Here is a 57,671-nt window from a genome sequence, read left to right as displayed (position 1 = left end):
TTCTTCATAAAGTATCCACTCCTATCCCTAATTTAAGTCTTCTTAAGCCGTGCCAGGCCGTCAGTTGTAAAATTGGCCCGACGTATTATTCCATCCCCATTGTAATAAAGCGGGCAGAATTAATAATTTCCCCGCTTCCAATACCAAAGCTTGTACCACCCCCATAAAAAGTAATATTATTTGCCATTATTCTTATACAATGCCGAACCTTTAAAGCATATGGGGAGCGTTCTAAAACGTCCCCACTTATAAAAGCCGTTAATATATTTTATTGCTTCAGGACAGTCCTGCCCCAGAATACAGATATTATGGCGAATCATTGAAAAGCATGTATGCTTCTTAAGCTTAGTAAGAACAGAATTTATTGTGGAGAGTATTGTTGGAAATCTAATTTTTTATAGGCAGCAATTTAGAGAAATCAATTAATTCTTTTATAACACGATATAATACAAATGTCCTATTTTCATAGAATATCCATAATTGTATTCCATATTTTCTATAATGTACATGGATTTTTTTATTAATTATGTATAAATTTTTTTGATCTTTTGGGTGGGGACGCTCCTGTTTTTTTGTGTTTTTTTGTGCATATAGCAGTCACTTTTTCATTTCAAGTCTATATAAGTGTGATTTCAGACATGGCATATGGACATAACAAAAAGACCTTTCTCGTAAGGCAAGCAAGGCTCGGCAAAAGCTTATATAATTCCTTGAAGCTCACAAATAACATGATCACAAGTTAATTAGATCCGTTATATTTTTTATACCCTTCTTTATTCTTTAATTTGTATTAATTAATGAATTGAATGCGTTGCAGTACCGCGTATCCCTTCCCAGCAGCCTAAATCCCTCATTCGACAACCTCGATATCCCCGACACCGACATATTTCCCACATACCTGCATATACTTCCATATGTATACCCGCATAACGCACGCATTATGTATGTTATAAACGCTCTTACATCTACCGTGTCTCTGCTGAATTTTGTCCTAAGTCTCTGAGGAAGGGCTTCTCCCAAAAGCTCGCCCACATTTTCTATCAGCTTCTCCGGTGATTTATGCCTTATAATACGTTTTTTCCCGCTCTCGTAGCAATTTTCGGTATACTCCTTCATTATACCTTCGTCTACTTCTCTCATAATTCCCGTTTCCCTCATTGACTCGGTGAAATACCAATATTTCCTCCTCGCCTCTTTTTTGTCCCTGCTAAAAAGCTGCAGCAGAAATTCGGTATCTACAATTCCCTCGATATCCTTCATTTTTCCTGTATAGATTCCGTACGAGGAATACGGATAAAACTCCTCTCTTCCTGAGTATTCCGGCAAGTCCTTTGCATTATTGTGAATATATGCAGACAGCGTCAGGCTATAAGTGTCATTATCAACTATCTTGCTGGCAAAGCGCCCCTGAAATAAATGCCCATGTCTGTTATAGCGCCTGTTGTAATATGTGACGTACGCCGTATTAAGGCCCAGCATAAATGATGAAATGTCAAACCCACAGGGGTTCATATATAAGTGGACATGGTTGCCCATAAGGCAATAGGCATAGATTTTACAGCAGTATCTATCTATATAACGCTTTAGCAGCGCAAGATAATACCCTTTATCCTCATCACATCGGAAAAGCTCTACCTCACTTATGCTTCTGGACATAACGTGGTACATGGACGCATCTGACTTTTTTCTGGCTGCTCTTGGCATAATCATCACCTCAGAATATATTGCTTTATGAGATATATTATACCTCCTTTGTATAATAATTGTCAAGAACAAATGTTCTAAAAACAGGAGCGTCCCCTACTCTATCTCTACTATGGGTTGGTAAATGTCAAGCTCACAGTAATTGTCCTTTGAAAGAGATGTGTCTATATACTCAAATCTGAAGGTATCGGCAAATTTAAAGCCTGACTGAAAAATCCATCGGGAATACATATGCACCAGCAAACGCCCTACCTGCCTTCCGTTAATAGCGTCCGGCCTGAAAAATCCCACAAATCGGAATACAACATATTTGTGCGCAGGTATCGAAATCCCTGCCATTCCATCAGGTATCACCGACAGATCGTTAACCTCCAGAGAGGGCATGTAGTATATATATCCATCGTCATTTTTGCTCCAATCGGTATATCCGAAATACACATGGGGATTTACCGGGTTCTCTATTGTCTGCCGGCAGTTGTAAAAGAAATTTTTACCGTATTCGTTTGCCGTTCTGTCTCCCGACTTGCTGAATATTATATGCTTATTCCCAACTAAATTGAACTTCTGCCTGAAAACAAAGAACGGCTTATACGTTACAGTATTATTTACCGCCAAAAAGTGATTTATGTTTATTTTTTCTTTTATTATAACCGATATCCTGTCATTCCTCACCTTTAAAGGGGTATGCCCGAACCTTTTACGGAATGCCCTTATGTATGACTGCTCATACTCAAAGCCATAGTCTAACGCTATGTCAATAATTCTTTTGTTTGTGTTGGCAAGCTCATTAATGCTTGAGGTCAGTTTTCTTGATTGTATATAATCCATTAAATTTTCACCTGTTAATGCTTTGAACGCCCTATGCAGATAAAATTTAGACGTGCCCGTATACTGAGACAGGTCATCCAGAGAAATTTTATTGTATATATTATTCTCAATATAGAAAATACAAGCTTCAATAACCTCTTTTATATTCATTTGTTCAATTATTTCCTCACAAGACAGATTTTATTAATATCTCCATGCTTTAAAAACCAGTGATGCATTATGTCCCCCAAATCCAAAGGAGTTTGACAGCGCATATAAAACTTCAGCCTTCCTGCCGGTATTAGGTATGTAGTCAAGATCACATTCAGGGTCGGGATTACTGTAATTTACAGTGGGAGGCAAAAAGCCTTCCTTTAACGCAGACACAGTGATAATAGCTTCAATCGCCCCCGCTGCACCCAGCAGATGTCCTGTCATTGATTTTGTGGAGCTAACAGGAACTTTATATGCATGTTCTCCGAATACCGATTTTATGGCGGAGGTCTCGTTTTTGTCGTTGAGCTCTGTGGATGTGCCATGGGCATTAATGTATCCAATATCACAGGGCTCTATTCCCGCGTCCGCAATAGCACTCTCCATACATCTCGCCCCGCCTTCACCCTGCTCCGCCGGCGCTGTAATGTGGTATGCATCGTTGGTGCAGCCATACCCCGCAACCTCCGCAATAATATTTGCCCCTCTCCTTAGCGCATGTTCAAGCTCCTCAAGTATAACAACCCCCGAGCCTTCTCCCAATATAAATCCGTCCCTTTTGATGTCAAACGGTCTGCAAGCCTCAGCAGGATTGATCTCCGTAGTCATGGTCTTGCTGGCACAAAAGCCCGCCATTGCCAGCCTTGTTATTGCCGCCTCTGTCCCTCCTGCAATTATAACATCGGCATCGGCCCTCTGAATAGCCTTAAAGGCATCACCAATTGAATTTGCCGAAGAAGCACAAGCTGTAACAACGCATTCTACAAAGCCTTTGGCACCATACTTTATTGATACAAGCCCCGAAGCCATATTAGGTATCATCATGGGAACAAAAAACGGGCTAATCCGTCCGGGTCCCTTCTCCAAAAGCACATTATGCTGGTTTTCAAGAGTCTCAATGCCTCCTATGCCCGTGCCTATAATAACACCGAGCCGCTTTCCGTCAATCTCTTCAAAACCTGCGCCGGCTTCATTTACCGCCATTTGCGCGGCGGCCATGGCATACTGGGAAAATCTGTCCATCCTCTTAAGCTCTTTCCTGTCTATGAACTCCCCCGGCTCAAACTCCTTTATTTCAGCCCCTACCTTTGTCGGGAGGTCTGAAACATCTATCCTTTCAATGCTGCTGATTCCCGATTTCCCCGCTTTAACCGACTGCCATAGTAAGCCTGCGCCCACTCCAAAAGCCGTGACAGCTCCCATACCCGTTATAACTACACGCTTTTTCATTCTTTATGGACCTCCTGCTATTTTATAAGTTTGCTCCCAATAATACAACAATATTTTTTAACCGCTTTTGTGTAATTTTAAGAAACTATCTCATGCTGAATACCAGCTATAACATATTAACATACATATTCTAAAAAAATGAACCGATATTGCTTTTTAAATATTTTTGCTTTATTTTTATATTTCAGGGTATATATTATAATAACAGCTAAGAGCAATGGAGGTTAATTTTATGGATACAAGCAATTTGCTTATGGCATTCGGGCTGACGCTGATAGCGGGGCTATGTACGGGTATAGGAAGTCTTTTGGCCTTTTTTGCAAAAAAGACTAATACAAGATTTCTCTCTGTGGCACTGGGTTTTTCGGCAGGAGTCATGATTTATGTTTCAATGATCGAGATATTTGTTAAGGCAAAGGATTCTCTGGTAGAGGCTCTGGGGAAAACCGGGGGCTCATGGGCCACCGTAGCAGCATTTTTCGGAGGTATATTTCTTATAGCCTTGATAGACAGGCTTGTCCCCTCAGGTGAAAATCCACATGAAATGCGCAAGGTGGAGGACATGGGCAAATCCCAGCCCGAAGCAGGCAATGGAAGGCTTATGAGAATGGGACTGTTCACTGCAATGGCCATAGCTATTCATAATTTCCCCGAAGGCCTCGCCACATTTACCTCCGCAATGAAGGACCCTTCTCTTGGAATAGCCATAGCCGCCGCCATAGCAATACATAATATCCCTGAGGGGATAGCGGTATCTATACCCATTTACTATGCCACAGGCGACAAAAAGAAGGCATTCAAGCTATCCTTCCTGTCCGGCCTGTCGGAGCCTGTAGGAGCAATTATAGGGTATCTCATACTTGCCACCTTTTTCAATGATGTTGTTTTTGGAGTTTTATTTGCTTCGGTTGCAGGAATAATGGTGTTTATTTCTCTTGATGAGCTTCTTCCCACAGCAAGGGAATACGGTGAAGCACACCTTTCAATTTACGGACTTATAGCAGGGATGATGGTTATGGCTGTGAGCCTTCTGCTATTTTAATGAGCTGCGGCACAGACTATTTAAAGCTGAAGAGATGCCTTTGCCTCTTTCTCATCCTGAAATTTACAAAATGGTCTTTTTGAGAGAATTGAAAGTAAATGTTTTTCTCCAGCAATTGCCCAAAGGTGCATCCGGGCTCCATTCCGTAGGAATGCCCCGGATATACGCAAATATCATGTGAAAGCATGACTTTAAGCCTCTGAATGCTTTCAAACATATCTTCGGGAGACCCCCCATAAAACGAGCACGCACCACAGCCCTCAATGAATACCGTATCTCCTGTAAATATGTGGCGGGGAAGCAAATAGCACATACCCCCTGCAGTATGCCCGGGAGTATGTATGCAGGAAACGTGAATATTTCCTATGTCTATAACCTGGTAGTTTTCCAGAGCATTCAGATTTTTGCATCTGAATCCGTAAAAATCTATTTCCTTCCGTGACATGTAAACTCTTGGATTAAACCTGCGAAGCAGCGGCTCAACCATATTTACGTGGTCATAATGCGAGTGCGTAAGTAAAACAGACTTGAGCTCCACATCCATGTTCTCAAGTCTTTCTGTAATGCCGTTTAAATCCCACGCCGGATCCACCACGGCAGCATTGCCCCCGCACCTGTCTGCAATTATATATACATAATTTATAATGTTTAAAAATGAAGCCTTTACCTGATATATTTCATACGTCTCATGCATTTTATATGTATTATGTATTTGATATCTACCTTCCATATCTCTCTCCACCACATGGATATCTTAATCTCCATATATACAGACAAGCTCTTTTCTCGTTATAAAGGTCTCGTTAGGATATCCGAAAGCATTATTTATATACAGGGTTTTATCCATATATACTCTTGTATTTACATGGCTGTGTCCATACACATGCACCGCCGACCCCAGCCTTCTTATCTGTCTCTCCAGCACAGCGCTTCCGAGAACGGGAAACAGCTTCCTTTTATCTGCCGGTATATACGAAGGCATCAAGTCAATTCTGGGCAAAAAATGCGAAAATGAAATTACATCCCCTTTTCTACTGCCTGAGCATTGCTGTATAAAGCCCTCGTTTATTGCCGTAAAGTACATGCAAACATCCCTTGCGCCCCATCCCCCGGGCCATATGCAAGCAGTATAATCAACCCATACATCCTCCAGCTCTTTTGACGGCTGCCCGAATGAATAATCATACCAGCCCAGTAAGGGCACAATGCACAGGCCGCCTGCCTCAAACGGTGTACTGCGTATGCCAAGCCCCGAAGCAATATCCTTTACAGCCTGATACTTCTGCTGTGAATCCATATTTACGTATCTTCTGACCCACAGGTCATGGTTTCCCGGAACAAAGGCAACTTCTCTAAAGCGCAGCTTAAGCCCCTCCATCACCCTTGAAAACATCGTCATATCGTCCGTGACATCGCCTGCCAGTATAAGAATATCATTTTTATACTCATATCCGGACAGACCCTCCAGCCACCTCCGATTTTCCATATAGTCGGCATGTATGTCCGAAATCGCAAATACTCGCAAAATAGCCCCATCCCTTAAAGCTTATCCATATATTACATTGGTAATTATAGTTTTTTTATCCTTTCATGTCAATTGCTAAAGTAAATAAACACCGCAATCAAGTCCGGAATGCCGATATATCTCCCCCTTATCTCTCCTTCGTGCTTATCAATACAACCGTCCCCTTGACACAAATTTCTGAAAATGATAAAATCTGGTTGGACAGTAAAAGCTTATTTTAATGTGCAAGGAGGGCTTAAAGTATGCGCAGGTTTATTTTTGACATAGGCGGCGTGCTGGTTAATTTTAATTATCGCAAGCTGGCAAAGGATTTCGCAGTCATGACAGAGTGCAGGCACGAGCTTATCCAAAAGCTTTTTGACAAGGAAATGCTGTATATGATTGAGACAGGAAGGCTTCCTTGCGATGAATTTTACAGCATTCATATAAAGGGCGCAATGCCTACCCTCTCCTACGAACAATGGATAGAAATGTTTCGGGAGCATTTTGTCCTTAATCCGCCGGGCTTTGATCTTCTTCAGCGTTTAAAAAATAAGGGTAAAAAGACTTATCTCCTTAGCAATCTGGCCGAATTCCATAAAATAGCCATTGAAAGAAGATACCCTTACCTTTTTAAAATATGTGAAAGAAATTTCTTTTCCTATGAAATGGGCTTCCATAAGCCCGAACCTCAAATATTTCAAACGGTATGCCTCTCTCTGGGTGAAAATCCTGAAAACTGCATTTTTATAGATGATCTGAAGGAAAATGTGGAGGGAGCAAAAAGCGCAGGGCTCATGGCGGTACACTATTCAAACGACCGGATTTTGGAGATAGCCGACAAGCTAATGTCCTTGTAGGCTTATACAGATATTGAGCCTGCTCTTTTTTAAAGAAGCAGGCCCAATATACCTTATTAATTCTTCAATATCCTTTTTTATTCCTTAACCGGCAAAGCAACCTCAGGGAGCTTTTTGTCCACAAGCTCGGCTACCGATACCGCCAGCCCGGCAATGCTCTGTATTTCGGAAGGAATAATTATCTTGGTTGCTTTTCCGTCTGCAACCCTCTGCAAAGCCTCTAAGCTCTTTATGGCAATTACCGGCTTGCTTGGATTAGCGTCGTTAAGCATTTTAAGCCCTTCGGCAGTAGCCTTCTGAAGCTTGAGTATGGCCTCAGACTCGCCCTCGGCCTCCCTTATCGCAGCCTCCTTCTGAGCCTCCGCCCTAAGTATGGCGGACTGCTTTTGGGCTTCTGCAGCCAGTATTGTAGACTGCTTCTGACCTTCGGCAACCAGCACCGCGGACTTCTTCTCTCCCTCGGCCCTGAGTATAGCCTCTCTGCGCTCCCTCTCAGCCTTCATCTGCCTTTCCATTGCATCCTGTATTTCCCTTGGAGGAAGGATGTTTTTCAATTCCACCCTGTTGATTTTTATTCCCCACGGGTCGGTTGCCTCATCCAGTATAGCCCTCATCTTTGTGTTTATAGTATCCCTTGAGGTAAGGGTTTCGTCCAGCTCCAGATCGCCTATAATGTTTCTTAGGGTGGTAGCCGTAAGGTTCTCAATAGCCGACATGGGGTTGTTAACACCATAAGCGTACATTTTAGGATCAGTAATTTGGAAATATACCACCGTGTCAATCTGCATGGTTACATTATCCTCTGTTATAACAGGCTGAGGCGCAAAATCCACCACCTGCTCCTTAAGAGATACCATTTTTGCAACCCTTTCCACAAACGGGATTTTGACATGCAGTCCTACATTCCATGTCGTTATATATGCTCCAAGCCGCTCTATTACATAAGCGTTTGACTGGGATACCACCCTGATATTAACAACAACCAGAAGCAATACTATTATTGCCAGAACAATTAAAATCCACATTTAAATATCCTCCTTATCATCAACAGCTTTTACAATAAGCTTTACACCTGAGATTTCAAGTACTTGAACCCTTTTCCCATCACCTACGGGAGTGCCGTCAACGGATCTGGCAGACCATATCTGTCCGCCCACCTTCACCTGCCCCGTACCTGCCGACGGATCAATGCCTTCAATTACAACACCATGCTCTCCGACCAGTCTGTCGGCATTGGTTTTTTGCACCTTATTGTCAAGAAATTTACGTACTATGGGCTTTGTGAAATACAAAAGGACACCTGAAGAAATCGTAAAAACTATAAGCTGAACCAGAAAAGGTGCTCCAAAGGCGGCTGCAATCAGCGCAACAACAGCTCCCGCAGCAAACCATACCGTCACCAGCCCCAATGTTGCCACTTCGATAATCCCCAGTATTATTGCTATAATCAGCCATAATACTGTGTATGGTATTTCATTAAACATAATATTATCCTCCCCCCTCTGTATTTATATATGCATTTGCAGTACCACATAGTAATACAGACAACCGCCGGATGTAAAAATCAAATATTTCTTTAAATTATAAAAATTCATAGTGCCTCATAGCTGGCAAGAGCTTCTTACAAAAGCCTTCATTCCCTGTAAAAAGCATATTTGAGCTTTAGAATTCTCTAAGTACAGTATACCTATTATAAGTTACATGCGCAAGCATATTGTATAATAATTGTAATGATAAGTAAAATCAATGTGATATGCCAGTATATTTATGGAAAAGCAGGCTGACATTATTCAAGCGCTAAGCCTTTTCCCTGCTTCCCGATACGGCCCCTACCGATCTGGTCAGGCTTATTAGGGCACCTAGCATACACATAACAGCGGCAAATATAATAACCACCCTAAAGCCGTTTAAAAAACGGACGGCATCAAACGCCCCATTTTGCCCTGAAAAATTGTTAATATCCATATTAGAGGTAAAGGTAAAAATCAATACCGAAAGGGCAGTCCCCGAAACCATTCCAAGATTTCTGAACAAGGCATTAATTCCTCCGGCAATCCCAAGCTGTTCTCTTGGAACCGCGCCCATTACACTTGAATTGTTCGGAGACTGGAAAATCGCTCCTCCCGCGCCCAAAAGGGCCATCAGCACGGCAATTCTTAAGAAGGAGGAGCTTTCATTTAAAGCTGCGACCGCAAAAAGTACTGCGGTATTTATGCTCAGCCCAAGCACCGTAAGAGGTCTGTAGGAATATTTATCCGACAGCCTCCCGCTTATGGGAGCCACAATTGCGGAGGCGGCGGGGTAAAAGGATATTAGCAGCCCGGCAGCACGCGTATCCACTCCCAATACATACTGAAGGTAAAAGGGAATGAAAATCAGAGACGCACTCATAGCCACAAACGAAAGAAACGCAGAGCTCAGGCCAAGAGAAAACACCTTTATTTTAAACAGTTCAAGCCTTATCAAGGGGTTTTCCAGATTTTTTTCATAGCTTATAAATATAAACAGCAACGCAACTCCCAAAAGCAACAGAGGTATAAATATTTTAAGGGGCAAAATCCGCTCCTGAAGAAAGAGCAGGCTTATAAATAATAAAAGTATTGCGGTTACAAGCATAACCGAGCCTTTAAAATCAAATTTTTTTGTTTCTGCCGTCCTATGCATTTCCGGAATGGTTGTAAATGTTAATACTGCCCCCAATATCCCTATGGGTATATTAATCAGGAATATCGACTGCCAGTTGAAGGCATGAGTCAGAACTCCTCCAAGACTCGGTCCCACAAGGCTTCCTATAGCGACGGTAGCGCCGGTAATGCCAAGGGCCTTGCCTCTTTCATTCGCGGGAAATACCTCCGCTACTATCCCCTGGCTTAAGGCCATCATGGCCGATGCCCCTATGGCTTGCACAACTCTTGACAGCACAAGCATTTTAAGGTCTGCCGACAGTCCGCACATTAGTGAGCCTGCCGTAAAAATTATAAACCCGAATGCAAATATTTTTTTCCTTCCGTAAATGTCGGATATCTTTCCCCATACAAGCAGCAATACGGAAATTGTGAGGAGGTAGGAGGTTACAACCCATTGTACCGAGCCTATATCGGCTGCCAGCTCCCTTGATACAACGGGAAGCGCAACATTTACAATGCTTCCGTCCAAGGTAGCCATAAATATGGATACTGAAACGTTCAATAGTATAAGCCATTTATGAAAACTAGTTAATTCTCTGTTCATATGTATCTCTCTCCCATGCTAATATTTACAATATAATAAACCTATATTCCGCATTTGTACAGGCAAAATTTTGGCAAAAAGCTTTTTTATTTTACAAAAGCCAAATTTATGTAAATACTTTAAGCTTGCTTCTTTACTTTTTTTATGTTTACACGTATAATTTTGTATATAATGGTTCTTAATTACTCAAGGAGACAGGCGGAGCTTGCCGCAGCAAGGCACTTTTTTCAAAGCCTCATTAAAACCGTCAATAATGCACTATCTTTTTTACCGTTACAGACTATAGGTGCCGCCTTAAAATTACCGAAAGGATGATTAATTAATGTTTAAACGGCTTATATGTATTTTGACAGCATCAGCCATACTGTCCGGGCTCTGCGGATGCAGCGGGAGTGTCGGCGGGGGAGGCGAAAAAGACGCATTTTCGGATTGGTCGGCACAGTACTATGAGGAGAAGGAAATAGGCAAGGGGCTTGGAATCGAGAATGCCGGAACATCTCTTAACATCAACTCCTTAAACCAGGTCATCACATACGCATATAGGCCGGGTGACAGCTTTTATATTTTTGCCGATAAAACCGGAAAAAAAATAGATCAGCATAAATACATACTTAAGGGAAGCGGCTCACTGTTCACCATTAATTCAAAGGATAACCTGTACGTATTGGATCAGGTATATTCTCCCGATACTAAAGAAAGCAGCAGCAGAAAAATTTCATATACCCTAAATGTATACAATTCAAAGGGAAAGCAGCAAGGCTCCTTTATTCTGGGAAGCAAAACCTTCCGGCAGAGCCAGCCCTCTGTTACCGATATTGCAGTTGATTCAAACGGGATGGTATACCTGCTTTACCCAAGAGAAAAAATAGAGGTTATAAACGCCGACGGCAGAAGGGTTAATGAGCTTTCCGCCACAGGCGCGGACTTTATAGAGGTTGATTATGACAATAATCTTATTTGGGGAAGCTTTGACAGAAAGACCAGCAGATCCTCTTTAGAAAAGCTGGATCCAAAGACAGGTGAAAGCATATGGAAAAAGGAGATGGAGCCGGGGGATGTGATCAGGCAGCTCAAATGCGGCCTTAAAGATAAAAATATTTATGTTCTTGGCGATAAGGGAATAATGGCCTTCGACAGCGAGGGGGGCATTAAGAGCAATATTTTTGATTTCAGGCAGTCATCCCTTCTTGAACCGGGCGTTTCCATAAAGGATATGGCAATATCCCCCTCAGGCCACATATTTATGCTCGCCTTTCAAAGTGCCTCCGGCTCGGGCACAGCAGCCTCACCTTTGCTCTATTCATATACTCCCTCCGAGGGAGGTAAAAAATCCTCAGAGCAAAAGGTTCTGACTCTTGCCGTAAAGTTTTCCGATAGGGTTCTCGAATCCGCGGTAAGCAGGTTTCAGCGCGAGCATCCTGATATAAGGCTTGACGTAAAGGATTACAAGGCCTCATGGACAGGCTCCGGCAAGGACGAAGACCAGAGGGTGCAGAAGGCTCTGGAGGACTACCGCAGCATAAACACTGCCGGGCTTATGTCTGGAGCAGGTGCGGATATTATTGATATAAGTGGCCTTCCCTATAGAAAATATATCGACGTAAATTCGCTTGCCGATATAAACGGCATGATTGCACAGGATAAGTCCTTCAATATTTCCGACTACAGCCCGAACATATTTAACGCCTGCAAGTATAACGGCGGGCTGTACATAGTTCCCGTTACTTTTACGTTTAACATGCTTTCTGCAAGCAAAAGCATCCTTAAAAATGAAGCGGTAAGTGTAGATGATTCAAGCTGGACATGGCAGGACTTTATTTCCATCGCTCAGAAAATAACGGTGGACAAAGACGGAGACGGTACTCCCGATCAGTACGCACTTCCCAAAATGAATGGAAGAGAGCTGTTCTCATATATTTATAACATGGAATATTACAAGTTTGTGGATTATGACAAAAAAACCGCTGCCTTTGATTCGGGTGAGTTTGCCGAGCTGCTGGATTTTGCGCACGGGTTCTCAAAAAGAGGACTTAGCAGCCCCGAAATAGATTCCTCAAAGCTATGGGAAATGGGGGATTCCGGCACAATCGCCTTTACAGCTCAATATATCGCCGACTACTATAACCTCATTTATGCAAGAGCCATTTCCAACGGAGAAGTGGAGCTTTTAAGGTATCCTTCTTTCACTGGTACTTCAGGCTCCCTGATATTCACTCCCGGCAAGGCCTTTGCAATAAATAACAACTCACAGCTTAAGGCGGAGGCGTGGGAATTTATAAAGCTACTTCTTTCGGAGGATATTCAAAGCAGCTCAGAGCTTTATGAAAACCCTGTAAATATTCGTGCGCAAAAAGCAAAGGCAAAAACAGCAATAGAGGAATCGGAGTCGATCCGCGAAATGCTTAAAAGCCAATACGGAAGGGATATCGCCCCGCTTTCCCAGCAGGATATAGATACTATGGACAAAATTATATCAGAGCTGTCGGTATTCCCATATTCCGATCCCGAGGTGGACAAAATTATATCAGATGAAATAGATGAATTTTTCTCAGGCGGCAAGACAGCCGGGGAAACGGCAAAATTGATTCAGAGCAGGGTTACCGAATATCTGGCAAAGTAACTGCTATGCTCTTTCTAAGCGCCGCCGGCAGTATATTTATTTTTTAGCCCTAAAATTTTTTACACTGTTTACCGATGTTATAATTAACAAACTTTCTTTATAACAAAAGATGTTGTTGAAATACATGGGATAAAGGTTGGAAAAATTTATGGATGTAAAGTACGTTAACCCATTTTTAGAGTCCTTTACAAATACGCTGGGGCAGTTCGGCGTTTCGGATATAAAAAGAGCCGGCATAAAAAAGAAAGCAAACATGTATGTTGATTTGGAGATTTCTGCCGTAGTGGGTTTAAATGGCGGTATACAGGGTTATGTTGCTCTGTCCATGTCTCAGGATACCGCAAAAAAGCTGGTTTCCTCAATGATGATGGGAATGGCCGTAGCGGCTATTGATGATGTGGCTAAAAGTGCTCTGGGCGAGCTGTCCAGCATGATTGCAGGAGCGGCAAGTACGATGTCGGTGGCTCTGGGTGCTAGCTTTAGAACTATTCCCCCCACTGTTTTAACGGGCGCCTTCAATATATGTCCTCTGGAAGCGCTGGTAATTGATTTTGAAACGGGCCTGGGCAAGATAGAATTTAATATAGGGTTCACTATGTAAGAGCAATCGGCTCTTAAAAGCTGTATCGCTTCGGCATTTTCAAGCGCGAATAGAAAAACCTTGTGATATCGCAGATGAAATATCACAAGGTTTTTTTCCTTCGCCTTAAAATCCACTATTAAATGATATGAATATGTTAATGTTCTGTAATATCCGTTACTTATCGCTATTTTAAAAGCCCCTCATGGGCCTCCATTAGTTTTTCCGGGATGTCAAGGCCCTGAGGACAGTGCTCCATACAGACTCCGCACCTGATGCACTGATCCGCTCCAAGGCTTAATGGAATTATGTTATTTCTATACATGTCCCTGTCTACCCAGTGCTCCTTCATAATGTTGATGCTGTTATAAAGCTTGAATATCTCAGGTATGTCCACGTTTTGAGGGCACGGCATACAATACCTGCAGCCTGTGCAGCCTATGCTTTTATTGCTCTCATAGGCCTCCTTAATTTTTGCAATAAGCTCCATGTCCTCTTTGGACATAACATTGCAGGCTGCTCCTTCAAATATCGCAATATTATCCTTAAGCTGATCAAGGGTACTTGTACCGCTTATAATAACCGTGGCTTCAGGCATGTTGTACAGCCATCTGAAGGCCCAATCAACTATTGTTCTCTTTTCGGGGTATGCTTCTATAAGTCTTTTGGCCTGCTGGGGGATATTGTTGGCAATATACCCTCCCCTCAGAGGTTCCATTATAACCATTGCAGTTCCCTTTGACGCAGCGTATTTAAGTCCCTCGACTCCCGCCTGATAGTCCTGATCCAGAATATTAATCTGAATTTGCGCCATCTCCCAGTTATAGGAATCAATAATTTCTTTAAACAGCCCCTCCGTTCCGTGGAATGAAAATGCCTTATGGCGTATCTTGCCCTTTTGCACCATTTTGTCAAGAAAGGTTAAGCCGTCAAGCTGCTTTACCTTAACCCAGTTAGCATACTCAAGACTGTGAAGCAGGTATACGTCAATACAGTCAGTGCCAAGCCTCAGCAATTGCTCATCCAGATACTTTTCAAAATCCTCATGTCTCTCAACTTTCCATATGGGATTTTTAGTAACAAGCACGGCTTTATTCCTATACCCGTCCTTTAATGCCTTTCCTGTTATTCTCTCGCTTTCCCCGTATATATATGCCGTATCCAAATAATTTACTTCATTATCCAGAGCATATCTCACCATTTTTATGGCCTCTCCTTCATCGGATGGGAACCGCATACAGCCCAGACCAAACCTCGAAACCTTAAGACCCGTCCTCCCATAATCAACATACTGCATATTCTTAAAACCTCCATATTTAGTATTGTTATTTTCGGTATTCCCGAACAAATAATTTAAGTCTCGTAAGCAACAGCCTGTAACTATAATAACATAAAATCAACACTGGCAGTACATTTATTACAAAAATTACCTGTCCGCAGTTAGTGCGCCGCTGCATGATATATATCCGATATTTTAAATAATCTTCCGAAGCAATATCTTTAATGGTAATTTTTTTCTATGATTGTTGTACCGCCAATCTCCTTAATTGTTGCCATAGTTAAGGCAATATTAGGGTGAAAAATAATCACCCTGCACTTTGGAGTCCGCAGAGTGATTACACCAACGAAATACTATTTTATATTCTTAATCTCTTCCTCCGTAAGCCCTGTGACTCTGGCTATGTCGGAAGCTTTCATACCCATGCTGCGAAGATTCTTAACTATGCCTGTTGTTGCTTGCAGAGCCCCTCTCTCTATGCCTTTCTCTATGCCTTTCTCTATGCCTTTCTCTATGCCTTTCTCTATGCCCTCCTTCATACCCTCGTCTCTGGCAACCTTCTCCCTTGTTCTCTGATCCATAAGCCAGAGCTGCCTTGCCTCATACTCCAGCCTCTTTTGCTCGTCATTGCTTATAACCTGCAAATAATTGAACGCATCTCTTATAGTCTCATTCGTCTCAGCCATAATCTCCATCTCTCCCTTCGTCCTTGCTCCTATAAACTTCATCCAGTCTATAGACGGGTCATTCATATCCGTTATCCCAGTCCCTTCCCTTACCTTCTTAAGCTCACAGAAATGCACCTCAACCACATCCGTCAGCCTATGTCCCGTCTCATCCTCATTTAAGTGGTATACCGTGTGCATCTTATTCACAGGCAGAAATTCATAGTCCACTATATTTATTGCTATGCACTTTTTAAGTGCGTGAAAGGTTTCTCCCTCTTTTACCTGCGTCGTGTACATCTTGCCCAAATAGTACAGCGTCCTCTCAGCCATAAATACCGACGGCAGCACCTGTATCTCTATATCCACCTGCTTTCCTCCGGAAAACCTCGCGCGTATATCAAGTATACCCTTTTTGTCCTCCTCGAACATCCTCGGAAGCTCGGTGTTGATAATTTCTATCCCTTCAAACTCCTTCTCAGGCAGCCTCAGTATTGCACTCAGCAGCGATATCAGCCTTTCCTTATGCTTAATATCCCCAAACAAAAGCTTGAAAACAAAGTCCACAACAGGCAACATTATAAAGTCATTGTCTTGTACTGCTTTTGTATGCTTAGACATATGCTCTCCCCTTTCGCAGCCTTCAATATACTATTATTTTACCAGAAATCTTCATGCATTAACATAGATTTGTTTCTTAAATGTGAAGTAGGCTATAATATCTAAAAAATATATAAAGTAATTTACTGAAGAATAAATTCCCCGAAAAAAAGCTTCTTCATGCAAAGGAACGCCACGGGGGGCGTTCCCTACTAGATTCCTTTTATAAGAGACATGACCTCGGCTCTGGTTTTTGAATCGGTTTTGATTACTCCCCGTAATGCGGAGGTAACTGTTTTAGCACCAGGCTTTTTTATTCCCCTCATTGTCATGCATAGATGCTCCGCCTCTATCACTACAGCCACCCCAAGAGGGTCTATGGCCTCCATGATTATATCGGCTACCTGACTCGACAGCCTTTCCTGAAGCTGTGGCTTTTTTGCCACGATATCCACTATCCTCGCCAGCTTGCTAAGGCCCATAACCTTTCCCTTTCTTGGCAGGTATACCACACTTGCCGAGCCGACAAAGGGAAGCAGGTGATGCTCGCATATGGAATACAGCGGTATGTCCTTTACCATTACCATTTCCTCATGGTTTTCCTCTTTGAAAACCTTGACAACGTCTCTGGGGTCCATGTGGAGCCCTGCAAATATCTCCTCATACATCCTTGCAACCCTGTCGGGAGTTTCCACCAGACCTTCCCTGTCTGGGTCTTCTCCTATGGCCTCAAGTATTTCCCTTACCGCTGCCTTTATTCTATCTTTATCTACCACAAAGCTCACTCTCCTGTCGCCGGAACATGCTTTTTTAAAAATCAAATGCACGCGTTTCTCTATTAAGTCTATAAATATCATGTACACTATTTTACGCGCACAAAAGCCATTTGTCAAAGAAAAACACCCTCTTAGGAGGGGTCACTCCCTGCCTAAGAAGGTGTTTTTCTTCAAACAGCCCGTTATCATTGTTAAAGAGCGTTCAGGCTTTATGAAAATGCCTTATTGTATTGAATCAAATGTTTTTTTAAACCTTGCCTTTGCCATATCCTTTACCTTTTTAAATTTGCCGGATTTTTCAGTAATGCTCATTTCATCCTGATCCCCGCCGTCTAAGTTGTATTTGCCATATTCCAAAGAAACCACTGAATAGAAGCCTTCCTCCTCTACCTTTTTTAAAAACAGCAAATAGCTCTCTCCCTTTTTCATTACGGTATAGTAATCCCCTGTAATCCGCAAAACCTTTTTCCCAAGGGCATTTTCTATTATTGCAGCGGGCTGAAGTATGTCAGCACTTTTTAATTGTGAATCTCCCTTTATTACTTTCTTTACTCCAAAGGGCGAAACAGTGTATTCGTCCTCAATTCTTCCATCAGGATTATATTTGATTGTAGGAGGGCACTCTTCAAACTCTTTCAACGGCGTTGCTATTATAACCATGTCTGAATACTCACTAAGCTCTTCTATACTGGAATAGCCTGCGTATGCGGCTTTTATTCTCTGAATCTTCATAGGAGAAGCATAGTATATGCAAGCGAGTATGCATATAGACAGTAATGCGGCAAGTATAACAAAATTCAGAGGTTTTTTAAAAGTTTTCGCCATAATTAATACCCCCACTTCAATTTAACTTGCAATGCATAACCTTATCTGAAATGCCTGCTTTGTTTTTTGAATATGCCATAATCGGTAACCTCTTTAATTTATAAGTAATATATAAGCTGAATTTTTACTACTGTCCGCAACAATATAATAGTATAAATAATAGAAATTATTGTCAATAAACATACGCTAATTTTAATAAAGTATCTTAAAAAGTAAAATAAAGGTGTTTTTCTTCAAACAGCCCGTTGTTCCAGCTTAAAATCCGCTATCCCGCCGGCTCCGCTACCCTTATATCCACAGCCACAGGAATTTGTTCAAGCTCCTTTTTCAGCTTGCTCAAAAGCTCCACCGCAGGCTCAAATTCTTCATACAGCATGATTATGAAATCCCCCGGCTGCGCATCAAGTATCGCAGTCTCGAGAGCTTTTATCTCAGAATGTATGATTTTTACACCCTCGCGTCTTGCTCCTGCCTTTATTGCAGCATTGTGCAGCAGAGCGGCAACCTCCCCCCGCTTCCTCCCTCTTAAATCATCGTCCTCCTTGATATAAAGCGTGTCAAAGGCCCCTCCGCACATCTCCCCCACCTGGATTATGTTGCGGTCAAGCCTGTCCCCCGGCACCCCTATAACGCCTACAAGCCTCGAAGCATCCATTTTGCAGGCAAACTTTAAGACCTCCTTATAGCCCGAAGGATTATGCCCGTAGTCAAGCATAACCTTGAATTCTCCCATATCAAATATATTGAACCTTCCGGGATTTGTCACAGCGTCCGTCATAAATGTCTTTAAGCCTTTTTTTATTGCGTCTGTCGAAACATTAAGGGAATATAACGCCGAAGTAGCGGCAAGAGAATTTTCTATATTGCAGTCCAGTCTTCCTCCAAAGGTCATAGGTATGTCCTTAATACTCAGTATATTCTTCTTAAGACTGCCCTCACGGATGCAAATCCTTCCTCCTTCCACGTACACCGCCTTGCCTCCCTTGTTTAAATGCTTTTCTATAAGAGGGTTTTTGCTGTGTGCAGAGAAAAGAATTACGTTGCAGGCCACCCTTTTCAGCATATATTCAGCCATTGCATCATCCGCGTTGATTACCGCATACCCGTTGGGCTTTACGGCCTCTATCACCAGCGCCTTTACAAAGGCCATGTCCTCTAAGGTATTTACCCCCTCGGCCCCGAAATGGTCGTCTCCCACATTGGTTACCACACCCACATCGGCAAGGTCATATCCCAAGCCCTTTCTTAATATTCCTCCTCTGGCGGTTTCCAGCACCGCAGCGTCTATACTCCTGTCGGACAGCACCAGCCTTGCGCTTAAAGGCCCCGTGTTGTCCCCCTTCTGTACGCACCTGTCTCCTATATAAACTCCGCTGGTAGAGGTCATCCCAACCCTTTTCCCCTCCAGTGCCATAACGTGCCTTATCAGCCTCGCAGTGGTGGTCTTGCCGTTGGTACCCGTTACCGATACAATAGGCACTGAGTGCGGCCGACTCTTCGGAAACATCATATCCACTATGTCGGCCGCCACATTTTTAGGGCTTCCCTCCGTGGGGTATAAATGCATTCTGAGCCCCGGAGCGGCATTAACCTCAATAACGGCTCCATTGCAGCCGCTTATAGGCCGGGAAATATCCTCTGCCGTTATGTCTACTCCCGCTATATCCAGCCCCATTGCCCCGGCGGCGTTAATGGCGAGCTGGCAGTTGTAAGGGTGTATTTCATCCGAGCAGTCCCTTGCCGTGCCTCCAGTGCTTAAATTTCCGTTGTCACGAAGCTTTATGGCAACACCCTTTTGGGGAACTCCTTCCTCATCAAATCCCTGCCTTTTAATAACCTGTCTCGCCAAATTGTCAAGTTTTATTTTAGTTAAGGGCTTTTCGTGATCATCCCCTCTTAAGGGGTTAAGGTTTTCAATCCGTACCAGCTCCTTTATTGAATGTATTCCGTCTCCTACAACAACGGGAGGCGTTCTTTCAGAAGCTGCCGAAACCCTTCCTCCGATTATCAATATGCGGTAATCTCTGCCCTTTACGTATCTTTCAACAACAACCGCAGGGCCGTATCTTACCGCCTCCTTATATGCGGCTTTTACCCCCGTCGCATTTTTTATATTAAGGGTGACGCCCTTGCCCTGATTTGCATTATATGGCTTCAGTACTACGGGATAGCCTATTTCCTGCGCTACGGCAATTGCCGACTGCCCGGTATACGCGATATCGCCTGCCGGTACAGGAATATTACCCTGCATAAGTATTTGCTTTGTCAGATGCTTGCTGCCTGCCATATCAACAGCTATACAGCTTGGCTTATCACTGAGAGACGCCTCAATAAGCCTTGAGTATTTTCCGTATCCCAATTGCAGAAGACTCTCTCCTCCCACACGGGTAACGGGAATTCTCCTTTTTACGGCTTCATCATGTATGGCTCTTGAGCTTGGCCCAAGCTCAGACTCTGTGGCAATTACCTTCAAATCCTTCAGTATATCATTTACATTGGGACTTTTGCCCTTAACAAGGCATGAAACAATATTTACAGCCGCCCTGCAGCATTCTATGCCGTACCTCTCATTTTTGTATTCCACAACAATGTAATAAAGGCCCGGCTCTTCAATTATTCTCGTTCTGCCAAAGTATACCTCATAGCCCATTATGCTTTGAAGCTCTAAAATCAAGTGCTCTGTGACATGACCTATATACGTCCCCTCCGCGAGCCTTTCGGCGAAGCCTCCCTCATAGCCCAAGGAGCAGCAGTGCGCCTTCAGGCCGGGAAAGTTTTTCAAAAGTGCTTCATTAAACCCTGAAAATTCACTTGTGGGGTGCCTATACAAATCCTCAAAATCTATTACCATTTTAATTACCGGCTTATGACTGTATATGTTTCTTCCGGTAAAGCTTTTTATACTGCGAATGTGCACTTTGTATGTCCTCCTAATTCTAATGAAGCCTTAAAACTTCTCTGTTCTTCATATCAAATCCATAGCCAAAGGGTAAAACGTGAAGGGTTACATGGCTTATAGCAAGGATTTCATCAGGCTTCAGCTCAGATACATTTGAATTTTTGATGGTTTTGCCGTCTACAACGGTAACAGCATTTGTCCCCAAGACCTCAAAATGCGCGTCGGGGTATACCCTCACTGCTGTGTCCTCGTCTATGCCTATCCCCAGTATATACGGATTTTCAGCAACACCGCACAGCAGCCTCCCTATCCTTCCCCTTTGCTCAAAATGCTGGTCAATTATAGCCTCCTCAAGAAGCCCCAGTCCCGGCGCCATTTTGAGGGTGCATTTCCTTGCCGCGTCATTGCTGTTTCCATCCACCACCATTGTTCCGCTCATCACCGACGCTCCCGCACTGGTGCCTATAATGGCCACTCCCTTTAAATAAGCATCGTGCAGGGCCTTATAGACCTTTGTCCCTCCAAGTATACTGGTTATACGGAGCTGATCGCCTCCCGTAAAAAATATTCCAGAGGCTCTTGAAATAATCTGTACGTTTTCTTCCATGTTGGCGTCATCCCTTGTGTCTATATTAAGTATGGAAATGTTGCTTATACCAAGCCTTCCAAATACATTCCGATATTCCCGTCCCGCTTCGGCAGGCTTTTCGGTTGCCGTTGTAAGAACTGTAAGATCCGCATTGCTTCCGCCTATTATATTTACAACGTTTTTTAGTATGCTGCTTTCCCCATACTTATCCTCGGCTCCTCCTATAATAATCAAATTCCCCTTTGTTTTCTCTCCCATCAGCGCCTCCGAACCCTCTGTATTTTGCATACTGCTTATTTTTTCCATATCAATACTAATTATTCTTAAATTTAAAAATTTACACAAAAGAAAAAAGCCTTTGCACAAGGTAAATGCCAATGCCCCTTTATATTACTTAAATCCTAAAAAATCCCTTGTATGGCCTATAAGCTCACTGCCTAGAAAAAGCCCCATGCCCATAAATGCCATGCTTGCAATAATTATACGCACTCCTGTTCTGCCCTCGCTTGGTGTATATAATATTCCCATTACCACTCCCAGCGTTCCAAATATAAATGGATAGGCAAACAATGACATTATTGCGGCACTCCAGCCTATCAAAGGTAAAAAAAAGCCTTTCGCCACCTCTGCAAAATTCTCCTTATTGCTTTTACTATGACTCATAATAATCACCCTTTTTATTGAGGTTCATACTTCCCTCTCTTAATTATTTTACCGTCCAGTATGCATATATCCCCTTTTACCAGCATATGGCGTATCGTCAGGTCATGCTTATCCAGAACCAATATGTCTGCGTCGCTCCCTGCACTTAACGCTCCTTTTTGCGGATACAGCTTCAAAATTCTTGCTACATTTGAGGTTACGGTTTTAAGCACCGTTTCAAAATTTATTTTTTTATCCAGCACACAGCTTGTTATGTCCTGCAGCAATTGTCCAACCTTCCCTATACCTCCTCCCGGAATGCTGCCGTTGCCGTCGGACGATACTGTAATTCTGTCTGCGTTGATACCGCATTCCAGAAGAATCTCCAATGCATCCGGCACGCTATATCCCGTTTGGGAGGACTCTCCTGCCGTCAGATCCAAATTCCCTCCCAGACTTCCATATCCCTTTGCCTGCTCAAGCAGTCCCTTATTTCTGTTTAAATGAGTGGGAACAAACATTTCTATAGGGAAATCGGATTTGTCAACCAGTTCAAATAAAGGCTTTAGGCCCTCTCTTCCATCACCCACATGTATATGCATAACTCCTGCTTTCCCTCCCAGCATCCCCCCCGTATTTGCCTCATATGCAAGCTCCTTGAGGGAGCTTATGGGGCAGTGGGAAGCTCTGCTGTCGGAAATAGCGATCTCTCCCACCCCTATAATTTTATCTATAAACGCTATATCTGATATTACCCTGCCTGTAAGAGTTGCGGGAGGAACACCATAGCTCCCCGTATATATATACGCCGTTATCCCCTCAGCCTCCAGAGCACGTGCCTTATAGAGCAAATCCGCAATCCCTCTTGTAAGTCCGTCAGCTCCCAGAATGCCCACCACCGTTGAAACACCTGCGCTCAATATATCCCCAAGCATCAAGGGAGGTATTCTGCTCTCAGGCCCCTGCTCCCCCCCTCCCCCCGTTATATGGACATGCTGGTCAATAAAGCCGGGGCATAAAAGCCTGCCCTCACAGTCTATTATTTCTACATCCCATAAACCGTTATATGATATCGTGTCATCTATCCTGCAAATCTTCCCATTACAAACCAATAAATCCTTTTTTCCTATATATTCAGGAGTGAAGCATTCTCCCGACTTTAAAAGTTTAAACATAATTCCTCCTTCAGGGAATAAACTTATATTATCCAAATGTAATAAAATAATTCTTCGCTTTTAGATTTATATATAATATAGTTTACAATATAATATTTAATATATGTACATGTGTTCACTTTATTTTAATGTCTATTTACATAATTGTAATTATATAATTTGAAAAAATATTTTAACTTTGATAAACTATAATGCATGATTATGTAAAGTGATCTTTATAAATGATTATAATGACAAAAATTGGGGTATACTAAGTTTTAAACATATGCGAGCTTTGACGTTAATTTTATTCTTGGCTTCTATCGTAACTATGTTTGTAATTAATATAATATAAAGGGTGATATAAGTGTTATTAGATTTCAATACTCTTACCTCGAAACAAAAAAAAGTTTATTCGGCCATTGAATCTTTTGTGAAGCAAAGGGGTATTCCCCCCACAGTAAGAGAAATTGGCGAGCTTGTAGGTGAAAAGACTCCTGGGGCTGTACATGGCATACTAAACAGATTGGAGCAAAAGGGTGTTATAAAAAGAGAGGTGGGCATGGCACGATCTATTCAACTGGTGTCCAGCGAATCTCAGTATGTAAAGCCTGCATATGTGCCTGAGCTGAAAAAGATAACCCCACGCACGGCGGCAGATCTTGTCAACATGTATAATATTTCCAAGTATCATCCTATATCTCCCGATGTGTCTGAAGCAGAGCTGAATGATTGCTTTATTGTGAAATGGCATGACGACAGTCTTTCAGAGAGCGGAATTAAGCCGGGGGATATGCTTATATTCAGCAGAAATCTGGAATTAGCTGACGGAGATATCGTTTTGGCTTTATTCCAGAACCGTTCACTCCTTAGATATTATTACAAGAGCGACAACGCCGGTTCAATACTCTTAAAGGCTGAAAACGATATACTGGAAAAGGAGCTCTTTGATAAAAATGAGATTATACTTCTAGGTAAGCTTGCAGGCCGGTATACAAGGTATTAACGGCGATGCTTCAAGGACTGTGATATTAATTTTTAATTGTTGAGCGGGCATTTAGAGAAGCTATCCTCCAGCTTTTCTAAAAGCTTGCTTTTTGTTTTTCCGTCCTCGGGAAAGCTGACACCGGCTAAATTGAGCTTATATCCCGTATTTTTTTGCTGTATTACTGAATTTGTATCAAATAATTTATTTATTTTTGCTTTTACAGCTTCTGCGCCTTGTTTATTTGCGAAGGGCAGCAAAATTATAAGCTTGCTTGTGTCATAATAAAAGCATGTATCAGTCCCCCTCAAATTGCATTTTAGAGCGGTCCTGAGAGCTTTAAGAAGATCCTCGGAATCATTCGGCTCCACGGGAGTATTCCCGGCGGACTGTATGCCTCCCATCATTATGGTAAGAGGGTATGCGCCTCTGCTCGCTCCCTTTATTTCCTTGTCCAGCATCTCAAAAAAGCTGAAGCTCATTATGTCATCGCTTAATTTCAAAGCCTCAGTCCTTTCGAGGGTTATCCCCATAATCTTATACAGCTTCTTTACAACTGTTTCCTGATCATAAGGCTTGGCTATGTACTCATTTACTCCCGCTTCAATAGCCTTTATAATGTGCTTCTTGTCAGTAAATCCCGATATAACAATTACAGGAAGACTTTTATGCTGCCCTCCTGACTTTATCTTTTTTATAAACTCCAGATCCTTGCTTTCAGGATTATTAACAGCCCATACAACAACATTTATTTTATGCCTTTTGCCCAATAACAAGCTTTCTGCTTCCTCTTCATCCTCAGCGTGTATAACATTGGCGTGCATGTTCTTAAGCATGGTCGAAAGCTCCGCTCCTGTGGTACCGGACTTGTCAACCGAAAGAATAGTAAATGGCATCCTTACAGCACCCTTTCGTCATAAGTATTCACATCAGCACAAATTATTGGCTCCTTCTATATTTGTAAGTCTTTATATTTATTCTATATATTTCAATTATATAATAGATATCTTTTTTATCAACAAATTTTTTTAAACCTCTTATAAAAAAAGACACCCCCCTCGCGCAAGATACGGACTGTCCCTAAAAGCCCGCGCAAAGAAGTGCCTTTTTATTAAAGCTTTATATGATTTCCTTTTTTATAAGCTCTCCCATAGCTCTTGTACCTATAACCTCAGTACCCTTCGATGCTATGTCCCCCGTTCTGTAGCCCTTATCCAAAACATTTTTTACCGCTGTCTCAACATCCTGTGAGGCAGACTCAAGCCCCAAGGAGTATTTCATCATCATTCCAACCGACAATATAGCGGCAATGGGATTTGCTTTGTCCTGTCCCGCTATGTCGGGTGCCGAGCCGTGAATAGGCTCATAAAGCCCAAGCGTTCCGTTCCCTAAGCTGGCCGACGGGAGCATACCTATGGAGCCTGTAATCATTGACGCCTCGTCTGAAAGTATGTCTCCAAACATATTGCCGGTGACAATAACATCAAACTGCATGGGGTTTCTCACAAGCTGCATTGCGGCATTGTCAACATACATGTGGCTGAGCGAAACCTCCGGAAATTCGGACGAAAGCTTTATAACTACCTCTCTCCACAGTCTTGAGCTCTCCAGTACATTTGCTTTGTCAACGGAGGTAAGCCTCTTATTTCTCTTCATTGCAGACTCAAACCCCACCCTTGCAATTCTTTCTATTTCTTCCGTGCTGTACATTTCAGTATCAAACGCAGCCTCTGACCCGGAGGGCGTTTTCTCCCTGCCGCGCTTTCCAAAATATATTCCCCCCGTCAGCTCACGAACCACCATTATATCTATTCCGTCTCTTACAATATCCGCTCTTAACGGAGAAGCCTCCTTTAAGGAGCTGTAAATAACGGCCGGCCTTAAATTTGCAAAAAGGCCAAGCCCACCGCGTATGCCTAAAAGTCCCGCTTCAGGCCGTATATTCCCCGGAAGGCCGTCCCACTTAGGGCCTCCTACTGCGCCTAAAAGCACTGCATGGCTGCTTTTGCAGGTTTCCAGAGTTTTGTCGGGCAGAGGCACTCCACATGCGTCTATTGCACATCCCCCAAGCTTTTCCTCCGTCAGCTCAAAGGAATGCCCGTATTTCTCTCCAAGAACATTTATTATTTCAACCGCCTCACGGGTGACCTCGGGCCCTATTCCGTCACCGGGCAGCACCGTAATATTAAATTTCATAAAATAAATCCCCCATATCTTCCTCTATTTTTCAAGCTGCTTTTTTATTTGCCCTATAAGCCCGTCGGCATCCATTATCTGCTGCATGAACTCAGGGAATGGAGCAGCGGTGTACTGCTTGCCGGTGGTGACATTTACTATGGTGCCCTGCAAAAAGTCAATCTTTACGCTGTCGCCGTCGGATATGTCCTTCGCCGCCTCAGGGCACTCTAAAATCGGCAGTCCTATATTTATTGCGTTTCTGTAAAATATCCTTGCAAATGTTTCGGCAATAATGCAGGATATGCCCGAAGCCTTTATGGCTATGGGAGCATGCTCTCTTGAGGAGCCGCAGCCGAAATTTTTGCCTGCAACCATTATATCTCCCTTATTTACCTTGCTTACAAACTGTGCGTCCAGATCCTCCATGCAGTGGCTTGCAAGCTCTGCCGGATCCGAAGTGTTCAAATATCTGGCCGGTATAATTACATCGGTGTCAACATTATTCCCATATTTAATAGCCTTTCCCTGTGCCTCCATCTATGCTTACCTCCTAAATTTTATTCGTTATCAGCCTCACAGCTCCTCAGGCCCCGCAATCCTGCCCATTACCGCCGAAGCGGCGGCTACCGCCGGGCTGGCCAGATAGACCTCGCTTTCGGGATGTCCCATTCTGCCTACGAAATTTCTGTTTGTAGTGGCTACCGCTCTTTCTCCCTTTGCAAGTATTCCCATATGCCCTCCAAGACATGGCCCGCAGGTGGGAGTACTCACCGCCGCACCCGAGTCTATAAATATGTCAAACAGCCCCTCGTTCATAGCCTGCTTCCATATTTTCTGAGTTGCCGGAATTATTATGCACCTCACATCCTTATGAACCTTTCTGCCCTTCAGTATCTCTGCGCTAACCCTTAAGTCCTCAATCCTTCCGTTTGTACACGAGCCTATTATGGCCTGATCTATTTTAACAGAGCCCACATTATCAATCGTCCTCGCATTTTCAGGCAAATGCGGAAATGCAACGGTAAGCTTTACCGAGCTTAAGTCTATCTCATAAACCTCGCAATACTCCGCGTCGGGGTCGGCCTTATAAACCTTGTAAGGCTTTGTTGAATGCTCATTTATATATTCCAGCGTTTTATCGTCAACCTCAAATATGCCGTTCTTGCCTCCCGCCTCAATAGCCATATTAGCCATGGCAAGCCTGTCATCCATAGACAGATGCCCCAGTCCTTCTCCCGTAAACTCCATTGATTTGTACAATGCACCGTCTACACCTATCATTCCTATAATATGAAGGATTATATCCTTGCCGCTCACCCATTTTGCAGGCTTGCCCTTTAAAACAAACTTTATTGCCTCCGGCACCTTAAACCATGCCTCTCCTGTAGCCATTCCCGCCGCCATATCAGTGCTGCCTATGCCTGTGGAAAAGGCTCCTAAAGCGCCATAGGTGCATGTATGAGAATCCGCCCCTATAACCACATCTCCCGCCGTTACAAGCCCCTTCTCAGGAAGAAGCGCATGCTCCACTCCCATCTGGCCTATCTCAAAATAATTTACAATACCCATTTCTCTTGCGAACTCTTTTATGAATTTTACCTGTTCCGCGGACTTTATATCCTTGTTGGGTGTAAAATGGTCAGGCACTATAGAAATTTTATTTACATCAAAAACCTTGTTCAGGCCGATTTTTCTGAACTCCTTTACAGCCACAGGAGTTGTAATATCATTTCCCAAAACCATATCAAGCTTTGCCTTAATAAGCTGTCCCGCCTTTACCTCCGCAAGTCCTGCGTGCTCAGCCAATATTTTTTGCGTCATGGTCATTGCCATAATTGTAACCTCCTTTTGTTACCGCTAACCGGGCATTTCCTAAAAGCTTTAAAAAAGCTCCTCTGTGCAAATACATTTTAATTAAATACCCTGCTGCCTTTATATTATAAAATTATAATGCTTATATTCCTTTTATTCTTCCTGTTATTTACCCTCGTGGTTTCAAAAATATAATGTTTTTTGACTTATACCGGCTAATGCTTTTCATTCATTTTCTTTCTATAGTGGAGGGGGGTAACGCCGGCATATTTTTTAAATATCTCATTAAATCTCTGCTGGTTTGAAAATCCTATGCTTAAGGCAATATCACTTATTTTAAGATCAGTTTCGCCAAGAAGCTCCTTGGCTCTGTCTACCCTTATCTTTAACAAATAGCTTATGGGGCTTATTCCTACTTCCTCCTTAAATGCTCTTGTAAAGTAGCTGGGGCTTAAAAAAATAAACCTTGCGATGTCGCCAAGCGATATATCCCTTTCAAAATTATTATTTATAAATTTGACAGATACCTCTATAAGCTCTTTGAGCTTAGGGCTTTTATTCTTAATACTGCTTTCCCATTCCATTTTAAGAGCCCTTGATATAAAAACAAAAAGCTCCATTATGAGGAGATAATTTAGAAGCTCGCTTCCTATTTCCGCACTTTCCCTCTCCCTTAGGATTTTATTGAGAAGCGTTATAATTTCATTTTTCTGACTTACCTTGAGATATATAAACGGGCCCCATTCCTTGTTGTTGACAAAATTCAAAAAATCCTCCAGGGATATTTCCGAAACCTCATTATTAACCTGATTTGTGAATTTAAAATTTAAAACTATAAACTCACAGCCCGCTTCCGACTTTACAATAAATTTATGAGGCTGTCTGGGCTTAATGATTATTATATCATTGGGGCCTATTGCTACCGGCTGTCCGGCTATTTCAAATACTGCGGAGCCCTTTTTTATATAAACCATTTCAAAATATTCATGGGTATTCGGCTCCATAGACCAGCTCATGTCATGGATTCTTTCTATCGTTTTCACTATTACCGGCATAAAGCTGGCCGAATTCAAAAGGCTTTCCCACGCCTTTGGCAGGACAGAATCATGCATAAGCGACACTACCTCCAATGTAAGTCCTTTTATTGCGCGTCCTATATAGATTAAATTATATATTTTTAGAGTAGTTTATGCAACCTGCCCAAAAATAACAGGGTATGCTCTTGAGGTAAAAGTCTCCCCAAAAAGCATACCCTGCCTTGATGGTTTTTATATATTCAGCCTTATCAGTTATGCACGCATAGAATAAAAGTGAATAAAATTTTTCCGGCAAGTGAGTTACTCAAGTTACCTTACCTTATATATTTCAGGGCATTGTATACCGCAACAGCAAATTGGGCATAGGTGGCATTGTCATCCGGCCTGAATTGATTGGGGGGAATTTTACCGCTTTCGTCGGCAGCTATCCCTAATGCTTTGGCAATGCTTATATACCCTATTTTATCGCCTGCGACATTTTTGCAGTCCTGATAGGGAAGAGCGAACAAGCCCTCCGCCTTTGCCAGCTCGTCATACTTTGAAAGCCTTACAAGCATCTGCGCCATATCCTTCCTGCTGACCGCTTCATCGCCTTTAAATTCAGTTTGCTTGTTTTCAATAATGCCAAGCTTTACGGCGGCCTGCAGATACCTGTAATTCATGTCTTCCTTACCTATGTTATTGAAATTTAAGTCCTCCATTTCCCGCTGTCTGTCATATGGGTCATACCCCTTCGCCATCACCAGCATTTTTACCGCATCCAGCCTTGTAACGCTCTCATCTGGCTTGAAGCTGTCTATGTCGATTATGCCGCAGAATGCAAGTATGCTTAATTTATCCTCTCCCCAATACCCTCTTATTTTATCATCAAAGACTTTGTCTTCCTTTTGGTCAAAATTCAAAAGCTCTTGTGTGATAGCGTCTATGCTGGAGCCTCCGGAATAACCGGAAGAGCTGTCATTCACCGCTTTAATTCTATATATAACCCGTATTTCGCTTTTCTGCCCTTTGTCATGCGTATCTCTGGTATAAATGGCGTATGCCGGCTCCATGTGGTGATTTTGGAAGAATATCTCCTTTGCCTTCTCCGCGCTGATGGCCTTCTTAGAATCAGGGAAGGCTGCATCCCTCCATGTGCTCCTTATCTGCGTTAACTCTCCCGTTGCGGCATCAAGACTTACCGATATGCCGTCACCAGTGCATCTTATACCGTTAACAAGCCTTTCAAAATTAAAATCATATATTCTGTCGGCAACCATAACGTCGTTATAATATGCAACGTTTTTAGAATATTTGTGTTCAGTCTGTATATGCTTTAATTTATCGGGATAGCATTTCGCTACCATATCAAGCGCTTTATAATATGCCTGCTCCCACGTAACAGCAGGAACAAATTCTTTATCCTCGTTCGTCATATGCCTGTTATATTTATACAAGCTTACCACTTGCCCGCTCAAAGCATCTATGCCTATATTTCCCTCAATGCCGGAGCCTATTTCATTCACGCTTTTTTCCTGAAAAATCCCTGTCCATACCGCAATTCCCCCCAACCCCAAATAATCCTCACCATTCTGGTAGCTTAAGGCCTGCAGCTCAAGCTCTTTACCATACATATCTGCCAGAGCTGTTTTCATTATTTGGGCAGCCTTATCCTTATCCATTTCCTTATCCGGTCTTTTTATTTCTCTTGCCCTGCTTAAAAAATCCGTTTTTCCCTGTTCAGAAAGCTCTATCACCTTGGCCTCGCTAATGGGATTGCCTTGCCAATCCACAAATTTTCCCGTTTCAGCATCTAAAATAATCTGCCTGTCAGGAGTGTAAGCAAGCTTTACCTGTTCTGCCCCCAAGCCGTAAATATTACGGGAATACGGCATATATACAAGCTCAAAGCCCACCTTTTGTTTTACAATATCAAATGCCTCCTGCTGCTTTATTATATTTGAAATACCTGGGAAGCCGGCGTCATCATTCCATCTGAAGCCGTATTGCGATACCTTTCCTGTCTCGGCATTAACCCCTATTGATATGTAATTGCTGTCAACATAAATGCCGTCCTTGACTCTCGAATATGTAAAAGCATAGTTTTCGGGAAAATGCCCTCCATAATATCCTCGATATAAGTAGTCTACATACCTCGACTGACTAAACTCCCCCGCGTTTATTTTTTTGGCGAACTCATCCGCAATCTTTTTTGCCTGATTTTTTGTAATCTTAGGGATTGCCGCATTATCCCCGCCATAAACATACTTGTAACTGCTAAAGCCTAAGAGCCTTCCTGTATCGGAACCAATCTCAACATTAATACTATGCATTATCTGATCGTCATTCTTGTTAAAACGTATGCTCCAAACATAATTATCCTTGCCTGTGTAATCCGCTACAAAATTTATATCTGTCTGAAACCTGCTTTCATCCACCGATGTGTCAAAGTACTCTTTTGCAGCTTTAACGGCTATTTCTTTAGCCTTATCCCTTGATATTTTTGCTTTGCTCTCATCCGCTCCTTCGCCCGAGACCGCTGCACGTGTCTGACTTACCGTTACCGACGCAGCCCTCGTTGTATCATGTACAGCCGCTGTATCTGCAAAAGCTGCGGACATAGAAGTCGTTATTACAAAAGTTAAAGTTACAGCGCAAGCTATTTTTTTCATAAGCATGGGCAAATCCTCCAAATATATCATAATCTTTTACCATTATTTTATTCCTTTCCCGCTCCATACACAAGCTATGCTAGAGATTGTAACTGTTTTTTAATATCCATTCTGTATCTCCCCTTAGGACATGCCTTGCTATATATGTAGCGATAAAGATTTTACATGGAGGATATAACTTGATGGAAGAAATTTTTTTGGCCCGTAAGGAATACATCTAAGAAAAGGGAATTTATGCTCGGGCCCTAGAGACATTTCCCCCAAATTCATCTTTTCGCTGCTATTAAAAATTTCTGTAAGCAATTATATCCTCTATGTTTGTAAAATCTTTATCGCGTCCTATATATATAATATTTGTCCTTTACTTTATCCCCGAATGCAAATATAATAAAAATATACTATAAAACAAACGCTGGAGGATAGCTTATGAGAATCAGCGGCATAACTTACGTACCCCGTAAATCCCGGAAACTTAAAAAGGTATTGATATCAATAATAATTATTTTAATCGCCGCAATTCCGGTAATTTTCTTTTTCTTTCCTAACGTAATAACTTTGGTTGGTGAATTCTTTAGCGGAATATTAAAAACATTCCCTTTTTGGAAAGAATAAATATTGCTTCCGTCATATTACCCAATATTGTGCCGCATATATTGGCCATTTCTATGGCCTGCTTATTTTCTCATCGGTTTTTAATATTTCTATCACCCTCTCAAACCCTTTACTTAAAAATTTTAATGTCAAGAAATAAAGGATGAGGGTATACGTAAAGTATTCACAGCCTGTACATAAAAGAAAAAAATTACCCACACTTCAAACTCACTAATATACTTTATTCACAGACTTATTCACATTATCCACAGATTTATATCCACAAAGCCCGTCCCTCCTGTAAAACCACCCACTCTCTGGAATATGACAGGACATAGGTTATTGGCTGATTTCAGGCTTTTACAGCAGGTTTTTCATCTCTTTTTGTCAACTCTATACTTATAATCCCCAAGACTGTGGATAACCCCTGACAGCAGTGGATATTTTAAAAAAGCACAGAACCCGCATAGGGTCTGTGCTTCATTTCTTTTTATCTATAAAATACGAAGGAGGTTGAAAAACAGGGTTAGGGTTATAAGCTGAATTCATTTTTTTACCCTGATTTATCTTTTTTATTTCATCTCCAAGGCTGCTGAGCAACTTTTGCGCTTGAGCGCCATTAGCCTTTTCCAGCTTTGAAATTTCAGCTATAATGCTCATAACCTTACCGACTATAGCCTGAAGATCTCTTATGCCTCCTATTTCATGATCCTTCAGCTGGTCAAGGCTCTTAATTTTAAGCTGGTGCTTCAGCCTTTGAAAATATACATTAAACTCCTCATCTATTTTATCAATAGAGTCTATTTTCTCCTGCTTGGAGGCTATAAAGTCTTCAAGCCTTTTCAGTTCATCCTCTCTGATTGTAGCTGCCTGTTGGCGCGTAAGCAGCAGTATCTCTTCAAGAAGCTTATATTTTTGGGATGACAGCTCCAAAAGCCTGTCTACATATTTCTCGGGAGTCATTTTCTCCTCCTGTCCGGTTTTCCAAAACATTAACGGTTCTACTTTGCAGTGTGCTGAGTGTTTGACTGAGGATGCTTTGCATTTTTCACAGCCTGAATCCACGTGTCTCTCAGCTCCTTCGCCAGCCCCAAAACCTCTTCAAGAATATCTGCCCTCTTTCTTAAGTTTGCTTCCAAAAGCCTTCTCTCCATATATTCATACAGGCTCATAAGATTTTGAGATATATCATATTTCATATCAAGAGTCGCCTGAAATTCCTTGACAATCTCCTGTGCCCTTATTATGCAATTATTGGCCTTTTCAATATTTTTCTCCCCAATAGCATGTTGAGCCTGCATTATAAATTTCACAAGTCCATTATACAACATTAGCGTTAATTCCTCGGGACTCGACGTAAATATGGAATTCTCCTTGTACTGCGAATATGCCTTGTTCAAAGCCATCAGTATCCCTCCATAAGGAAATAAAAATCAAGTAACCTTACTTTTTTTAAAAAGCTTGTAAATCACATTTTTCCAAACTGCTGAGAAAACCAATTGCTCTGTGAATTCATCTTCGCAAGCAGCTTCTCCAGATTTGCAAACTTCAAATAATATTTCTCTTCCTTAACCCCAAGCTTATTTGCAAGATCCTTCAGCTTATCATTATAGTCTTCTATCTGATCATACAGCATGTTGCTGTATTCAGAAGCATCGCCCACTAAGCCCGCCTTCTCAAGCAAAAAACCCTTCTCATTATTTGAATTTCTGGATGTTCTTATATTGTCGTTAATTATATCAGAAAGCTTCCACATCAGGCCCTGCTGGGAATTCCTCTCTGCCTTTTGCTCTTTTGTCATATTGGGATCATATGACGTGTCGGACTTCTTGCTGAAAAGGTTCATAACGGCATCAGGATTGTTCTGCAGAGCTTCCCTAAGCTTCTTCTCATCAATTGTAAGCTTTCCCTTTTGAGAATAGTCTCCTGTTGTTATTCCAACATTGGACAGGCTTGCGGAAACACCCTCCACACTGCTGTAAAGCGCGGCTCTCATCTGATACACCATACTCTGAAGTATGGAATCATTTTTTAAAAGCCCGGTTTTAGCTTTCTCCTCCCATTTTTTAATCTGCTCCTCGGTCATAGCCTCCTTTTCTTCACTTGTAAGAGGCTGATAATTTCTGTCGTATTTTTCGGAAAGCTTGGAGTTTATTGTATCTATAATACTGTTGTATTCTTCTACAAAGCCTTTTATAGAATTAAAGACCGATTCAGTGTCCGGCACAAGGGACACATTCTGTACATTTCCGCCCTCGCCTGTAAGCGTGTAGGTTACTCCGTTTACAGTAATAACGTTTGAGCTTCTTTTCAAGGTCTGCCCATCAATTACTACATTTGCGTCTGTCCCTTGCTGAACCTCCTTTTTGTTGGTTGAATTGCCCTCTGCATCGGTTATATCTATCATAGCCGCGGTACCCGAAAAGAAGTTGCCCTTAGTCTCTTTTATTACTATGTTCTTACCATCTCCAAGCTGCTTTGCCGTCATGATAAACTTATCCGCCGTGCTGTCGTACTGTATGTTCACTCTGGCAGTAGAATCCCCGTTAATTGTACTCAGCATACTAGACAGAGTAACGGACTTGTTGAATGAAAACTTCTTTCCGTTAATCTCAAATTCCAATGTATCGCTGTCGTCACCTCCGAAGGTAATACTGTTTTTAAACGCTCCCTTCTCAGCCAGTTGTTCCAGACTGGTACCCAAGCTCAACCTGTTTGAATCCCCCGCGGAGAACTTTAAGGCTGAAAGAGCTTCGGATTCAGCCGCTCCCATGTAAAGAGAAAGCCTGCTCACTCCTGCGCCTGTGCCGAAGGTAATTTTGCCCCCATCCTCCGATGCCAGCACCTTACCTGCGCCGAAGGCGTCTTCCAACAGCTTGTTTAAGCCGTATTGCGCATTGTTTACCAAATCATCCGCACTTGTAAAGGTGTGGGATGAATTAAAGGTAATAAGCTTGTTTACTCCATCTACTGAAATCCTGAAGCTTTTCCCGGCCAGCTCGGAAAAATCCGCCGCGTCGGACCCTGCTAAAGCCGAAGAAGCCCCTCCTCCTGCGAAGTCGCTTTCAATTATCTGTGCCTTTGCCATATTGATTACCTGTATTGTATGAGTTCCTTCGATAGAAGTCGAGTCGCCTGAAACGGATACTATACTGCTGGCAGCCTTTGTAACAGAATCAATTGCCGTTGTTGTAAATTTCTTATACTGCAATTGCGACAGCATACTGGTAGATTTAAAGCTTCCGTAGGAATCGGCGAGGTATTTGCTCTGGAAGTTCTTCAAGACGTTGGTAACGCTTCTGTATGCCTCCGTTTTCCATTCAATAAGCTCCTTCTTCCTGTAGATGCTGTTATAGGGCATTCTCTCGGCCTGCATCAACTGAGTCACTATGGACTGAGTATCAAGACCGCTTCCACTAAGCCCCATTACCCTCATAGTGGTATTGTAAGGGTTTATTCCATTTATGGCCATATCTTCACCTTCTTTCATCTACTATGATCCCTGCAAGCTCCCACATCTTGGCAACCATATCAAGGATCTTTTCAGGAGGAATCTCCCTTATAACTTCATTACTCTCGGAATTTAACACTTTAACCATAATGGCCTTTGTCTTTTCATGTATGGAAAACTCAAATTTCATATTCGGGCCGGTGATGGCCCTATTGGCCTTTTCAATCGCTTCTATAACCACCCTTTCGGACAAGGTCAGCTCGGATTTATCGTAATCTGTCATTTGTGAAATTGATTTGCCCTCCAATGCCGTGTCAATCACCGGCACCTGTGTATTCACTTTTGCGTCTGCTTTAGGCTCGGGGGCTCTTTTTACAACCACTGCCGGCGGTGCCTCAATGCCATCAATTTTCATATTAACCCCTCCGTATATATGCTTCATTTATTATATCGGATAGTTACTAAAAAAGTTTAGAAAATTTTCCCCTCTGCTCTGTTAATTTTTGCCTTCATCCTTTTTAATAAGATTCTTTAAGGATAGAGGGCCAACCTCTGCTGCCTTTTTATTTTCCTCCTGTATCTCGAGATATATCTCCTTCCTGTGTATAGAAACGCTTTTGGGAGCGTTAATTCCTATCCTGACCTGATCGCCCTGTATATCCACTACTACAATTTCCATATCATCTCCAAGAACTATTGACTGTCCTTTTTTCCTTGTAAGCACCAGCATTATTTACCCCCTCCCGTCTCTTCGGCTATAAAATGCCTTATGCTGTACCGTGAGTTTTGCAAAACCACCTGCTTTGCTTTATTGTTGCGCGTATTTATAAGTATTGGGGCCTGAAGGTTTGCCGTCATCTTGGATATATCCTCGGGTATAACTACTATGGAATAAATGAGAACCCTGCTGTCCCCCTCAATCTCCAAAAGCTTTATGTCGTCATCGCTCACATCAGCCTCATAGTCGGGCTTAACTGCTCTCGGATCCACCACTACAAAAGCAAGCTCTCCCCGCTCAACACTCTGAAGCCAGCAAAAAGGCGTATCTTCTTCCATATTTCCCAGCAGCACAAATTTGTTTATAGCTTCAAAGGCAGGGAGCCCTTCTGGAAAGTATATAATGTCCCCCTCATTTATTTCTATTTCTCCAAAATTTTTTGTATTTAATTTCATATATTTTCCTCCCAAATTTCAATTTTTCAGCTATATGATAAAATATTAAAAAAAATAAGCAAACCTTAAGTTATGCTTACAATCTAACGTCAATCTTATTATCAGGCTGATAGCTTATTTTCAGTGACTGGTATTGCTTCATATATATGCTTAAACTGGATGGGGTATAATTTATATCCACATCTCCTTCTATATTCGTGACCTCAACTCCATTATTAGGGCCATTGTCTGCAAGCCATACCTCCAACATTCCTCCTGCTACCGTTATCTCAGGGCCAACCTTAGGAAGATAATCACAGCCATATTCATGCATGGGATATGCCCGCCTTACCGCGATGGATACAATAGGGTTCCCTCCGCTTGCTATGTCGGCAAGCTGATCCCCGTCCTCGGCAGTCTGCGCTATATAATTCAGGGACTGCTGGTGCGCTCTGGCAGCAATTTCCCTTGTCAGATCGAGAGTTCCTTTCAGCCCTGCACTTGCAAATGCCTCATATTGATCAATCATAACCCTCGGCAGCTCGGATTTCATCTGAATCTGAGCCTGCTGCTGATTGATCTCTACCTTAGGATGCCGTGTCTGCATTTGCAGCTCCCCAGGTGTATTCTCAATCCCTATTTTTGCATAAGTCTGGTTTAGAATTATTCCCATAAAGTCACCATCTATATATTTAGCAATAAAGATTTTACATCATGTTTATAAAATCCTTATTGCATCCTATATATTTCAAAAATATATCTGTTACACATCATTTTTATACAACCCTTGCCTATCTTAAAAAATCCACCAAGGAAGGCTGTATTATTCTGGCTCCTCCCGCAAGAGATGCACTGTAAACATTTTCCTCATTTTTAAGATTCATTATTGTCTCTGCTATATCAGCATTTTCATTATCACTCATTCTTTCCGAAAAATTCAGTTCGTCGTCTCCAAGCCTGTTTTCAGTGAGCTCAAGCCTGTTCTGTCTGGCTCCCACATCCGCCCTTATTCTAAGAACATCGGCCATATCGGAATTTGCATCCTCTATCATCTGGGATATTCCGGTTTTGTCCCCTGTTTCCAATGCCGTAATAAAGCTGTCCACATGCTGCATCATGGCTCCTGTGGCACCTGCCGCAGCATTCGTGCCGCTGTTGAATAAATCTCCCCCCGCTACATTTATGTTAATGTCATCGCCTATTCCTATTTCATATTTTACTGCTTCTGCATTATCCACATCAATATTAAATGTTCCATCAGCGTTCATAAACGCCTGATTTGTCTTATATCCCGAAAAAATGTACCTTCCCGCATAGGTGGTATTTGCTATGTGAACCAATTGAGTTTTCAACTGCTTAGCTTCCTCACAAATTTTTTGAGAGTCCTCGGTGGTAACGGTGCCGGTACTTGCCTGCACGGCAAGCTCATTAAGGCGGTGCAGCACATCCCCTACATTTGTAAGAGCAGACTCTGTAGTGTCCAGCCATGATCCGGCATCCTTTACGTTTTTCTTATACTGCTGCAGCTCCGAAACATCGGTCCTGAGCTTTAATGCTCTGGCCGCAACAACAGGGTCATCGGATGGAATTCTTATCTTTTTGCCTGTAGCCATCTGCATTTGATATTTATCCAGCCTGGAAAGGTTATTTTTCATAGCATTCATCATGTTATTGATGAGCATTGTGTTTGTAATACGCATAAAGCTTTTCACTCCTTATACTTTTTATTCAAGCTATACTCCCATTTTATTTATAAGTGTGTCATACACCTGAGACATTGTGGTAATCATCATGGCAGAGGCATTATATGCGTGCTGAAACCTTATCATGTCCGTCAATTCTTCGTTTGTGGATACCCCGGAAGTAGAAAGCCTCCTGTTCACCACCTGCCCCACCACATTCTCCTGATTTTCGGCAAACATAAGAGCCATCTGCGAGTCTATTCCCAGCGTAGCCACCAGAGACTTCATAAAGTCCTCGGGAGCACCCTCGGAAAACATATGAGTATCATGCCTCATATCCAGAAGGGCCTGCAGGTTATCTATATTTCCCACCTGAGAAGGGTTTCCCGATGCCGCAATTGCGCTTCTGCAATTCTCTATAACATCCGAGCTTACCGAAAAATTCTTTGCCGTAATATTTTTATACCTGTCGGCTATGCCGGCAGTGGTGGTCTCTCCGTCTATAAAGTCTGTACTGTCCAGCGGCTTTCCGTCGGCTCCCAGCATGGTGAAAAATCTTATGCCCGTAGGCGCAGTCAAAGGCCCTGATCCGTCTGGGTCTATACCGAAGCCGTCAGCGTGTCCCAGCCCATCCTGAATGGTTCCGCTGGAGTCTTTGATATATCCTTCATTAAAGCACATCGCCCACGTTCTTACAAACTCGTTCATCTTTTTTATGTAATAGGGAATCCCTTTAAAAGCGGGGCTTTCCTTCAAGTTGCCCTGATAACCGGTGCTTGCCGGGGCACTGTCGTTTCCATCCCTCATGTCAAGATAGCCCTTAAGCTCTCCGCCCTTTACCTCAAGAGAATTTCCATCCGCCCATACCACCTCATAAAGATTCCCTATGTCCTCCTCTTCATTCAGCTTTTCGGGCCTCTGCTTAACAGCCAGCTTGCTTACATCATAATGGTCAACCAAAGCCTTTCCGCTTATACTGACTGAAAAATGCTTATCTTCAGCCCCGCTGGGAAGCCTTCCTACCACCACCTCATTAACGCTGATATTTACTATTCCCGACAATGTATCGACAAGCACTGTTCTCTGATCCCTTAAGTCATTGGCAGTGCTTCCGTCCAGCTCTGCTCTGTAAATCTGCCTGTTCAGCTCTTGAATCTGAGTGGCAATAGAGTTTATCTCCTCAACCTTCGATTTTACCATGTCATTTACGTCGGACTGAAGCTTTTCAAAATGCCGCGCCATATTGTTAAAATATTTTGCTATGGTTACTCCCCGTTCCTTTACTATAGCTCTTACAGCAGGGCTGTCAGGGTCCTTAGAAAGCTCCTGCATAGAAGCAAAAAAGCTGTCAAGCACAGTGCTGAAGCCACTGTCGGAGGGTTCATTAAATGCAGCCTCAAGTTCATTTAGAAGGGTGCTTTTTGTAGTCCATTCCTTGTAGGATACATTTTCGCTCCAGTATTTATAGTCCAGATACTCATCTCTTATACGCTGTATGGAAATAACGTTTGAACCGGTTCCAATCATTCCCGTTCCGTCCCTCATCGCAATAGGCTTTGACGCAACCTGAACAGCCTGCTGCCGAGAATAGCCCGGAGTGCTTGCATTGCTCAAATTATGGCTTACAACGTTCAGGCTTCTCTGTGCCGAATAAAGCCCTTTTATCGATACATTAAGTCCAAAAAAAGATTCTCTCATCATTTATCACCGTCCTGACAATCCCATTCTCATAATTATTGTTTCCATCATTTCATCTATTACATTTAAGGCACGTGATGACGCATCATATGCAAACTTGAATTTCATCATGTTGGACATTTCCTCATCCATTGAAACTCCCGATATAGACTGCCTGTTTTCATCCGCCGCCTGAACCATTTTAAGCTGGTTTTCCGAAATGGTAGCCGCTTCGCGCCCTATATTTCCTATCCCCAATATAATCCAATTGTAAAAATCATCAATGCTGGTTTCCTCTCCGCTTTTGCCTATAAGGGCATTGTTCCTCAAATTGGCTATTTTAAGAGCAATTGTATTATCTCCTGTGCTTCCGCTTTCAGAAGCCACTATGTTATTCAAATTCAGCAGGCCGTCATCTATCTTCAAATTCCCCATTTCCATAGGAAAGCTCCCGTCAATTGCCGCAAAGAAATTCCCTCCATTACTCCCGTCCAAGGTTTTACCCGAGCTGTGAAGACTGTTTACCTCCCTTGCAAAAATGTTTATGAGCAAATTGAGCTTGTTTTTCAAATCAGAAATAATATTATTTGTTTCATGCACATTATTATATATACCATTTTTCACATCCTTGTACATGTCTTCCGATAAAGCCGCCATCGTTGCTATATCAAATACTCCGCTGCCCGTCGTCTGCGCTATATGCTCCAGCTGAGCCTGTGCAGCCCCTGCCGCACTTATAATTGACGTATGTATGCCAAGCCCCGAAAGCTCCTTTGACATATTGTACACGCTAAAGGACGCGGTACTCAGCTCTGAATTTGTAACAACCATGAATTTCTTTAAAGCATTATCCCTGAAATGGAGCCCTTCCGCCGCCTTTACAGCCTCAAGCCCTTGAGCTCCGGCGGTTGGATTATAGGGTATGGCGTTAACCTGGGCCGTAAAGCCGGCAAGGTCTGATGCAAACACAGGAGTGCCGTAGCCCGCCGAATCATAATCCACATATCCAAGCCTTACGTCAATTCCCTTTGCTTTAAAGCTGTCAACCATGGCTGTAACATTGGAGATAAGATCCGCCTTTTGAGCTGCCGTAACATCCCTGTTGATGGCAAACACAAGGTCTATTTTGTCGTATGCGCTTCCGTTTTCAACACTTCCCTTAGCACCGAAAACCTCTCCTCTTGATTCAAGAAGCCCTTTTAGCTCTCCGCTTTTTATGGTTACATGAGTGCCGGTGCCTTCAAGCATAGGCACGCAAAATACCCCTGTGGTTTCATCCATTCCCGCATATAGCTTTGTCTGAACAGTTTTATCAAGAAGCGAATGACCTCCAAGGCTTATTGCAATCTGCCCGTCCTGCATTTCTCTGACATTAGCGTCTATAATCCTCGACAGTCCGTCTATCAGGAAATTCCTCCTGTCGCGATAATCGTTGGCCAGATCTCCCGACGTCTCACTTTTCATTATTTCAGTATTTAGCAGCCCTATTTCAGCAATAATGTCATTTACCTTCTGAATATTGGTCTTAACCTCATTATTTATTGAGCTCTGAAGGCTGTCAAGCTGCTTTCCCATTTGATTTACATGCTGAATAAGCATTTCGCCTCTTTGACGGACAAGCGCCCTCAAGGTAAGGCTTTCAGGCTCTTTAGACAGCTCCTGCCATGAGTTCCAGAATTCATTCATAGAGCTCTGAAGGCCCTTTCCCAAAGGCTCCCCTAAAATATCCTGCACATCCTGAAGCGTTCTGTCTCTGGCACTCCAATAGCCGAGCCCGGTGTTTTCCTGCCTGTATATATTATCCAAAAATATATTCCTTATCTGTCTTACCTGCTGTACGCCTGCACCTGCTCCAAGCTCGTAAATTCCATACTTTGAGAACTCATGCCTGTACGGAAGGGCAGAAATCATAGTTTGCTGCCTCACATAGCCCTTACTGTTTACATTTGCAATATTATGCCCTGTGGTATAAAGACTGCGTTCACTGACATGCAGTCCCGATCTGGCTATTTCATAGCTTGAAAATCCAATTGCCATATTCCGCTCACTCCGTTCCCGTTAAAAACTCTTTTACAAGCCTTACAGCTTCATATCAAAAAAATTACGTTTCTTAGCGTCGCTAACCTGTCCCGATCCACTGTAATTGTTACTCCCCGAATCCACCGACGCAATAAGATTTATAGAAAAATTTATATACTCAAGAGAATTCTTTATAAGCTTTGAATTAAGGTCATTTTTTACCTTCAGGCGACCTATTGTGTCCAGCAGCAAGCTCTGACACTCTTTAAGCCCGCTTGAGTAAGGGCTTTTCATGGCTTCGACCAGAGTACTTATGGTCATGTCCTTATCGGTTATGCCAAGCTCTGAAAATATTTTGGCAACCAACCGTTCCCTTGCATCCTCAAGCTTTGCCATCTGAAGGACAAGCTCCTGCTCCTGCTTGAGCATTTTATCGAGCTCATCTACCTTACCCTTTATTATTATGTCCGTTTTATCCTCAGCTATCTTCAAAACACTGTCATAGACTCCTTTTTCCTGTTTAAGCGTATTTATCAGTTCATTTGCCGATTGCATTTTGCTAAAAAACACCACCCTTAGAATAATTTAGAGCCGACAGCTTAATATAATGGTAAGCTGTATAAATAAGTTTGATCCTTCGCATACCGCCGTCTTATAGATTTATTGCGGGAGCACTGTCCCGCAATAAATCTATACCCGCTATACTTTTTTGTCCAGCACCGACTTCAGTATTTTATCTGCGGTTTCCTTCCCGTCCACATTGTAAACCCCTGTTTTAAACCTTAAGCTGATTTCCGATACCTTATCCTGCCTTATATCGGGCATATCCTTTATGGCCTTTATAACCGTCTGAAGATCCTTGGCATGACTGGATATTGAAACCACGTCTTTTTTCGATTTTATTTCAGAGGCTGCCTCAATTTTCTTGACACTTTTCTGATTCTCATAGATACCCAATATCTTGGGAATCTCTCCCCATACCTTCATAGTTACCACTTCACTTTCTTAAATACTAAAACCAAACCGACTACATTGTCCCCCTGCAAGCAGGATTTTCATTCTCTGCAGTATAATATATATCCAAACGATTGCCCGTGCCCGCTCCAATAGCTTTAAAAAGTTATTATACGGACAGGTTCCGCTTCTTATTTATCCTTTGTATCTTATATTCATTATGTGCTAATGAAATTTTACTGTTCACTATCTATAATAAATATCGGTTGAAGCTGAATTTTTATTAATATTATTATTAAAGTTTATTCTGGTATTTTCTTTCATAAAATAAAAGCTGCCTCCATAAAAAACGGAGAGCAGCTTTTATTTTAAAAAGCACTATGTTTTCTTTTTTATATCCTTATTCAAATATCTCATTTCAACCGCAGATTTTTTTCTGGTATCATTCTTTTCCACATCCGTACGCATCTGAGTGGCAGTAAATTGCAAATCCTTGGCAAGCCCTTTTGCGCATTCGTCGCAAAATCTTCCTGTCCTTATAGCCTTTCCGCAGGTTTCGCATTCAAGCACCATATTTCCTTCGTCATTTATTATTTCCAGACGACCCTCCTTAAGATAGCCCTTAATTCTTTCAATACTTATTTCCAGCATAGTTGATACTTCCGACATGCTCGCGCCGGGGTTTTTATACAGATACTCCTTAACTCTTTTGAAATCAGCCTCATCCTGTTCCCTGCATACAGGGCAAATAGGCGCTCCTCCCAAATAGTTATAAATTCTTCCGCATCTTCTGCAATTCCTTACATCAGGCATATTAATCCCTCCAAATATTAATTACTGACTCATAGCTCAATTCTTACGCCGCTCAGGAAACCCTGTTGTGTTAAAAGCACCATTACTTTCTTGCCGAAGCAATCACCGCAACACATACATATGCCGCACCCGCTTCCTTTAATACTCTGCTGCACTCATTTACAGTACTCCCGGTTGTAAATATATCATCAACTAAAAGAATTGATTTTTTATAGACCTTGTTATTGCTACTTACCACAAAAGCGTCTCTGGTATTTAAAAGCCTGTCATTTTTTTTGAGCAGGCTCTGAGTCGCGGTATTTTTTATTCTTTTTAGGGCTCCCGAGCATTCCGGAATACCTATCTCCCTGCTTAAAGCGCGGGATATTAAAAACGCCTGATTATATCCCCTGTCTCTTTCTCTGCTTTTATGAAGAGGAACACTTACAATTATATCAAATTTATGGTTATTTGTCATTTTTTTTAGCTTTTGTGCCAAAAGCTTTGAAAACGCCCTATAATACGATGCCTTATTAAAAAATTTGAATTTAATGACAGCCCTCTTTATAATACCTGTATATTCGCACACGCATACTACGGTGTCAAAATATCTTTCGTTATTATTCCGTGCTTCATAGTACACGTAATTCTTCTCTAAAAAAGGTATTTTCGCAAAGCATCTCCCGCATATATTTATTTTGGTGCTGGCATCCAAAATCCGTGCACAAAATATACATTTGGGAGGGAATATTAAATTTATAATATTTTGTAAAATATGTAACACCGTCCTCTTACTATAAATATCGAACAAAGTGTTAAATATTATTACAGATTTTTCACGACAGAGCATTAATTTTTTTGAATATACAACTGTAAAAATTTAAATATAAAATTGGCTCTTGCTTTTCATGAACAGCCATGTTAAAATAACATGTGTTTCATGTGACACATATGCTTTGTCAGGTGATAATATCTATATATTTTATATATGTGCCCATAGCTCAGCAGGATAGAGCGTCGGTTTCCTAAACCGCAGGCCGGAGGTTCGAATCCTCTTGGGCACACCAGTAAATAAGCTGCTTGCAAGGTTTTTTGCAAGTAGTTTTTTTATTACTTTTGATATTTGGGACAGCAGATACAAGCAAACTGCGGAACCTTCCCTTTGCTTATTTAAAAAAAATTGCAGCCTACATAATTGCCGTAGACTGCAAAATCACATAATATTTAAGTAAATTTTTAATCTCTTTACATTCATTGCTTAGTTTGTTTATTAATATTTTCTCAATTTCAAACAGACAGCCACCGCCTCAAACTCTTCCTTCATCTGTACTGAAAGACATCCGTCTTTTAATGAAATATTATTTCCGAAGGTACAGAATGTTTTATGAATTTCATAGCTGCCCCCAACAGGAATCTCAATGGAGTCAGGAAAATCTCTATTGAAAGTATGGATTAAAACAACCGCTTCTTTTTCGTTATCAGCTTTTCTTACAATGCCCTGCCAGCCTTTCGGATTTCTGTAGCCTTTAAGCTTTGAACCAAAAAACGTTGTTGTCCCGTTCAATATTATATCTGATATGGAATGATAGAAGCTTATCCCTTCGTCAATCACATCCCATTGCTCCTTGTCTAAATCATAAACATCTCCTGAAAGGCACATAACACCAAGGAAAGTACTTATAATCGAATATATTATTCTCTTCCTGCTGTCTGTTTTGCGCAGCACCGCCCATATTTGTGACTGGCATGGGCTTATCACCCTGTGGAGATTAGCTGCGATAATGGGAATCTCATTACATTCATGGGCATCGGAAAAAGAAGCCATGTCACATAATGCCATCATGGACGGCTCAAGCCTATGCCCTCCCGAAGAACAGTTTTCTATGATGATGTCCGAAACTTCTTCTCTTATTTTTGCAAAGAACGCCTGCGAAGCAAGAACTCTTTGCCTAAGTCCTTCTCCCAGCGATTCGTATCCGTCACATCCCACACCTATGGTTTCGTTATAATCCACCTTTAAGTATTTAAACCCATACTGCTTAAGCATACATATAACTTTTTCAGTCAGATAATCAACAACAAAGGGATCACTCATATCCCAAAAGCGCCTTACCCCTGAGGTAATAACCTTCCCGTTTCTCTTGAGAAGATGTGTCTCGTCCTCGTACGCCTTTGCTTTAGAACAGCAGTTTTCAAACTCAAACCAGATTCCCGGCAGCATTCCGGCATCTTTAATCATTTTTACAGTTTCCCCAAGTCCTTGGGGAAACAAGTCTGGACTTACAACCCAATCACCTACCGTGGTATCCCAACCATTTTCATTATCGGCACTCCAGCCCGCGTCGATTACAAAGCAGTCAACCCCTCTGCCTTTTATAATATCCAGAATTTTTTTTATATTATCATGAGAAGGGTATCCCCATGTGGTACAGAATTCGTTGAACAAAACCGGCAATCTTTCAAATTTATTTATTTTATCAAACTTATCTTTAGGTATCGTCAGGAGTCTTTGCGCTGCTTCATCCACACTTCCTCTGCCAACAGTTAAATATGCAGAGGGTGTTTCAAGCTCCTCTCCCGGCTGCAAGGTCTTCATCCAATGCCCGAAGTCAAAATCTGCAAGTCCCCCGGAAACGCATAATGCATCATCCCTCCTGTAAACCTCCATCTGCCATGAAGATGCACAGGCTAACTGCGCTGCCCAGACCACACCTGTAATAGTATCCTCAACTGCTACAAATGGGAAATACTTTCTTACCGGCATGGAGCCAATCTGTCCAAACTTTTCCGACCTTACTCCGTGCTGTGACCAGGAAGGCTCAAGCTGCAGCTCCTCAACACTCTCAGTTATAAGCCTGCCCTCATTGCTCCAGCAGCTTCGGATTCTATGGACATTCATGCTTTCATACGCTTCACCTTCAATAAAAGGAGTCAGCCCGCCCAGAGAAAAGCTCGACAGCATTTCCACATCAATGGCTTTATCAGATTTATTGGAGTATATCGTATTCACCTCAAACGCCTTCAAACCCTCTTTATACTTAAGAATATGCCGTGCAAAATGACCGTTTCCATTCTTTAATACAGTTGTGATAATTTGAGTGCCATTATTATAATCTGCCCGCTGGCTGTCATATTCCAGTACCGAAGTTGATTGACCGTTTCTCATGGTATGTCCGTTTGCAAAGCCTCCCGAGAAGTCATCACCCTTGATATAAGCTTGAACCAGTGAATCAATATTATATTTTTTATCCTGTACAGCTTTTTCCTTCAAGCTGGCAGGCAATATTTCAATGCCAACGTTGCCTGCTTCATTAATTAAATATCTGACTGAAATGTCACCAAAAATATATTCAGATAAAATCCTACTCATATATAATCACCAATAGAAATAAATTCAAATCCTTCCTCCAACAACCTTTTTGCCGGCTATTTTAAAATTGCTCCTGCGGTAAGCGCATTCTCTATCTGTTCGTTTCCTATTATATACACAATAATCGTCGGCAAACTTGTGATTATCATTGCCGCTCCAATCTGCCCCCAATGAGATACTCCTATGCTTACAAAGAAATTTAACAGTCCTACCGTCAAAGGCCGTATCCTGTCTTCCGCCGCTAAAATAAAAGCTAAAAAGAATTCATTATATATGTTCATAAATATTAAAACACATTGAGTAGAAAGTGCAGGTTTTACTATGGGAAGAATTATTTTAAGATAGGATTGATATATGTTGCAGCCATCAATACAGGCAGACTCTTCAAGCTCTTTAGGCAAGCCTCTGAAAAAGGCATAGAGCATAAGTACGCATGAAGAAAGAGCAAAGGCTGCATATGGCAATATCAGACCCAGATGAGTCCCCTTTATTCCCATGCTTTTGGTCATAATGAGTATCGGAATAATTACCACCTGAGCAGGTATAATCAACCCCATTGAAATATAGCTTAAAGCAACACCCTTAAACTTCCAATTCATTCTGCTGAGACAATAAGCCAGCATACTTCCTAAAAATATAGTTATTATAATTGTACTTGCCGAATATATCAGGCTGTTTGATAGATATCTTACGAAGTTGAATTTTTCAAGCGCGTCTCCATAATTGCTGAAAACCCACTGTTGCGGCAACCCGAATGGGTTATCGTATACTTCGCTTTTGGTCTTGAAGGACAGATTTATCATCCAGTACATAGGAAAAAGAAATGTTATTCCTATAATTATCATAATAGAACTAATCAATATTTTGGTTTTATTTCTTTTCATGACCCATTCACCTCTCAGTTAAAACTCAATTTTTTCTCTTGCTACAAACCGGTTGATCAAAAAGGTCAGTACTAGACATTCAAGTATAAAGATGATTGCTATTGCACATCCCTGACCAAAATCAGAGGCGGAAAACGCCTTATAAAACAACTGGTAAACAACAGTTCTCGATGCATCCCCGGGTCCCCCGGCCGTCATTATCCTTACATGGGCAAACTGAGCCATACATCCTAATGTCGATAACACCAAAACGTACTTGGTCACATCCTGTAAGAGAGGAATGGTAATTTTCACACTGGCTCTCAAAAAACCTGCACCATCTATAACTGCAGCCTCATAGTAGGTATTCGGAATAGCCTTAATACCAGTATAGAAAAGCAGAGCATTCAAACCTATATACTGCCACAAAAAAGCCACCGTTATTGCCAAAACTACTGTATTCTCGTCAGATAACCATGCAATAGCCAGGTTATCCAGTTTTACCGCCTTTAATATACTGTTTATAAGGCCCCATTGAGGCTCATAAATCGCGATCCACATTTGCGCTATTACCGTCACAGAAAGCACTGCCGGAAACACACTGCTGGCTTTAAAAAATCTTCTTACCGACTCAGTCTGCTTATCCATAACCAAGGCAAGGAGCAGTGAAGTCGGCAGTCCTATAAATACTGATATCGCTACTATTATAAAAGTATTCAGATTCGATTTCCAAAAGGTAGCATCGTTCAAAACATTTATATAGTTTTCAAATCCTACATATCCTAAGCTCTTAAATCCGTCATTTTTTTGAAAGCTTATGGCAATTTCCGGAAAAATAGGATAGATAACAAAGGTTGTAAATAGTATCAGCGCCGGAAAAGAAAATATAAATATCGCAAGCTTATTGCCAAAATATCTGTTCATATTGTCCCCTTATCAATCAGCATCCCTATATGAGGTCGTTTCATATAGGGATGCTTTATGATTTTTCCCCTTTATAAATAAGTCATTCTTGAATTATTCGAAGTTTTCAGCCCATACAGGATTGATTGCCTTGATCCATTCATCCGGTGAATACTTGCCTGTAAGAAGCTTGCTGTTCTGTGTCGCAAATTCTGCGGACATTTTTGCGTTGAATGTTGCAGCCCACATGGAAGGAACCTTGATCTTCGCTGCATCGAACTGGTCTAAGCTCTTCTTTAACAATGGTGAAGTAATTTCTACCTGTTTGCCTGTGTCAAGCATTGTCGGTGAACCATTGTCGTTGTAATACAGAGCGTCCTGAGTTGCACAGAATATAGCAAAGTCGGCAGCAACTTCCGGATTCTTGGCTTTTGCCGATGCCAGATAGCCGCTTAATGGAGCTCCCCAATATTGTATTGCATCATTAGGATCAAGTCCCTCTTTTGCTGAAGGCCACGGGAAGAAATCTGTATCAGGAGCAGCCTTTTCCAGAGCCGCTGTTTCCCATGTGAACATTACCAGCATGGCAGCCTTGCCTGAAGTATAAGCCTCTATTGACGGACCATAATCTACGTTTGTAACACCCTTGTCAAATGCGCCGATCTGAACGAGCTTCTGAATTCTGCCCAGAGCGTTCTTAACTACCGGGTTGCTGAAATCTGTCTTGTTATTAACGAGGTCTTGTGCAACCTGAGGATCTTCAGCCATAATCATAGTCTGAACCATGGCCAGATTGGGTACCCATCCGTCCTTACCAAATATGGACATTGGGATAAGTCCCTTACCCTTAAGAGTTTCACAAACTTTTACAAGCTCGTCGAAGGTCTTGGGAACCTCTATGTTGTTCTGAGCAAATATATCCTTATGATACCAAATCCTTGGTGTGAAATACTGGTCTGCTCCCGGCTGTACGCAAAAGAGCTTTCCATTCTTGTCTGGTGCTACAAGATCCGGCAATTTCATTTTTTTATCAAAGCCTGACTTCTGTACCTGCGGAAGCAAATCTAAAGCATTTCCTGCCGCAATAACAACTGAGGAAAGATTCTGTTCGGAAAACCATACATCGGGCATATCTCCTGATGCGTTATAAGCCTTCAGCTTATTTGCATAGTCCTGTCCTCCGCCGCCCAAATCATATTCAACCTCAACATTAGGCATATCCTTTTCAACATTGACTTTTATATAATTGTCACGGATAGCATTTCTGTTATCGTCTGCACTTAACGAAAGAAATTTGATTTTGACCTTTTCTTCATTCTTAACCTCTGCCGTTGTTTCATTAGTTTTTGCCGGGTCTACGGGTTTATCCGCTCCTCCGCCACATGCTGCCAAAGAAGTTGCCATGGCTAAAGCTGTAACAACAGCCATAACCTTTGTTAACTTAATCATCTCTGTTCCTCCTTTAATAATTTGCTAATTAAAAGCTTAGAGAACTGCCCTTTCGAAAGGTTCCTGTAACTGTTACAGCTTAATTATATAGCTGCTATTCCCTGTGTTAAAGGGAATATTTTTTGTCTGCAAGGAAAAATATCGGGTAAAACACTATATAAGCAAAAACAGGACTCTTTCGGCCATAGCTCTCAAAAAAACGACCCGAAGGGTATTTTACCCTTCGGATCATTTTTTTATTAATTTATTTCTTATTTGTTAGCGTAAATCCTGTAAAGCATTATTGCTACTTCCGCCCTTGTGGTCTGTGCGGTAGGATTGAGATTTTTGCCGCTGCCCTGTATCAATTTGGCCTTTACCATTGTCGATACATGGTCTATTGCATAGCTGGCTACCTTTGAAGCATCCTCAAATCTCTCAATATCGCTTTCCGTACCCACAGGCAGATCCCGTCCGGCTGCTTTCATTGCCCTTATTGTGAGCGCCATCATATCCTGCCTTGATATTTCCTTTCCAGGATTGTAGGTGTTTCCGCCTCCGCCCTGTGCTATACCAAGCTTTTTGGCTATTCCAAGCTGCTCATAATATATGTCGGTACTCTTTACATCATTGAAGTTTGTATCAAATTCAGCAGTCAGCCCAAGAGTCTTGACAAGCCACATTATAAACTCGCCTCTTGTTATATTCTTGTCAGGGCTGAACTCCTCTTTTGACGTACCCTCAACTATATCCTTTGATGCAAGCACCTGAACGGGTTCCACTATCCAGTGATATTTTGCTATGTCGTTGAAGGTCTTCTGTACAAATGCAATTACATACTTGCTGAAATGTGTCGTCGTAAACGTTACAACCTTCTCAACAGAATCATATTTTGCATTTGGAACCACAATTACGTTTCCGTTGCCGTCAAGATACCATACTGTAAGATAAGCTGCATTTTCTAACTCTTTTTTGCTTGCCTCGTAAGGTATTTTTACAGTTACCGGCGCATTGGAGTTTTTCCATTCAACCGTTTTTCCGTTTATCTTTATGCTAAGGTCTACTACCGGCTTGTCTGCTACCTGTGCCTGAAGCCCCGCATCAAGATCTTTTTTGTCAACCTTTGCTATCACAATCTCCATCTTGTCGCTGTCTTTAACACCCTGTGATGCAAACATGTTAGCAGGTAAGGTAGCAGTAGCTATTCCTGTGTTAATTTGTATCCGGCTGTTGCCTGTCTCAGAAGCCAATACTGTCTGAGGAAGCTGCACTGAATATGCCTTAGCTCCCTGTGCCGCAGGTATTTCCACCTTAACCGTGCTGGCTCCGCTGCTGTCGGGGGTTGTACCTTTGAGTGCCTTCTCAATGTCGGCCTTCGTTATCGGTGCCGCTTTTGCCTCACCTGTAGCAGCATTAACCTTCGGTGTAACCACGGTTATTGCTCCGTTTTCCACCTTGGCTGTCGGCGGTGCGGGAGTAGGAGTACTGCTGTTGCCTCCGCCAGTATATGTTGGGGTTTTGACAACCAATGCACTGATTGCCGCCTGAAGAGCTGTCTTTGCTGCATCTACTTCTTGCTGAGTTGCATCTGCGTTCGCATTTACAGATATTGCAGCTGTCAATGCCGTCTTCATTGCCTGCCACGATTCTGCGGTATATGCACTCTCGCTCAATCCCTGCGCCCTGATTATCTCGGCTGCAAGCTCCGTCTTGTCTGCAGACGGAGTCACTGCCACAAGTGCGTCTATTGCAGTCTTAAGAGCTGCCTTTGCCTCGTCTACTTCTTGCTGAGTCGCGTCTTCCTTCTCATTTACAGAGGTTGCAGCTGTCAATGCTGTCTGCATTGCCTGCCACGATTCTGCAGTATATGCACTCTCGCTCAATCCCTGTGTCCTGCTTATCTCAGCTTCAAGCCCTGTCTTATCTACAGATGGACTAACCTCCTCAAGTGCGTCTATTGCAGTCTTAAGAGCTGCCTTTGCCTCGTCTACTTCTTGCTGAGTCGCGTCTTCCTTCTCATTTACAGAGGTTGCAGCTGTCAATGCTGTCTGCATTGCCTGCCACGACTCTGCGGTGTAGTCATTTTTGTTCAGTCCCTGTGCCTTCTCTATCTCAGCTTCAAGCTCCGTCTTATCTGCAGACGGGGTCACTGCCACAAGTTCTTCTATCGCGGTCTTAAGATCTGCCGTTGCTGCATCTACTTGTTGCTGAGTTGCAGCTGCGTTCGCATTTACCGAGGTTGCGTTCGTCAATGCCGTCTGCATTGCCTGCCACGACTCTGCGGTGTAGTCATCTTCGCTCAGTCCCTGTACCCTGCTTATCTCGGCTTCAAGGAGAGCCTTGTTCACAGGAGTCACTGCCTCAAGTTCGTCTATTGCCGTCTGAAGTGCTGCGCTTGCTGCATTAACCTCATCTTGAGTTGCATTTACATTGTCATTTACAGAGATTGCATTATCCAATGCCGTCTTCATTGCCTGCCATGACTGTGCGGTGTAAGCATTTTCGTTCAGTTCGTTTGCCGCAACTATTACCGCTGCAAGAAGATCCTTGTTCACGGGAGTCACTACCTCAAGTTCGTCTATTGCCGTCTGAAGTGCTGCGCTTGCGGCATCAACCTCACTTTGAGTTGCATCTGTATTATCATTTACAGAGATTGCAGCCTCCAATGCTGTCTGCATTGCCTGCCACGACTCTGCGGTGTAAGCATTCTGGCTCAGTGCCTCTGCCGTAGCTATTACCGCGTTAAGGAGATCCTTATTTACATCCTCCCCTTCCACAACAAGTCCGTCTATTGCTGCCTGAAGTTCTACTTTTGCGTCATCAACCTCTTGCTGAGTCGCATCTTCCTTCTCATTTACAGAGATTGCTTCTGCCAATGCTGTCTGCATTGTCTCCCACGAATCTGAGGTATACGCACTCTCGCTCAGTGCCTCTGCAATACTTATAGCCGCTGCAAGGAGAGCCTTATTCACGGGAGTTACTGCCACAAGTCCGTTTATTGCCGTCTGAAGTGCTGCGCTTGCTACATCAACCTCTCCCTGTGTCGCGTCTTCATCATCGTTTACTGAGATTGCAGCCTGCAATGCTGTCTGCATTGTCTGCCACGACTCTGGGGTATATGCACTCTGGCTCAGTCCGCCTGCAGTACTTATCGCCGCTGCAAGACCTGTCTTGTTTACGGGAGTTACTGCCACAAGTCCCGCTATTGCTTCCTGAAGTTCTTGTGTTACGCCATCAACCTGTTCCTGAGTTGCAGCCGGATTCGCATTTAATAAGGTTGCAGCCTGCAATGCTATCTGCATTGTCTGCCACGACTCTGGGGTATATGCGCTCTGGCTCAGTGCCTGTGCAGTACTTATCGCCTCTGCAAGGCCTGCCTTGTCTACCGTGACAGCTTCAAACTCAACCGTTACCGCTGCCGCTGCCGACAAGCTCTCCAATGTATAGGTGTTTGATGTGTTTCCGCTTACCGCAGAACCGTTCAGCTTCCATCCCTTGACGCGGTAGCCGGTGTCCGGTGTTGCTGTAAACACAACATCCTTGCCTGCTTCAATACTTGCACCGCTTGTAATCTGGGCATTGTCCACCTCTGCAACTACGGAGCCGTTTCCGCCCTCAGTGCCAAATGTCACTTCATATGTGTCAGAAGTTTTACCTACAAGTGTAACCACACCCCATTGTGATCCGTTCTGCCAGGAATTTCCGGTCTGGTCGTGCCACATTATAATGTCCTGACGGCCACCGGTTGCTCCAGCGTCATTGATCTGCAAATCAAATCCGATTTTGTGAGCATTCCTAGGAACCGCAACCTTAAATGGGATCTTAACTTCAAGGTAATAACCGCCGTCCACAACCTTGGCAAAAGACTCAAAACCAGCGCTGATACTGCTTGGATTAAAGCTTTTCGCATTAAGATAGTTGATACGGTATTGCCCCATACCTGTTCCGTAGGAGGTACCCTTAATGTTGGTCTCATCCACAAAGATCTCGACCGAGTCCTGCTCATGCGCGCTGCCGCTGCTGCTGTTAAGCACAGGGTCTTTTACACGCACCAGCACATACAGGTTATTATCGTCCCACAGCACTTTAGCAGAGCCGTCCGTCGGGCCGTTTGCCATTGTCAGATGCTTAATGACTGGCAGCGTGACGGTCGTGTTCCAGAGTGGGTCGAGTTCAGTGCCGCCGAGAACAGGTGTACCGTATACGGCGGTCCCACTGCCGCTAGGCAGCAGAGCAAGTGCTTTGAACGCGTCACGAAGTGCAAAATATGCATTATCCGCTGCTCCCTGCTCGATCTCATTATTCGAGGCGGCAGCTTCTGCCTCACTTAAGGCACTTGCAAAAGCGTTCCATGAATCAGTTGTATAAATAGTATTGTCAAGGTTATTGACATCCTCAATCAAGGCTGTCAGCAAGGTTTTGTCAACCCCTGATGGAACTGCGTTTGCGGGTCCACCGCCACCGGCCTTAACCAAGTTAAAATATGCTTCTACTTTTGCAATTTCGTCAGTTGTCAGCACCCTGTCGTATATGAGAACCTGCGCAACTCTTCCCAGGAAGCGGTAGGGCGTTGCAGCCGCCATCGTGTAGCCTATGCCCAGATCCGGTCTGTTCCCGGCAAGCGCCGTAGCGTTGGTTCCTCCGCCGATTCGGGTGTCATTAACATAAATGTCTCGATTAACTCCATTTAGCTGCGCCCGAACGCTGGACAAACCGCTAATGGTTGTTGAAATACTTTGCCCGCCGCCCTGTACGCCGCCATTCGCGTTACCAAAGCGGATGTTAACTCTGTTTGTTCCTATACCAAGGTTAATACCGCTCCAACCGTTGTTGGCGGGCCAAGTCTGGTAAGCCTCGTTCAATCCGAAATAAACAAGTCCGCTCTGGTCGCTGGAGTTATTGGCTGTGGTTGTTGGGTTAGCCAGCGTGAATATCGTCATTTCCGTCTTGCCGTTATAGTCTTTAAAGCCTGCATATTTTAGCGGCCTTGACATGGCGGCAAAATCTACATAGTCGTATCCGTCTTTCTTTAGCGTGGGGTTGCCGCTTGGTTGTCCAAGATTATCTCCGCCGCTGCCGGGGACATCCGCCGGGACAAGCTTCGCCGTGACGCTTCCCATATTTGTCCATCCGGTCACGTTGCCCTCGCTATCTGTTTCCACTCCCTCATCGGCTTTGAGCCATAAGTCAAGACCATTTCTGGGAATATCGACAGGCGTCATATCGCGCACCACAACACGAGCATGCGACTGACCGAGTACTTCGCCTTCGCTCGACCGTACGTAAATAACGTATGGACCAGGCAAATGCGGTGCTATCATCCCGAGCTTATCGCCGGAGGCCTTTGTTTCTTTTTCGCTTTCAACGAAATTTCCATCACTGGAAGATGAAATCCATATCTCTTTTGTCGCGTCGTTCAAATCGTACGCAAATCTGACTGTCCCGTCAGGCGCTACTTGCACGTCAGCCGTGAGCAGCTTGTTTGCCACCGATACTGTAGTGGTAAACTTGATAGTTGTGGTATTCGCCGACGATGAAGTGCTGAGTACCAAGGTCCAGCTTCCTTCGGTGGCGATTTCGTACCCGTCCACTATAGACTTGCCGTTGAGCGTATAGGTGTAATCCTTGCTCAAAGCCAGCTTAAGAGGACGTACCGCTGAAACCTCGTAACTTTTACCGTCTTCCACATTGACCGCTGATGCGCTTGTGTCGACGTATGCCGTATACTTGGAGGTAGCCGTTCCTTTGCTGCTGTCTGCATATACGATATACAGCTTGTATGCCCCAGGAGCAGACGGAGCATCGATTGTCTTTGCATCACCGGCAGCTTTTGTCATAGTATCGCCTTCTGTAAAGACAGTTGTGTCCGCGGGTGCGAACCAAACAGTGTCTTCAGCTTTCAGCAGACCCCTGCGGTTCAGCTTGTCCCCTTTACCCATGATGACGTTGGAAGCCAGCTCAAACTCGGTGTCGGCAATAAGGCTTCTTGGTATCATATGAGTGTATTCGTCCTCAAGTCCCGAATTCAAGACGATTTCGTTACCCTTAACCGGCCAAATACGTTCTTCGCTTTTGTAATTGTCAAAAGTAATTCTGGGACCGCCATTCTGGTCGTTATTTCCATCCACATAACCCTCTATGGCAATCATGTCACTTTTGCGCTTCCAGTTGTTAAACTCATAAAGACGGCTCCGTCCAGGGGAATGGGACAGCTTTGACTGCACGACGTTGCCTATCATCTTTATGAACGTACTTCCTTCGTCGGGATGGAACCCGTTCGTCCAGTTGTTGGAGGTAGTGGGTTTGTTACTGGGATTTGGGTCAAGGAAGTTGTAGTTCATCTCGGTGTAATTCGTCCAGTTGTCAGGATGCCAGTTACTGGTCTCGTCGATGACGGGGCTGCTTGTCAAATTGTTGACGGTGTACCATGTCCCTCCGTCCGGCAAATTACCGGGATCTCCCTGCCTTCCTAGTGAGTAAATGGCTCCGGAGTCATTTACTACGGTGCATATTTCCTCTACCCTGTTATAGTTTATTTTGTTATTTCTGGAGGTGGTAGAGATTGCCGTAGATCTTCCGCGGCTATCTTCATGCGTGCCAGCGTAAGGGCCGCCGGTCTTATTGGTATTAACTAGACCTGCTTCGGTATAGCCGAACCCATCGTACTCACACCAGCCCCAGCCGATGCTCATAGCACCGTAAGTGGAGTCATACAGGTAGTTGTGCAGCACCTGCATGTTAGTTGTGTAGAAAGATGTCAGTGAGTTAGCGCCCGGGAATCCATAGCAGTTTCTGTACAAGAAGTTATTTTTAATATAAACATCCTCCGGCACTGCCTCTGTTCCATACACAAATTTTTCCTTATTGGCACCGGCCCAGTTCTTTATTGGCGTGCCTGAGACCGAA

General features: G+C 42.9%; 47 protein-coding genes, 1 tRNA gene and 1 pseudogene (1 of these 49 running past the window's edge). 6 read left to right on the top strand and 43 right to left on the bottom strand.

The annotated features are described in order from the left end of the window. The 4 genes from DFR58_RS12825 to fabF form a co-directional block, all read right to left on the bottom strand. Positions 1–8, bottom strand: partial view of a carbohydrate-binding protein gene (locus DFR58_RS12825; RefSeq protein WP_114298253.1) — the 5' end (the start) only. The gene continues 2,185 nt to the left of window position 1, outside the view; the window shows 8 of its 2,193 coding nt (coding positions 1–8); its start codon is at positions 6–8; its stop codon lies off the left edge, out of view. A 772-nt stretch (positions 9–780) separates the two neighbouring features. Continuing rightward, positions 781–1,704: a transposase gene (locus DFR58_RS12820; protein ID WP_170138148.1), complete on the bottom strand. Its 924-nt coding sequence runs from the start codon at positions 1,702–1,704 to the stop codon at positions 781–783. 96 nt (positions 1,705–1,800) lie between these two features. Continuing rightward, positions 1,801–2,682 carry a helix-turn-helix domain-containing protein gene (locus tag DFR58_RS12815; RefSeq protein ID WP_114298251.1) on the bottom strand — a complete coding sequence of 294 codons (882 nt, stop codon included), beginning with the start codon at positions 2,680–2,682 and terminating at the stop codon, positions 1,801–1,803. 33 nt (positions 2,683–2,715) lie between these two features. Then, positions 2,716–3,954 carry a beta-ketoacyl-ACP synthase II gene (fabF, locus tag DFR58_RS12810; RefSeq protein WP_114298250.1) on the bottom strand — a complete coding sequence of 413 codons (1,239 nt, stop codon included), beginning with the start codon at positions 3,952–3,954 and terminating at the stop codon, positions 2,716–2,718. Between the two features lie 232 nt (positions 3,955–4,186). On the opposite strand from fabF, the gene zupT reads away from it, so the two are divergent. Beyond that, the gene (gene zupT, locus DFR58_RS12805) at positions 4,187–4,996 is read left to right on the top strand and encodes a zinc transporter ZupT (RefSeq protein ID WP_114298249.1); all 810 of its coding nucleotides are present in this window, start codon (positions 4,187–4,189) and stop codon (positions 4,994–4,996) included. Positions 4,997–5,012: 16 nt separating this feature from the next. Here the strand turns inward: zupT and DFR58_RS12800 are convergent, their stop codons facing one another. After that, positions 5,013–5,726 carry an MBL fold metallo-hydrolase gene (locus tag DFR58_RS12800; protein ID WP_242987613.1) on the bottom strand — a complete coding sequence of 238 codons (714 nt, stop codon included), beginning with the start codon at positions 5,724–5,726 and terminating at the stop codon, positions 5,013–5,015. 24 nt (positions 5,727–5,750) lie between these two features. Continuing rightward, positions 5,751–6,521, bottom strand: coding sequence for a metallophosphoesterase family protein (locus DFR58_RS12795; protein WP_114298248.1), 771 nt, complete (start codon positions 6,519–6,521; stop codon positions 5,751–5,753). A 242-nt stretch (positions 6,522–6,763) separates the two neighbouring features. Between DFR58_RS12795 and DFR58_RS12790 the strand changes: the two genes are divergently transcribed. Then, positions 6,764–7,360 (top strand): HAD family hydrolase, encoded by a 597-nt coding sequence (locus DFR58_RS12790; protein ID WP_114298247.1) that lies wholly within the window; start codon positions 6,764–6,766, stop codon positions 7,358–7,360. A 77-nt stretch (positions 7,361–7,437) separates the two neighbouring features. On the opposite strand, the gene DFR58_RS12785 is transcribed toward DFR58_RS12790, so the two are convergent. From DFR58_RS12785 to DFR58_RS12775, 3 genes are all read right to left on the bottom strand, one after another. Beyond that, positions 7,438–8,385, bottom strand: a complete 948-nt coding sequence (locus tag DFR58_RS12785) for an SPFH domain-containing protein (protein WP_114298246.1) — start codon at positions 8,383–8,385, stop codon at positions 7,438–7,440. Beyond that, entirely contained in the window at positions 8,386–8,844 is a 459-nt protein-coding gene (locus DFR58_RS12780) for an NfeD family protein (RefSeq protein WP_114298245.1), read from the bottom strand. A 313-nt stretch (positions 8,845–9,157) separates the two neighbouring features. Next, positions 9,158–10,591, bottom strand: a complete 1,434-nt coding sequence (locus DFR58_RS12775; RefSeq protein WP_114298244.1) for an MFS transporter — start codon at positions 10,589–10,591, stop codon at positions 9,158–9,160. Positions 10,592–10,913: 322 nt separating this feature from the next. Between DFR58_RS12775 and DFR58_RS12770 the strand changes: the two genes are divergently transcribed. Together DFR58_RS12770 and DFR58_RS12765 are read left to right on the top strand one after the other, a co-directional pair. Next, positions 10,914–13,211 (top strand): extracellular solute-binding protein, encoded by a 2,298-nt coding sequence (locus tag DFR58_RS12770; RefSeq protein ID WP_114298243.1) that lies wholly within the window; start codon positions 10,914–10,916, stop codon positions 13,209–13,211. A 148-nt stretch (positions 13,212–13,359) separates the two neighbouring features. Continuing rightward, complete coding sequence (locus DFR58_RS12765; RefSeq protein ID WP_147273174.1) at positions 13,360–13,812, top strand: chemotaxis protein CheX; 453 nt, start codon at positions 13,360–13,362, stop codon at positions 13,810–13,812. Positions 13,813–13,978: 166 nt separating this feature from the next. Here the strand turns inward: DFR58_RS12765 and DFR58_RS12760 are convergent, their stop codons facing one another. The 8 genes from DFR58_RS12760 to iadA all read right to left on the bottom strand — a co-directional run bounded on the left by DFR58_RS12760 (position 13,979) and on the right by iadA (position 23,241). Then, complete coding sequence (locus DFR58_RS12760) at positions 13,979–15,088, bottom strand: aldo/keto reductase (protein WP_114298241.1); 1,110 nt, start codon at positions 15,086–15,088, stop codon at positions 13,979–13,981. 335 nt (positions 15,089–15,423) lie between these two features. Beyond that, positions 15,424–16,356, bottom strand: coding sequence for an Rpn family recombination-promoting nuclease/putative transposase (locus DFR58_RS12755; RefSeq protein ID WP_114298240.1), 933 nt, complete (start codon positions 16,354–16,356; stop codon positions 15,424–15,426). A gap of 191 nt (positions 16,357–16,547) precedes the next feature. Next, positions 16,548–17,111, bottom strand: a complete 564-nt coding sequence (folE, locus tag DFR58_RS12750) for a GTP cyclohydrolase I FolE (protein WP_114298302.1) — start codon at positions 17,109–17,111, stop codon at positions 16,548–16,550. Between the two features lie 222 nt (positions 17,112–17,333). Further along, a complete protein-coding gene (locus DFR58_RS12745) occupies positions 17,334–17,936 on the bottom strand; it encodes a hypothetical protein (protein WP_114298239.1) in 603 nt (200 codons plus the stop codon). A gap of 265 nt (positions 17,937–18,201) precedes the next feature. After that, positions 18,202–20,853 carry a cyanophycin synthetase gene (gene cphA, locus DFR58_RS12740; protein WP_114298238.1) on the bottom strand — a complete coding sequence of 884 codons (2,652 nt, stop codon included), beginning with the start codon at positions 20,851–20,853 and terminating at the stop codon, positions 18,202–18,204. Between the two features lie 19 nt (positions 20,854–20,872). Next, complete coding sequence (locus DFR58_RS12735) at positions 20,873–21,682, bottom strand: cyanophycinase (protein ID WP_114298301.1); 810 nt, start codon at positions 21,680–21,682, stop codon at positions 20,873–20,875. A gap of 132 nt (positions 21,683–21,814) precedes the next feature. Further along, the gene (locus DFR58_RS12730) at positions 21,815–22,087 is read right to left on the bottom strand and encodes a hypothetical protein (RefSeq protein ID WP_114298237.1); all 273 of its coding nucleotides are present in this window, start codon (positions 22,085–22,087) and stop codon (positions 21,815–21,817) included. A 14-nt stretch (positions 22,088–22,101) separates the two neighbouring features. Further along, positions 22,102–23,241, bottom strand: a complete 1,140-nt coding sequence (iadA, locus tag DFR58_RS12725; RefSeq protein WP_114298236.1) for a beta-aspartyl-peptidase — start codon at positions 23,239–23,241, stop codon at positions 22,102–22,104. Positions 23,242–23,587: 346 nt separating this feature from the next. Between iadA and DFR58_RS12720 the strand changes: the two genes are divergently transcribed. After that, a complete protein-coding gene (locus tag DFR58_RS12720) occupies positions 23,588–24,226 on the top strand; it encodes a LexA family protein (protein ID WP_114298235.1) in 639 nt (212 codons plus the stop codon). Between the two features lie 32 nt (positions 24,227–24,258). Here the strand turns inward: DFR58_RS12720 and DFR58_RS12715 are convergent, their stop codons facing one another. The 21 genes and pseudogenes from DFR58_RS12715 to DFR58_RS22685 form a co-directional block, all read right to left on the bottom strand. Then, on the bottom strand, positions 24,259–25,101 hold the full coding sequence (locus DFR58_RS12715) for a response regulator (RefSeq protein WP_114298234.1): 843 nt from the start codon (positions 25,099–25,101) through the stop codon (positions 24,259–24,261). Positions 25,102–25,324: 223 nt separating this feature from the next. Next, positions 25,325–26,401, bottom strand: coding sequence for a 3-isopropylmalate dehydrogenase (leuB, locus tag DFR58_RS12710; protein WP_114298233.1), 1,077 nt, complete (start codon positions 26,399–26,401; stop codon positions 25,325–25,327). Between the two features lie 24 nt (positions 26,402–26,425). Next, on the bottom strand, positions 26,426–26,920 hold the full coding sequence (leuD, locus tag DFR58_RS12705; RefSeq protein ID WP_114298232.1) for a 3-isopropylmalate dehydratase small subunit: 495 nt from the start codon (positions 26,918–26,920) through the stop codon (positions 26,426–26,428). Between the two features lie 36 nt (positions 26,921–26,956). Beyond that, complete coding sequence (gene leuC, locus DFR58_RS12700) at positions 26,957–28,216, bottom strand: 3-isopropylmalate dehydratase large subunit (protein WP_114298231.1); 1,260 nt, start codon at positions 28,214–28,216, stop codon at positions 26,957–26,959. A gap of 194 nt (positions 28,217–28,410) precedes the next feature. Beyond that, the gene (locus DFR58_RS12695; RefSeq protein WP_114298230.1) at positions 28,411–29,307 is read right to left on the bottom strand and encodes an AraC family transcriptional regulator; all 897 of its coding nucleotides are present in this window, start codon (positions 29,305–29,307) and stop codon (positions 28,411–28,413) included. A 239-nt stretch (positions 29,308–29,546) separates the two neighbouring features. Beyond that, a complete protein-coding gene (locus DFR58_RS12690; RefSeq protein WP_114298229.1) occupies positions 29,547–31,913 on the bottom strand; it encodes a YcdB/YcdC domain-containing protein in 2,367 nt (788 codons plus the stop codon). Between the two features lie 1,041 nt (positions 31,914–32,954). Beyond that, positions 32,955–33,467 carry a flagellar protein FlgN gene (locus DFR58_RS12680; RefSeq protein ID WP_114298227.1) on the bottom strand — a complete coding sequence of 171 codons (513 nt, stop codon included), beginning with the start codon at positions 33,465–33,467 and terminating at the stop codon, positions 32,955–32,957. A gap of 8 nt (positions 33,468–33,475) precedes the next feature. Next, entirely contained in the window at positions 33,476–33,880 is a 405-nt protein-coding gene (gene fliS / locus DFR58_RS12675) for a flagellar export chaperone FliS (RefSeq protein ID WP_114298226.1), read from the bottom strand. Between the two features lie 62 nt (positions 33,881–33,942). Beyond that, entirely contained in the window at positions 33,943–35,964 is a 2,022-nt protein-coding gene (gene fliD, locus DFR58_RS12670) for a flagellar filament capping protein FliD (RefSeq protein ID WP_114298225.1), read from the bottom strand. Continuing rightward, a complete protein-coding gene (locus DFR58_RS12665) occupies positions 35,951–36,340 on the bottom strand; it encodes a flagellar protein FlaG (RefSeq protein WP_114298224.1) in 390 nt (129 codons plus the stop codon). The genes fliD and DFR58_RS12665 overlap by 14 nt, the downstream gene beginning before the upstream one ends. 81 nt (positions 36,341–36,421) lie before the next feature. Continuing rightward, positions 36,422–36,655 carry a carbon storage regulator CsrA gene (gene csrA / locus DFR58_RS12660; protein WP_114298223.1) on the bottom strand — a complete coding sequence of 78 codons (234 nt, stop codon included), beginning with the start codon at positions 36,653–36,655 and terminating at the stop codon, positions 36,422–36,424. Then, complete coding sequence (fliW, locus tag DFR58_RS12655; RefSeq protein ID WP_114298222.1) at positions 36,655–37,098, bottom strand: flagellar assembly protein FliW; 444 nt, start codon at positions 37,096–37,098, stop codon at positions 36,655–36,657. The genes csrA and fliW overlap by 1 nt, the downstream gene beginning before the upstream one ends. Before the next feature lie 76 nt (positions 37,099–37,174). Then, the gene (locus DFR58_RS12650; protein WP_114298221.1) at positions 37,175–37,750 is read right to left on the bottom strand and encodes a DUF6470 family protein; all 576 of its coding nucleotides are present in this window, start codon (positions 37,748–37,750) and stop codon (positions 37,175–37,177) included. 118 nt (positions 37,751–37,868) lie between these two features. After that, a complete protein-coding gene (flgL, locus tag DFR58_RS12645) occupies positions 37,869–38,777 on the bottom strand; it encodes a flagellar hook-associated protein FlgL (protein ID WP_114298220.1) in 909 nt (302 codons plus the stop codon). A gap of 33 nt (positions 38,778–38,810) precedes the next feature. Further along, positions 38,811–40,460 carry a flagellar hook-associated protein FlgK gene (gene flgK, locus DFR58_RS12640; RefSeq protein ID WP_479722742.1) on the bottom strand — a complete coding sequence of 550 codons (1,650 nt, stop codon included), beginning with the start codon at positions 40,458–40,460 and terminating at the stop codon, positions 38,811–38,813. Positions 40,461–40,463: 3 nt separating this feature from the next. Then, positions 40,464–42,473, bottom strand: a complete 2,010-nt coding sequence (flgK, locus tag DFR58_RS12635; RefSeq protein ID WP_114298219.1) for a flagellar hook-associated protein FlgK — start codon at positions 42,471–42,473, stop codon at positions 40,464–40,466. Positions 42,474–42,515: 42 nt separating this feature from the next. Next, complete coding sequence (locus tag DFR58_RS12630; protein ID WP_114298218.1) at positions 42,516–43,010, bottom strand: flagellar protein FlgN; 495 nt, start codon at positions 43,008–43,010, stop codon at positions 42,516–42,518. Positions 43,011–43,154: 144 nt separating this feature from the next. After that, the gene (flgM, locus tag DFR58_RS12625) at positions 43,155–43,442 is read right to left on the bottom strand and encodes a flagellar biosynthesis anti-sigma factor FlgM (protein WP_114298217.1); all 288 of its coding nucleotides are present in this window, start codon (positions 43,440–43,442) and stop codon (positions 43,155–43,157) included. A gap of 345 nt (positions 43,443–43,787) precedes the next feature. Next, on the bottom strand, positions 43,788–44,222 hold the full coding sequence (locus tag DFR58_RS12620; protein ID WP_114298216.1) for a MerR family transcriptional regulator: 435 nt from the start codon (positions 44,220–44,222) through the stop codon (positions 43,788–43,790). A gap of 82 nt (positions 44,223–44,304) precedes the next feature. Beyond that, positions 44,305–44,844: a ComF family protein gene (locus tag DFR58_RS12615; protein ID WP_479722744.1), complete on the bottom strand. Its 540-nt coding sequence runs from the start codon at positions 44,842–44,844 to the stop codon at positions 44,305–44,307. A gap of 15 nt (positions 44,845–44,859) precedes the next feature. Further along, positions 44,860–45,051: pseudogene (locus tag DFR58_RS22685) on the bottom strand (double zinc ribbon domain-containing protein); the annotation flags it as partial. Between the two features lie 140 nt (positions 45,052–45,191). Here DFR58_RS22685 and DFR58_RS12610 point away from each other — a divergent pair. After that, positions 45,192–45,268: transfer RNA gene (locus DFR58_RS12610), tRNA-Arg, on the top strand. 203 nt (positions 45,269–45,471) lie between these two features. Here the strand turns inward: DFR58_RS12610 and DFR58_RS12605 are convergent. The 5 genes from DFR58_RS12605 to DFR58_RS12585 form a co-directional block, all read right to left on the bottom strand. Beyond that, positions 45,472–47,571 (bottom strand): glycoside hydrolase family 36 protein, encoded by a 2,100-nt coding sequence (locus DFR58_RS12605; protein WP_114298215.1) that lies wholly within the window; start codon positions 47,569–47,571, stop codon positions 45,472–45,474. A 56-nt stretch (positions 47,572–47,627) separates the two neighbouring features. Beyond that, entirely contained in the window at positions 47,628–48,455 is an 828-nt protein-coding gene (locus DFR58_RS12600) for a carbohydrate ABC transporter permease (protein ID WP_114298214.1), read from the bottom strand. Between the two features lie 18 nt (positions 48,456–48,473). Continuing rightward, positions 48,474–49,358: a carbohydrate ABC transporter permease gene (locus DFR58_RS12595; RefSeq protein ID WP_114298213.1), complete on the bottom strand. Its 885-nt coding sequence runs from the start codon at positions 49,356–49,358 to the stop codon at positions 48,474–48,476. Between the two features lie 93 nt (positions 49,359–49,451). After that, positions 49,452–50,786: an ABC transporter substrate-binding protein gene (locus DFR58_RS12590; RefSeq protein ID WP_114298212.1), complete on the bottom strand. Its 1,335-nt coding sequence runs from the start codon at positions 50,784–50,786 to the stop codon at positions 49,452–49,454. A 251-nt stretch (positions 50,787–51,037) separates the two neighbouring features. Next, on the bottom strand, positions 51,038–57,565 hold the full coding sequence (locus tag DFR58_RS12585) for a sugar-binding protein (RefSeq protein WP_242987604.1): 6,528 nt from the start codon (positions 57,563–57,565) through the stop codon (positions 51,038–51,040). Positions 57,566–57,671 lie beyond the last annotated feature (106 nt).

This window comes from Anaerobacterium chartisolvens (assembly GCF_003337415.1).
Taxonomy (GTDB): Bacteria; Bacillota; Clostridia; order Acetivibrionales; family DSM-27016; genus Anaerobacterium; species Anaerobacterium chartisolvens.
Note: the sequence above shows the minus strand (reverse complement) of the source record. Positions and strands in the feature narration are given on the sequence as shown.

Bases quoted from the DNA above. Each gene is read 5' to 3' on its own strand.
- DFR58_RS12820 (WP_170138148.1), bottom strand. From the start codon at position 1,704: ATGCCAAGAGCAGCCAGAAAAAAGTCAGATGCGTCCATGTACCACGTT.
- DFR58_RS12815 (WP_114298251.1), bottom strand. From the start codon at position 2,682: ATGAATATAAAAGAGGTTATTGAAGCTTGTATTTTCTATATTGAGAAT.
- fabF (WP_114298250.1), bottom strand. From the start codon at position 3,954: ATGAAAAAGCGTGTAGTTATAACGGGTATGGGAGCTGTCACGGCTTTT.
- zupT (WP_114298249.1), top strand. From the start codon at position 4,187: ATGGATACAAGCAATTTGCTTATGGCATTCGGGCTGACGCTGATAGCG.
- DFR58_RS12800 (WP_242987613.1), bottom strand. From the start codon at position 5,726: ATGGAAGGTAGATATCAAATACATAATACATATAAAATGCATGAGACG.
- DFR58_RS12790 (WP_114298247.1), top strand. From the start codon at position 6,764: ATGCGCAGGTTTATTTTTGACATAGGCGGCGTGCTGGTTAATTTTAAT.
- DFR58_RS12785 (WP_114298246.1), bottom strand. From the start codon at position 8,385: ATGTGGATTTTAATTGTTCTGGCAATAATAGTATTGCTTCTGGTTGTT.
- DFR58_RS12780 (WP_114298245.1), bottom strand. From the start codon at position 8,844: ATGTTTAATGAAATACCATACACAGTATTATGGCTGATTATAGCAATA.
- DFR58_RS12775 (WP_114298244.1), bottom strand. From the start codon at position 10,591: ATGAACAGAGAATTAACTAGTTTTCATAAATGGCTTATACTATTGAAC.
- DFR58_RS12770 (WP_114298243.1), top strand. From the start codon at position 10,914: ATGTTTAAACGGCTTATATGTATTTTGACAGCATCAGCCATACTGTCC.
- DFR58_RS12765 (WP_147273174.1), top strand. From the start codon at position 13,360: ATGGATGTAAAGTACGTTAACCCATTTTTAGAGTCCTTTACAAATACG.
- DFR58_RS12760 (WP_114298241.1), bottom strand. From the start codon at position 15,088: ATGCAGTATGTTGATTATGGGAGGACGGGTCTTAAGGTTTCGAGGTTT.
- DFR58_RS12755 (WP_114298240.1), bottom strand. From the start codon at position 16,356: ATGTCTAAGCATACAAAAGCAGTACAAGACAATGACTTTATAATGTTG.
- DFR58_RS12745 (WP_114298239.1), bottom strand. From the start codon at position 17,936: ATGGCGAAAACTTTTAAAAAACCTCTGAATTTTGTTATACTTGCCGCA.
- DFR58_RS12735 (WP_114298301.1), bottom strand. From the start codon at position 21,682: ATGGGAGAGAAAACAAAGGGGAATTTGATTATTATAGGAGGAGCCGAG.
- DFR58_RS12730 (WP_114298237.1), bottom strand. From the start codon at position 22,087: ATGAGTCATAGTAAAAGCAATAAGGAGAATTTTGCAGAGGTGGCGAAA.
- iadA (WP_114298236.1), bottom strand. From the start codon at position 23,241: ATGTTTAAACTTTTAAAGTCGGGAGAATGCTTCACTCCTGAATATATA.
- DFR58_RS12715 (WP_114298234.1), bottom strand. From the start codon at position 25,101: ATGCCATTTACTATTCTTTCGGTTGACAAGTCCGGTACCACAGGAGCG.
- leuB (WP_114298233.1), bottom strand. From the start codon at position 26,401: ATGAAATTTAATATTACGGTGCTGCCCGGTGACGGAATAGGGCCCGAG.
- leuD (WP_114298232.1), bottom strand. From the start codon at position 26,920: ATGGAGGCACAGGGAAAGGCTATTAAATATGGGAATAATGTTGACACC.
- leuC (WP_114298231.1), bottom strand. From the start codon at position 28,216: ATGGCAATGACCATGACGCAAAAAATATTGGCTGAGCACGCAGGACTT.
- DFR58_RS12695 (WP_114298230.1), bottom strand. From the start codon at position 29,307: ATGCATGATTCTGTCCTGCCAAAGGCGTGGGAAAGCCTTTTGAATTCG.
- DFR58_RS12690 (WP_114298229.1), bottom strand. From the start codon at position 31,913: ATGATATATTTGGAGGATTTGCCCATGCTTATGAAAAAAATAGCTTGC.
- DFR58_RS12680 (WP_114298227.1), bottom strand. From the start codon at position 33,467: ATGTTTTGGAAAACCGGACAGGAGGAGAAAATGACTCCCGAGAAATAT.
- fliS (WP_114298226.1), bottom strand. From the start codon at position 33,880: ATGGCTTTGAACAAGGCATATTCGCAGTACAAGGAGAATTCCATATTT.
- fliD (WP_114298225.1), bottom strand. From the start codon at position 35,964: ATGAAAGAAGGTGAAGATATGGCCATAAATGGAATAAACCCTTACAAT.
- DFR58_RS12665 (WP_114298224.1), bottom strand. From the start codon at position 36,340: ATGAAAATTGATGGCATTGAGGCACCGCCGGCAGTGGTTGTAAAAAGA.
- csrA (WP_114298223.1), bottom strand. From the start codon at position 36,655: ATGCTGGTGCTTACAAGGAAAAAAGGACAGTCAATAGTTCTTGGAGAT.
- fliW (WP_114298222.1), bottom strand. From the start codon at position 37,098: ATGAAATTAAATACAAAAAATTTTGGAGAAATAGAAATAAATGAGGGG.
- DFR58_RS12650 (WP_114298221.1), bottom strand. From the start codon at position 37,750: ATGGGAATAATTCTAAACCAGACTTATGCAAAAATAGGGATTGAGAAT.
- flgL (WP_114298220.1), bottom strand. From the start codon at position 38,777: ATGCGTATTACAAACACAATGCTCATCAATAACATGATGAATGCTATG.
- flgK (WP_479722742.1), bottom strand. From the start codon at position 40,460: ATGATGAGAGAATCTTTTTTTGGACTTAATGTATCGATAAAAGGGCTT.
- flgK (WP_114298219.1), bottom strand. From the start codon at position 42,473: ATGGCAATTGGATTTTCAAGCTATGAAATAGCCAGATCGGGACTGCAT.
- DFR58_RS12630 (WP_114298218.1), bottom strand. From the start codon at position 43,010: ATGCAATCGGCAAATGAACTGATAAATACGCTTAAACAGGAAAAAGGA.
- flgM (WP_114298217.1), bottom strand. From the start codon at position 43,442: ATGAAGGTATGGGGAGAGATTCCCAAGATATTGGGTATCTATGAGAAT.
- DFR58_RS12620 (WP_114298216.1), bottom strand. From the start codon at position 44,222: ATGCCTGATGTAAGGAATTGCAGAAGATGCGGAAGAATTTATAACTAT.
- DFR58_RS12605 (WP_114298215.1), bottom strand. From the start codon at position 47,571: ATGAGTAGGATTTTATCTGAATATATTTTTGGTGACATTTCAGTCAGA.
- DFR58_RS12600 (WP_114298214.1), bottom strand. From the start codon at position 48,455: ATGAAAAGAAATAAAACCAAAATATTGATTAGTTCTATTATGATAATT.
- DFR58_RS12595 (WP_114298213.1), bottom strand. From the start codon at position 49,358: ATGAACAGATATTTTGGCAATAAGCTTGCGATATTTATATTTTCTTTT.
- DFR58_RS12590 (WP_114298212.1), bottom strand. From the start codon at position 50,786: ATGATTAAGTTAACAAAGGTTATGGCTGTTGTTACAGCTTTAGCCATG.